The organism is Streptomyces sp. NPDC033229 (assembly GCF_055576875.1).
Genome location: NZ_JBVIQR010000001.1, coordinates 1 through 57671, shown reverse-complemented (window position 1 = coordinate 57671; position 57671 = coordinate 1). Strand labels below are relative to the sequence as shown.

47 protein-coding genes, 1 tRNA gene and 1 rRNA gene (1 of these 49 running past the window's edge) are annotated in these 57671 nt (G+C 71.8%); 18 read left to right on the top strand and 31 right to left on the bottom strand.

All coding sequences use genetic code 11. The annotated features are described in order from the left end of the window. Both ACZ53N_RS00245 and ACZ53N_RS00240 read right to left on the bottom strand, forming a co-directional pair. Positions 1-181 carry the 5' portion of an IucA/IucC family protein gene (locus tag ACZ53N_RS00245; protein ID WP_469138746.1) on the bottom strand. 1769 nt of this gene lie to the left of the window's left edge, so 181 of the gene's 1950 nt are visible here — the first part of the coding sequence; its start codon is at positions 179-181; its stop codon lies off the left edge, out of view. Positions 182-207: 26 nt separating this feature from the next. After that, positions 208-1734 carry an aminotransferase class III-fold pyridoxal phosphate-dependent enzyme gene (locus ACZ53N_RS00240; RefSeq protein ID WP_469138745.1) on the bottom strand — a complete coding sequence of 509 codons (1527 nt, stop codon included), beginning with the start codon at positions 1732-1734 and terminating at the stop codon, positions 208-210. Between the two features lie 277 nt (positions 1735-2011). Here ACZ53N_RS00240 and ACZ53N_RS00235 point away from each other — a divergent pair, with 277 nt between their 5' ends. Next, positions 2012-3214 carry a trypsin-like serine peptidase gene (locus ACZ53N_RS00235; RefSeq protein ID WP_469138744.1) on the top strand — a complete coding sequence of 401 codons (1203 nt, stop codon included), beginning with the start codon at positions 2012-2014 and terminating at the stop codon, positions 3212-3214. 103 nt (positions 3215-3317) lie between these two features. Here ACZ53N_RS00235 and hflX read toward each other — a convergent pair whose 3' ends face one another. The 6 genes from hflX to miaA form a co-directional block, all read right to left on the bottom strand. After that, on the bottom strand, positions 3318-4805 hold the full coding sequence (hflX, locus tag ACZ53N_RS00230; protein ID WP_469138743.1) for a GTPase HflX: 1488 nt from the start codon (positions 4803-4805) through the stop codon (positions 3318-3320). 137 nt (positions 4806-4942) lie between these two features. Continuing rightward, the gene (locus ACZ53N_RS00225) at positions 4943-6421 is read right to left on the bottom strand and encodes a M1 family metallopeptidase (protein ID WP_469138742.1); all 1479 of its coding nucleotides are present in this window, start codon (positions 6419-6421) and stop codon (positions 4943-4945) included. A 131-nt stretch (positions 6422-6552) separates the two neighbouring features. Continuing rightward, entirely contained in the window at positions 6553-8691 is a 2139-nt protein-coding gene (locus ACZ53N_RS00220; RefSeq protein WP_469138741.1) for a RelA/SpoT family protein, read from the bottom strand. 178 nt (positions 8692-8869) lie between these two features. Continuing rightward, positions 8870-9760: a diaminopimelate epimerase gene (gene dapF / locus ACZ53N_RS00215; protein ID WP_469138740.1), complete on the bottom strand. Its 891-nt coding sequence runs from the start codon at positions 9758-9760 to the stop codon at positions 8870-8872. Positions 9761-9843: 83 nt separating this feature from the next. After that, the gene (locus tag ACZ53N_RS00210; protein ID WP_469139019.1) at positions 9844-10293 is read right to left on the bottom strand and encodes a hypothetical protein; all 450 of its coding nucleotides are present in this window, start codon (positions 10291-10293) and stop codon (positions 9844-9846) included. Positions 10294-10399: 106 nt separating this feature from the next. Beyond that, positions 10400-11338 carry a tRNA (adenosine(37)-N6)-dimethylallyltransferase MiaA gene (gene miaA, locus ACZ53N_RS00205; RefSeq protein WP_469138739.1) on the bottom strand — a complete coding sequence of 313 codons (939 nt, stop codon included), beginning with the start codon at positions 11336-11338 and terminating at the stop codon, positions 10400-10402. A gap of 183 nt (positions 11339-11521) precedes the next feature. Here miaA and ACZ53N_RS00200 point away from each other — a divergent pair, with 183 nt between their 5' ends. Next, positions 11522-11755 carry a gliding motility protein gene (locus ACZ53N_RS00200; protein ID WP_362214208.1) on the top strand — a complete coding sequence of 78 codons (234 nt, stop codon included), beginning with the start codon at positions 11522-11524 and terminating at the stop codon, positions 11753-11755. Positions 11756-11785: 30 nt separating this feature from the next. Then, positions 11786-12031: an antitoxin gene (locus ACZ53N_RS00195; protein WP_469138738.1), complete on the top strand. Its 246-nt coding sequence runs from the start codon at positions 11786-11788 to the stop codon at positions 12029-12031. A gap of 268 nt (positions 12032-12299) precedes the next feature. Here ACZ53N_RS00195 and ACZ53N_RS00190 read toward each other — a convergent pair whose 3' ends face one another. Then, positions 12300-13004: a class III extradiol dioxygenase subunit B-like domain-containing protein gene (locus ACZ53N_RS00190; RefSeq protein ID WP_469138737.1), complete on the bottom strand. Its 705-nt coding sequence runs from the start codon at positions 13002-13004 to the stop codon at positions 12300-12302. A 113-nt stretch (positions 13005-13117) separates the two neighbouring features. Next, positions 13118-14605 carry a tRNA (N6-isopentenyl adenosine(37)-C2)-methylthiotransferase MiaB gene (gene miaB / locus ACZ53N_RS00185; RefSeq protein ID WP_469138736.1) on the bottom strand — a complete coding sequence of 496 codons (1488 nt, stop codon included), beginning with the start codon at positions 14603-14605 and terminating at the stop codon, positions 13118-13120. A gap of 156 nt (positions 14606-14761) precedes the next feature. Between miaB and ACZ53N_RS00180 the strand changes: the two genes are divergently transcribed. Beyond that, entirely contained in the window at positions 14762-15760 is a 999-nt protein-coding gene (locus tag ACZ53N_RS00180; protein WP_469138735.1) for a TAXI family TRAP transporter solute-binding subunit, read from the top strand. A gap of 33 nt (positions 15761-15793) precedes the next feature. Here ACZ53N_RS00180 and ACZ53N_RS00175 read toward each other — a convergent pair whose 3' ends face one another. Together ACZ53N_RS00175 and ACZ53N_RS00170 are read right to left on the bottom strand one after the other, a co-directional pair. Beyond that, entirely contained in the window at positions 15794-17260 is a 1467-nt protein-coding gene (locus tag ACZ53N_RS00175) for a sensor histidine kinase (protein ID WP_469138734.1), read from the bottom strand. 15 nt (positions 17261-17275) lie between these two features. Continuing rightward, positions 17276-17983, bottom strand: a complete 708-nt coding sequence (locus ACZ53N_RS00170; RefSeq protein ID WP_469138733.1) for a response regulator transcription factor — start codon at positions 17981-17983, stop codon at positions 17276-17278. Between the two features lie 281 nt (positions 17984-18264). Here ACZ53N_RS00170 and ACZ53N_RS00165 point away from each other — a divergent pair, with 281 nt between their 5' ends. The 8 genes from ACZ53N_RS00165 to ACZ53N_RS00130 all read left to right on the top strand — a co-directional run bounded on the left by ACZ53N_RS00165 (position 18265) and on the right by ACZ53N_RS00130 (position 25085). Beyond that, positions 18265-19041, top strand: coding sequence for an amino acid ABC transporter ATP-binding protein (locus ACZ53N_RS00165; RefSeq protein ID WP_469138732.1), 777 nt, complete (start codon positions 18265-18267; stop codon positions 19039-19041). Positions 19042-19154: 113 nt separating this feature from the next. Next, on the top strand, positions 19155-20075 hold the full coding sequence (locus ACZ53N_RS00160; RefSeq protein WP_469138731.1) for a glutamate ABC transporter substrate-binding protein: 921 nt from the start codon (positions 19155-19157) through the stop codon (positions 20073-20075). 108 nt (positions 20076-20183) lie between these two features. Then, complete coding sequence (locus ACZ53N_RS00155; RefSeq protein ID WP_130881842.1) at positions 20184-20834, top strand: amino acid ABC transporter permease; 651 nt, start codon at positions 20184-20186, stop codon at positions 20832-20834. Beyond that, positions 20831-21715 (top strand): amino acid ABC transporter permease, encoded by an 885-nt coding sequence (locus ACZ53N_RS00150; RefSeq protein ID WP_469138730.1) that lies wholly within the window; start codon positions 20831-20833, stop codon positions 21713-21715. Before ACZ53N_RS00155 ends, ACZ53N_RS00150 begins: the two co-directional genes overlap by 4 nt. A 289-nt stretch (positions 21716-22004) precedes the next feature. Beyond that, positions 22005-23903, top strand: a complete 1899-nt coding sequence (locus ACZ53N_RS00145) for an FAD-dependent oxidoreductase (RefSeq protein ID WP_469138729.1) — start codon at positions 22005-22007, stop codon at positions 23901-23903. A 32-nt stretch (positions 23904-23935) separates the two neighbouring features. Beyond that, positions 23936-24022, top strand: coding sequence for a putative leader peptide (locus ACZ53N_RS00140; protein WP_469139018.1), 87 nt, complete (start codon positions 23936-23938; stop codon positions 24020-24022). 89 nt (positions 24023-24111) lie between these two features. Then, positions 24112-24714, top strand: a complete 603-nt coding sequence (locus ACZ53N_RS00135; protein WP_469138728.1) for a cupin domain-containing protein — start codon at positions 24112-24114, stop codon at positions 24712-24714. Beyond that, positions 24711-25085 carry a rhodanese-like domain-containing protein gene (locus ACZ53N_RS00130; RefSeq protein WP_365369180.1) on the top strand — a complete coding sequence of 125 codons (375 nt, stop codon included), beginning with the start codon at positions 24711-24713 and terminating at the stop codon, positions 25083-25085. Before ACZ53N_RS00135 ends, ACZ53N_RS00130 begins: the two co-directional genes overlap by 4 nt. A gap of 213 nt (positions 25086-25298) precedes the next feature. Here the strand turns inward: ACZ53N_RS00130 and recX are convergent, their stop codons facing one another. The 3 genes from recX to ACZ53N_RS00115 all read right to left on the bottom strand — a co-directional run bounded on the left by recX (position 25299) and on the right by ACZ53N_RS00115 (position 28012). Next, positions 25299-25853, bottom strand: coding sequence for a recombination regulator RecX (gene recX / locus ACZ53N_RS00125; RefSeq protein ID WP_469139017.1), 555 nt, complete (start codon positions 25851-25853; stop codon positions 25299-25301). A 78-nt stretch (positions 25854-25931) separates the two neighbouring features. Beyond that, on the bottom strand, positions 25932-27047 hold the full coding sequence (gene recA / locus ACZ53N_RS00120) for a recombinase RecA (RefSeq protein WP_469138727.1): 1116 nt from the start codon (positions 27045-27047) through the stop codon (positions 25932-25934). Between the two features lie 323 nt (positions 27048-27370). After that, on the bottom strand, positions 27371-28012 hold the full coding sequence (locus ACZ53N_RS00115) for a TetR/AcrR family transcriptional regulator (RefSeq protein WP_469138726.1): 642 nt from the start codon (positions 28010-28012) through the stop codon (positions 27371-27373). 95 nt (positions 28013-28107) lie between these two features. On the opposite strand from ACZ53N_RS00115, the gene ACZ53N_RS00110 reads away from it, so the two are divergent. Continuing rightward, positions 28108-28827, top strand: a complete 720-nt coding sequence (locus tag ACZ53N_RS00110) for a hypothetical protein (protein ID WP_469138725.1) — start codon at positions 28108-28110, stop codon at positions 28825-28827. 9 nt (positions 28828-28836) lie between these two features. Here ACZ53N_RS00110 and ACZ53N_RS00105 read toward each other — a convergent pair whose 3' ends face one another. Together ACZ53N_RS00105 and ACZ53N_RS00100 are read right to left on the bottom strand one after the other, a co-directional pair. Further along, positions 28837-30057 carry an AI-2E family transporter gene (locus ACZ53N_RS00105; RefSeq protein WP_469138724.1) on the bottom strand — a complete coding sequence of 407 codons (1221 nt, stop codon included), beginning with the start codon at positions 30055-30057 and terminating at the stop codon, positions 28837-28839. A gap of 85 nt (positions 30058-30142) precedes the next feature. Next, positions 30143-30337 carry a DUF3046 domain-containing protein gene (locus ACZ53N_RS00100; protein WP_469138723.1) on the bottom strand — a complete coding sequence of 65 codons (195 nt, stop codon included), beginning with the start codon at positions 30335-30337 and terminating at the stop codon, positions 30143-30145. An 80-nt stretch (positions 30338-30417) separates the two neighbouring features. On the opposite strand from ACZ53N_RS00100, the gene ACZ53N_RS00095 reads away from it, so the two are divergent. The 4 genes from ACZ53N_RS00095 to ACZ53N_RS00080 all read left to right on the top strand — a co-directional run bounded on the left by ACZ53N_RS00095 (position 30418) and on the right by ACZ53N_RS00080 (position 38029). Further along, the gene (locus tag ACZ53N_RS00095; protein ID WP_469138722.1) at positions 30418-31338 is read left to right on the top strand and encodes a hypothetical protein; all 921 of its coding nucleotides are present in this window, start codon (positions 30418-30420) and stop codon (positions 31336-31338) included. 149 nt (positions 31339-31487) lie between these two features. After that, positions 31488-36275 carry an ATP-dependent helicase gene (locus ACZ53N_RS00090; protein ID WP_469138721.1) on the top strand — a complete coding sequence of 1596 codons (4788 nt, stop codon included), beginning with the start codon at positions 31488-31490 and terminating at the stop codon, positions 36273-36275. A 126-nt stretch (positions 36276-36401) separates the two neighbouring features. After that, on the top strand, positions 36402-37220 hold the full coding sequence (locus ACZ53N_RS00085; RefSeq protein ID WP_469138720.1) for a DNA-formamidopyrimidine glycosylase family protein: 819 nt from the start codon (positions 36402-36404) through the stop codon (positions 37218-37220). A 32-nt stretch (positions 37221-37252) separates the two neighbouring features. Beyond that, the gene (locus tag ACZ53N_RS00080) at positions 37253-38029 is read left to right on the top strand and encodes an SDR family NAD(P)-dependent oxidoreductase (RefSeq protein WP_469138719.1); all 777 of its coding nucleotides are present in this window, start codon (positions 37253-37255) and stop codon (positions 38027-38029) included. Here the strand turns inward: ACZ53N_RS00080 and ACZ53N_RS00075 are convergent. From ACZ53N_RS00075 to ACZ53N_RS00025, 11 genes are all read right to left on the bottom strand, one after another. Further along, a complete protein-coding gene (locus tag ACZ53N_RS00075) occupies positions 37977-38357 on the bottom strand; it encodes a hypothetical protein (RefSeq protein ID WP_469138718.1) in 381 nt (126 codons plus the stop codon). The genes ACZ53N_RS00080 and ACZ53N_RS00075 overlap by 53 nt on opposite strands. 113 nt (positions 38358-38470) lie before the next feature. Continuing rightward, complete coding sequence (locus ACZ53N_RS00070) at positions 38471-38680, bottom strand: hypothetical protein (protein WP_130881853.1); 210 nt, start codon at positions 38678-38680, stop codon at positions 38471-38473. A 165-nt stretch (positions 38681-38845) separates the two neighbouring features. Then, on the bottom strand, positions 38846-39316 hold the full coding sequence (locus ACZ53N_RS00065) for a Dps family protein (RefSeq protein WP_469138717.1): 471 nt from the start codon (positions 39314-39316) through the stop codon (positions 38846-38848). A 147-nt stretch (positions 39317-39463) separates the two neighbouring features. Beyond that, a complete protein-coding gene (locus tag ACZ53N_RS00060; RefSeq protein ID WP_086566431.1) occupies positions 39464-39847 on the bottom strand; it encodes a helix-turn-helix domain-containing protein in 384 nt (127 codons plus the stop codon). 94 nt (positions 39848-39941) lie between these two features. Then, a complete protein-coding gene (locus ACZ53N_RS00055; RefSeq protein WP_469138716.1) occupies positions 39942-40508 on the bottom strand; it encodes a CinA family protein in 567 nt (188 codons plus the stop codon). Then, positions 40505-41125 carry a CDP-diacylglycerol--glycerol-3-phosphate 3-phosphatidyltransferase gene (gene pgsA, locus ACZ53N_RS00050; protein WP_469138715.1) on the bottom strand — a complete coding sequence of 207 codons (621 nt, stop codon included), beginning with the start codon at positions 41123-41125 and terminating at the stop codon, positions 40505-40507. The genes ACZ53N_RS00055 and pgsA overlap by 4 nt, the downstream gene beginning before the upstream one ends. Continuing rightward, positions 41122-42615, bottom strand: a complete 1494-nt coding sequence (gene rimO, locus ACZ53N_RS00045) for a 30S ribosomal protein S12 methylthiotransferase RimO (protein WP_469138714.1) — start codon at positions 42613-42615, stop codon at positions 41122-41124. Before rimO ends, pgsA begins: the two co-directional genes overlap by 4 nt. A gap of 116 nt (positions 42616-42731) precedes the next feature. Continuing rightward, positions 42732-43541, bottom strand: coding sequence for a helix-turn-helix domain-containing protein (locus ACZ53N_RS00040; RefSeq protein WP_469138713.1), 810 nt, complete (start codon positions 43539-43541; stop codon positions 42732-42734). A 247-nt stretch (positions 43542-43788) separates the two neighbouring features. Next, positions 43789-46608 (bottom strand): DNA translocase FtsK, encoded by a 2820-nt coding sequence (locus tag ACZ53N_RS00035; RefSeq protein ID WP_469138712.1) that lies wholly within the window; start codon positions 46606-46608, stop codon positions 43789-43791. A gap of 203 nt (positions 46609-46811) precedes the next feature. Beyond that, positions 46812-47492 (bottom strand): response regulator, encoded by a 681-nt coding sequence (locus ACZ53N_RS00030; protein ID WP_469138711.1) that lies wholly within the window; start codon positions 47490-47492, stop codon positions 46812-46814. A 274-nt stretch (positions 47493-47766) separates the two neighbouring features. Next, a complete protein-coding gene (locus tag ACZ53N_RS00025) occupies positions 47767-53268 on the bottom strand; it encodes a HAMP domain-containing protein (RefSeq protein WP_469138710.1) in 5502 nt (1833 codons plus the stop codon). Positions 53269-53721: 453 nt separating this feature from the next. Here ACZ53N_RS00025 and ACZ53N_RS00020 point away from each other — a divergent pair, with 453 nt between their 5' ends. Continuing rightward, positions 53722-56355 carry a SpoIIE family protein phosphatase gene (locus tag ACZ53N_RS00020; protein WP_469138709.1) on the top strand — a complete coding sequence of 878 codons (2634 nt, stop codon included), beginning with the start codon at positions 53722-53724 and terminating at the stop codon, positions 56353-56355. 85 nt (positions 56356-56440) lie between these two features. Here the strand turns inward: ACZ53N_RS00020 and ACZ53N_RS00015 are convergent. The 3 genes from ACZ53N_RS00015 to rrf form a co-directional block, all read right to left on the bottom strand. Next, a tRNA-Thr gene (locus ACZ53N_RS00015) sits at positions 56441-56513 on the bottom strand. Between the two features lie 67 nt (positions 56514-56580). Continuing rightward, complete coding sequence (locus tag ACZ53N_RS00010) at positions 56581-57288, bottom strand: DegT/DnrJ/EryC1/StrS family aminotransferase (RefSeq protein WP_469138708.1); 708 nt, start codon at positions 57286-57288, stop codon at positions 56581-56583. A 119-nt stretch (positions 57289-57407) separates the two neighbouring features. Then, positions 57408-57524: ribosomal RNA gene (rrf, locus tag ACZ53N_RS00005) — 5S ribosomal RNA — on the bottom strand. Positions 57525-57671: the final 147 nt, after the last annotated feature.

The window sequence follows — 57671 nt, the reverse complement described above, 5'->3', positions numbered from 1 at the left end:
CGTCACCGGCGACCCGCGGGTCGGGGTGCTCCAGCGGGTCGGCTTCGGCGTGGCGGCCGGGGTCCGGGATGACGCCGGGGCGGCCGCTCTGGTGCGGCACCGCCGGGGCGGCTTCCTGTGGCGGGCCGGCTTCGCGGCCCTGACCGACGGGGGACGCATCGGTGTCCGGGGATGCGTTCATGCGCTGTGCGGCGTGCACCTCGGCGGTCAGGCCGGGAATGCGGCGCCTGCCTCCTTCGGCGTGCTGAGGTGGTTCGACGGGCTGGTGTGCGAGCTGGTGCCGGGGGGAGGTGGCGCGCCCGGCGTCGTCGCGCCGGGGCTGCCCGGCGCACCGACGTTCCTCGACGTGTCGCGCGGCTTACGGGCGCCCGGTCGCTCCAGGGGGCCGGGGAGCCGCTGGTGCGCGCCGTGCGAGACGGCCGCGAGGGCGTCGGCGAACCGGTCGAGAACCGCCTCCGCCTGCTCGTCCGTGATGGTCAGGGGTGGCAGCAGCCGGATCACGCTCGCATACCGGTCGACCGGCCCGACGATCAGGCCGCGCCGCAGGCACTCCCGTCGCACCGCGGCGGCCGCTGCGGGCGCGGCCGGGAGCGGCGGGCGGCTGCCTCCATCGGCCGGGCGGGGCGCCTCGGGGTCGACGAACTCCACACCGATCATCAGTCCGCGCCCGCGTACCTCCCCGATGTGGTCGCACTCCGCCGCCATCACCCTCAGCCCGGCCAGCATCCGCTCGCCCAGCTCCGCGGCACGCTCGGGGAGACGGTTCTCCCGGACGTACTTCAGCGTCGCGGCGCCCGCCGCCATGGCGAGCTGGTTGCCCCGGAAGGTCTCCGCGCACTCGCCGGTCGGCCCGGCGTCCAGCCCGTCGCGGTGGACGATGGCGGCGAGCGGGAGGCTGCCGCCGATGGCGTCGGAAAGGACCATGACGTCAGGGACGACGCCGCTGTGCTCGACGGCCCAGAACGCGCCGGTCCGGCCCACCCCGGTGTGCGTCTCGTCGGCGATCAGCGCGATGCCGTGCGCCGCGGTCAACTCCCGCATCCGGCGCAGCCATCCGTCCGGTGCGGGGACCACCCCGCCCTCGCCCAGGACGGGTTCGACGAGCATCGCCGCCGGGCCGTCCGCCCGGCTCCCGCGGTGCTCCAGCAGGCTCTCGGCCCGGTCGGCCGCCAGCCGGGCACCCTCGGTGCCGCCGACGCCGAACGGGCAGCGGTAGTCCTGCGGGTAGGGCAGCCGGATCACGCTCCCGCCCGGCGCGGCCGCGGCGATCTTGTCGTGGGCGCCGGCGAAGGCGAGCAGCCCGGTGCGCCCGGTGGCCTTCCGTACGAGCCCCAGCGCGGTCCGCACGGCGTCGGTGCCGGCCGGGCCGCAGAAGCGGATCCGCGCCGAGTCGGCCCACGCGCGGGGCAGCGTGGCGGACAGCTCTTCGGTGAAGGCGTCCCGCACCGGCGTGGCCAGGTCCATGACGTGCAGCGGCGCACCGGAGTCAAGGACGGAACGGATGGCTTCGAGCACGACCGGGTGGTTGTGCCCGAGGGCCAGCGAGCCCGCCCCGGAGAGGCAGTCCAGATAGCGACGGCCGTCGGCGCCCTCGACGGTCAGCCCACGGGCGCGCACCGGCACGACGGGCAGCGAGCGGGGGTAGGTGCGGGCCGCGGAGTCACGGCTCGGCTGCCGCCGGGGGACCTCGTCGCGCGCCGACGGCCCCACGGGCGGTAGCTGGGTCAAGGCCACGGCTCTGGGTCCTCCTGCTGAACGCTGGTCGGCTGTCCCCCGTACGTACCAACGACGCCGCGGGCCACGGAACACGGCCCAGAGCCAAGATCCTTCACGGCGGAACCAGGGACCCGCGATCATCCGTCTCCCACCACACCGGGCATAGTGTGGGGCCGCGCCCCGTCGCTGGGACGGTGCATGACAAGTCCATCAGTGCCGTGCCACCGGACGCATCGGCGCGCGACCGACGAGCGCTTTTCTGACAAGCAGAGATCAACCAGGGGGAGTCCACTCCATGTCACCCATACGCCGGCCGGCCTTGGCGGCCGCCGCTCTCACCGCCGCTCTGGCGCTGACCGCCACCGCCTGCGGGCCGTCCGACGACAAGGCCGCGGGCGGCGACACCAAGCCGAGTGCGACCGCGAGCCAGGCGAGCGACGACCTCCCCAGTCTGCCCAAGGGCATCCCCACGCAGGACCTGGAGAAGTGGAAGCAGAAGTGGAAGGAGGGGGCCTGGAAGAACTGGGACAAGGACCAGTGGATGCGTGAGGCCCGCGACTTCATCAACCCAATGATCAAGGAACACTGGAAGCCCGGCAACATGAAGGACGCCCGGGCCGGCGACAAGACGCTCGCGACGCAGGGCGCTCCGGGCACGGTCCCGGGTTCGGGCAGCAGCGACCAGGGCGTCACCGACCCGGAGCCGAGGCCCGTCTCCGCGAAGGCCGTCAAACTTCCCTACCGCCAGAACGCGGCCCCGGTCGGCAAGGTGTTCTTCGACGGCCCGCAGGGGCACATGGTCTGCTCCGCGACCGTCGTCAAGGACCCGGCCCACCCGGGCAAGTCCAACATGGTGTGGACCGCGGGTCACTGCGTGCACGCGGGGCAGAAGGGCGGCTGGTACCGCAACATCGCCTTCGTCCCCTCGTACAACGACAAGGGACTGCCCGCCTCGCAGGTCAACAGCGCGCCGATGCAGGACGTCGCCCCGTACGGCGTGTGGTGGGCGAACTGGGCGCAGACGTCCTCGCAGTGGATCGCGCAGGGCGCGGAGAGCGGCGGCGCGGGTGCGCCTTATGACTTCGCCGTGCTGCACGTCAAGCAGGAGACCCCCACGGGCAAGTCCCTGGAGGAGACGGTCGGCAACGCCCTCCCCGTGGACTTCAGCACTCCGCAGGTGAAGTCCATCCAGTCCATGGGCGCCTGGGGCTACCCGGCCGCGGCGCCGTTCGACGGTCAGAAGATGTACGACTGCATCGACCGGCCCGGCCGCCTCACCCTGCAGCCCGCGCAGCCGACGATGTACCGCATCGGCTGCACCATGACCGGTGGTTCGTCCGGCGGCGGCTGGTTCGCCAAGGGCGCCGACGGCAAGCTGGCGCTCGTCTCCAACACCTCGATCGGCCCGGCCGGCAACACCTGGCTGGCGGGTCCGCGCCTGGGCCCGGAGGCGAAGGGCGTCTACGACGCGCTCAGCCGGAAGTTCGCCAACCAGTAGTCGCGGCACCGCCGACCAGGAGTCCGCGACACCGCAGCGCGAAGGCCCGCCCCCGACACCGTCGGGGGCGGGCCTTCGTTTCCGCCTGCGGGAGCGCCGCGCGTCAGCCGCGCGCGGCCGGTACGAACCGCTGGAGTTCGGCGGCGAGTTCCTCGTGCACGCGCGCCTTGAGCAGGGTGCCCTCCGGGGTGTGCTCCTCGGAGATCACCTCGCCGTCGGCGTGCGCCCGCGCGACCAGGCCGCCGTGCGTGTAGGGCACGAGCGCCTCGATCTCGACGGCGGGCCGCGGCAGCTCGACATCGATCAGCGCGAGCAGCTCCTCGATGCCCTCGCCGGTCCGCGCGGACACGGCGATCGAGTGCTTCTCGATCCGCAGCAGCCGCTGGAGGACCAGCGGATCGGCGGCGTCCGCCTTGTTGATCACCACGATCTCGGGCACGTCGACCGCGCCCACCTCGCGGATCACCTCGCGCACGGCGGCCAGCTGCTCCTCCGGCGCCGGGTGCGCGCCGTCCACCACGTGCAGGATCAGGTCGGAGTCGCCGACCTCCTCCATGGTGGAGCGGAACGCCTCGACGAGGTGGTGCGGCAGGTGCCGGACGAACCCGACGGTGTCGGCGAGGGTGTAGAGCCGCCCGCTGGGCGTCTCGGCCCGGCGCACGGTCGGGTCCAGGGTGGCGAACAGGGCGTTCTCCACCAGGACACCCGCACCGGTGAGCCGGTTGAGCAGCGAGGACTTGCCCGCGTTGGTGTATCCGGCGATGGCGACCGAGGGGACCTTGTTGCGCCGGCGTTCCTGGCGCTTGATGTCCCGGCCGGTCTTCATCTCCGCGATCTCCCGGCGCATCTTCGCCATCTTCTCGCGGATGCGACGCCGGTCGGTCTCGATCTTGGTCTCACCGGGGCCACGGGTGGCCATGCCGCCACCGCCGCCGCCACCCATCTGCCGGGACAGCGAGGCACCCCAGCCGCGCAGGCGCGGGAGCATGTACTGCATCTGCGCGAGAGCGACCTGCGCCTTGCCCTCCCGGGACTTGGCGTGCTGGGCGAAGATGTCCAGGATGAGGGCGGTCCGGTCGACCACCTTCACCTTGACGACGTCTTCGAGGGCGATGAGCTGGCCGGGGCTGAGCTCGCCGTCACAGACGACGGTGTCGGCGCCGCTCTCCAGGACGATGTCACGCAGCTCCCGCGCCTTGCCGGAACCGATGAAGGTGGCCGGGTCCGGCTTGTCGCGGCGCTGGACGACACCGTCGAGGACGAGGGCGCCCGCGGTCTCCGCGAGCGCGGCCAGCTCGGCGAGGGAGTTGTCCGCGTCCTGGGCCGTGCCGGACGTCCAGACGCCGACCAGCACCACGCGCTCCAGGCGCAGCTGCCGGTACTCGACCTCGGTGACGTCTTCCAGCTCGGTGGAGAGACCCGCCACCCGGCGCAGTGCCGCGCGCTCGGAGCGGTCGTACTGATCGCCGTCGCGCTCCCCGTCGATCTCTTGGCTCCAGGCGACGTCCTCTTCCATCAGGGCGTCGGCCCGAAGGCTCTCCGGGAGGCTCTGCCGGTCCTGGTCCTGCGGAAGGGAAGAAGAGGAGGTCATTTGATCCTTTGCATCGTTGGTAGGTGCGGGCCCCGAGGTGTGGGGCCGCACCGTCGACAACGCCTGCGGGGCCCCGGAGATTCCCGGGGCCGGCCGCCTCGCCGACCCGTTGATGGTCCCATGCCGCCGCCGGGGCGTCACTCGGGTTTCTTGGCGGTCTTCCAGGTGGGGTGGCCCGGCATGGGCGGCGTCCTGGCCTCGTACAGCCAGGCGTGCAGGAACGGCTTCAGGTCCTGGCCGGAGATCTTGGAGGCGAGGGCGATGAAGTCGGCGGTGGTCGCGGTGGCGTCCCGATGGCCGGTGACCCACGCCCGCTCCAGGCGGTCGAAGGCGGGCGCGCCGATCTTCTGCCGGAGGGCGTAGAGCACGAGGGCGGAACCGTCGTAGACGACGGGCCGGAAGATGCTGATCTTCTTGCCAGGGGCCGGGGCCTTGATCGCGGCGGGCGGGCCGCCGTCGGCGCGCCAGGCGTCGGACTGCTCGTAGGCCAGGCGCATGCGGTCGACGAGGGGCTTGTCGGACTTCTCCTGGGCGTACAGCGCCTCGTACCAGGTGGCGTGGCCCTCGTTCAGCCACAGGTCGGACCAGGTGCGGGGGCTGACGCTGTTGCCGAACCACTGGTGTGCCAGCTCGTGCACCATGACCGCGTCGACGTACCAGGCGGGGAACGCGGCGTTGGTGAACAGCCCGCGCTCGAAGAGGGAGAGGGTCTGCGTCTCCAGCTCGAATCCGGTCGACGCGTCGGCGATCAGCACCCCGTAGTTCTCGAAGGGGTACCTGCCGACCTTCTTCTCCATCCAGGCGAGGTGGCCAGGGGTCCTCGCCGTCCACTTCTGCAGCTGCTTCCGGTCGGCGGCGGGCACCACGTCCCGGACGGGCAGGCCGTGCGGGCCGGTGCGGGTCAGCACGGCGGAGCGGCCGATGGAGACCTGGGCGAGCTCGGTGGCCATGGGGTGGCCGGTCCGGTAGCTCCAGGAGGTGACCGCTCCCCTGGCTCTGCGCCCGGCGGGCAGCCCGTTGGCGACCACCGTCAGGTCCTTGGGAGCGGTGACGTGGAAGGTGAAGCGGGCCTTGTCCGAGGGGTGGTCGCTGCCGGGGAACACCCGGTGTCCGGCGTCGGCCTGGTTGGCCATGACCAGCCCGTCCCCGGTGCGGACCCAGCCGCCGTCCCCACTGGCGCGCGGGTCACTGGTGTGGCGGACGGTGACGGTGAAGCCCCCGCCGCGCGGCAGGGCGACCCGTGGGGTGACGACCAGGTCTTCCTTGACGGTCTCGAAGCGGGCCTGCAGGCCGTTGACCTCGACCGAGCCGACCGTGCCGTGGGTGAAGTCCAGGTTGAGGCTGTCCAGGTCGGCGGTGGCCTCGGCCTCGATGACCGTGACGGCGTCGAGCGGCTTGTCGTTGCCGTGGTAGGTGAAGCTGATGTCGTAGGCGGCGATGTCGAAGCCGGGGTTGCCGAGGTCCGGGAAGAGCCGGTCGCCGATACCCCGCGCGGTGGGGGACGGCGGCGGGGCGGCTGCCCCGAGGAGAAGGGCCGCGACGGCGGCGGTCAGGGCGGCGCGGCGGCGTACGGACCGCCGGGGCTTCGGGGGACGTGCCCCGGGTGTGTGCGGCATGCGTCCACCGCTATCAGCGCGCGGGTCGACCCGAGTGGCGCCACGACACTTTCCCACCCGTACGAGCGGCCCGAAGGGCCGTACGGAGTGCCACCCCGCCGGAGCGCCTCCCGCTCGGCCCGGCCGGCTCGTCACAGGGGCGCGGCCGCCACCGGCCGGCCGGCCCGCTCGACGTCGTAGACGCCCGGGACCCGCCGCATCGCGCGCATCAGCTCGGGCAGCCGCGCGGCGTCGGACAGCTGGAGCGTGTACGTATGGCGCACGCGCTGCTCGTGGGGCGGCTCGACGGCGGCCGAGACCACCGCCGCGCCCTCGGCTGCGATGGCCTCGGTCAGATCGGCGAGCAGATGCGGCCTGCTGAAGGACTCGGCGCGCAGGGTGACGCGGTAGTCGCGGGCGTCCGCGCCGTCCGTGGCCCGCCACCGCACACCGACCGGGTCGCGTCCGGAGGTGACCATGCGGTCCACCGCGGGGCACTGGGCGCGGTGCACGGTCACGGTGCCGCCGCGCACGGTGAAGCCGGTGACCTCGTCGGGCGGCACGGGCGTGCAGCAGCCGGCGAGCCGCACGTTCACGGCCGGCAGATCGGCCTTCTCCGCGACGACGACGGGTCCCGCGGGGGCCGGGCCGGTGGCCTTGGCGGCGGGCCGGGGCGGGCCCGGGGCGGGCGGCGCGGGCGAGGCCCTGGGCGGCGCACCGGGTTCGGGCGTCGGGTGGGTGGCCAGCCAGCGGCCGATGGCGATCCGCGCGGCCGGTGTGCGGGCGTGCTCCAGCCACTCCGGGGACGGCCCGGAGACGGTGTCGGGGGACATCAGCAGTTGGAGCGTGTCGCCGTCACGCAGGACCGTGCTGAGTGTTGCCAGCCTGCCGTTGACGCGGGCGCCTATACAGCCGTGCGCGCCGTCGCCGTGCTGGGCGTAGGCCGCGTCGACACAGCTCGCGCCCGCCGGGAGGCCGATCGTGCCGCCGTCGGCGCGGAAGACGGTGACCTCCCGGTCCTGGGCCAGCTCGTCGCGGAGCGAGGTCCAGAAGGTGTCGGGGTCGGGTGTGGCGCGCTGCCACTCCAGGAGCCGGGAGAGCCAGCCGGGGCGGGTGGGGTCGACGCGCTCGCCGTCCGGGGCGTCGGGCGTCTCCGGACCGGCGTAGGGATTGCCGAGGGCGATCACACCGGCCTCGGCGACCCGGTGCATCTGGTGGGTGCGGATGAGGACTTCGGCGGCCTGGCCGTCCTCGCCCGCGACGGCGGTGTGCAGTGACTGGTAGAGGTTGAACTTGGGTACGGCGATGAAGTCCTTGAACTCCGAGATGAACGGCGTGAAGCACGTGTGCAGCTCGCCCAGGACCGCGTAGCAGTCCGCGTCCTCGGTGACGAGGACGAGCAACCGGCCCAGATCCGAGCCGGACGGCTCGCCGCGCTTGAGCCGGACCCGGTGCACGGAGACGAAGTGCCGGGGCCGGACGAGGACTTCGGCGGTGATGCCCGCTTCCCGCAGCACCGAGCGCACCCGGGCGGCGGTCGCCTGCAGGGGGTCGGTACGGGTGGCGTGCGCGAGGACGAGGTCGCGGGTGCGGGCGTACTCCTCGGGGTGGAGGATCGCGAAGACCAGGTCCTCCAGCTCGGTCTTGAGGGCCTGCACGCCCAGCCGCTCGGCCAGCGGGATCAGCACATCGCGGGTGACCTTGGCGATGCGGACCTGTTTCTCGGGGCGCATCACGCCGAGGGTGCGCATGTTGTGCAGCCGGTCGGCGAGCTTGATGGACATCACACGGACGTCGTTGCCGGTGGCCACGAGCATCTTTCGGAAGGTCTCGGGCTCGGCCGCGGCGCCGTAGTCGACCTTCTCCAGCTTGGTGACGCCGTCGACGAGGAAGCGGACCTCCTCGCCGAACTGCTCCCGCACCTGATCGAGGGTCACCTCGGTGTCCTCGACGGTGTCGTGGAGGAGGGAGGCCGTCAACGTCGTGGTCTCGGCGCCCAGTTCGGCGAGGATCAGGGTGACGGCGAGGGGGTGCGTGATGTACGGCTCGCCGCTCTTGCGCGTCTGGCCGCGGTGGGAGGACTCCGCGAGCACGTAGGCGCGGCGCAGGATGTCGAGGTCCGCGCCGGGGTGGTGCGCGCGATGGACCTTGGCGACGTGGTCGATCGCGTCGGGGAGGCGCCCCCGCGCTCCGGAACCGCCCAGCGCCGCGCGCCCCAGCCGTCTCAGGTCGAGTCGGGGGCGGCCGCGCCAGCGGCCGAGAGCACCTTCATTCGTGGCGTCTGCGCTCATGGGCACCTCCGGCGGCATCGACCGGCGGTCGGCTCACGCCTCCAGACCGGTGCTTGATGCTACCGAGCCCATCACGCACCGCTCACCCGCTCTCGCCCAGAGTGAAACGGATCACCCATTCGAGCGAGCCCGCGTCCGAAAGCCCCCGCGTACGGGCAGGGGGTGCGCGGCGGGGCGCTCAGCCGAGGACCGTGTCCAGCCAGGACGGGTCGAGCACGCCCTCCGCGACGATCACGGCGGGGCCGGTCATCTCGACCGTGCCGTCGGGGCTCTCACTGATCACCAGGCGGCCGCCGGGGATGTCGACGGTGTAGGTGACGGGGTGGCCGAGGAGGGCGGGGTCGGCACCGTCGCGGCGGGCGGTGGCCACCATCACGGCGCAGGCGCCGGTGCCGCAGGAGCGGGTCTCGCCGGAGCCGCGCTCGTGGACGCGCATCGCGACGTGGTGCGGGCCGCGGTCGACGACGAACTCGACGTTGGTGCCGTCCGGGTACGCGGAGGCGGGGCTGACGGCGGGGGCCGTGAACAGATTCCCGGCGTCGGCGAGGTCGTCGACGAAGGAGACGGCGTGCGGATTGCCCATGTTGACGTTACGGGCGGGCCATTCGTGCTCCCCCACGGTGACCGTGATCCCGCCGTCCGGGAGCACCGCACGGCCCATGGCGACGGTGACGTCCCCGGGCGTGCCGTCGGGGCCGTCCTTGGCGATGTGGGCGCGGCGGATGCCCGCCCGGGTGGCGATCGCGAGGTCGCCCTCCTCGACGAGACCGGCCCGCTGGAGGTAGCGCGCGAAGACGCGGACGCCGTTGCCGCACATCTCGGCGACGCTGCCGTCGCCGTTGCGGTAGTCCATGAACCACTCGGCCTCGTCGGCCATCGCGCGGGCCTCCGGGTGCGCCGCGGACCGTACGACCCGCAGCACGCCGTCCGCGCCGATACCGGCCCGGCGGTCGCACAGCCGGGCGACGGCGGCCGGGGACAGCTCGAGCCGACCGTCGTGGTCGGGGATGATCACGAAGTCGTTCTCGGTGCCGTGGCCCTTGAGGAAGGCGATCTGCGCTGTGCTCACGATTCGATGGTACGGGGAACCGGGGACAGCGCCCGCGACCAGGGGTGACCCCACAGGGGGCACGGGGGCAGGCGGCCCCCGCGCTACCTCAGGCGCGCCACGCGCCAGACGGCGAGGACGACCAGGAGGGCGACCACGGCCGTGTAGAGGGCTACGTACCGCCAGTCCGGGCGGCGCCCGGAGCCCCGCTGCGGCAGGCCGGGCCAGGTGTAGCCCACCCGGCGGGCCGCCATCACGCCCCAGCCCGCGGCGCAGCAGCTGATGAGCAGGCCGAGCATGGCGACGACGGGTCCGCCGTCGCCGAATTCGAAGGCGAGCGGGAAGGCGAACATCAGCGAGCCGATAGCCGCGAGCATGACAATCGGTGCGAGCTGCCAGACGCGCAGCCTCCGCTGCGGGCGCAGCTCCCGGAAGGACGCGGGTGCGGCACTGTCGGGTGCGGTGCCCTCGGTGTCCTCGGGGCCGTCCGGAGTCAGCGCCTCCGGCTCACCGGGCGGCGGCTGCTGCGGTCTGTCGCGAGGACCGGCCTCCATCGCCACGCGCCCTCCCAACTCGGACTTCACGGCTCGATCGAGCTCGATGATGGCACGCTCGCACGGTCACGAACGGCGTGCGGAGCGTCCCGATGCCATCACGTGATCAGGCTGTGACCGCCCGTTCGACCAACCCCAGCGCTTGCCCGGTGAGTTCCGCCCGCCGGTCGGCCGCGCCGCTGAGCCAGTGCACGCGCGCGTCCCGTCGGAACCAGGAGTCCTGGCGCCGGGCGAACCGCTTGGTGGCGCGGACGGTCTCGGTCCGCGCCTCCTCCTCGGTGCACTCCCCCGCCAGGAAGGCGAGCACCTGTTGATAGCCGAGCGCGCGGGGCGCCGTGAGCCCCTCGCGCAGTCCCTCGCGTTCCAGCGCGCGCACCTCGTCGACGAGCCCGGCCTCCCACATGCGGTCCACGCGCACGGTGATCCGCTCGTCCAGCTCGGGGCGCTCGACGTCGACGCCGATCTGGAGGGCGTCGTACACGGGCTTCTCACCGGGCAGGTTGGCGGTGAAGGGTTTGCCGGTGAGTTCGATGACCTCCAGGGCGCGCACGATGCGCCGGCCGTTGCCGGGCAGGATCGCCCGGGCGGCGGCGGGATCGGCGGCGGCGAGCCTGGTGTGCAGGGCGCCGGGGCCCAGCTCCGTCAGCTCCGCCTCCAGCCGGGCGCGTACTGCGGGGTCCGTGCCGGGGAAGTCGAGGGCGTCGATGGTGCCCTTGATGTAGAGCCCGGAGCCGCCGACGAGCACCGGGGTGCGGCCCTCGGCGAGCAGCCGGTCGATCTCGGCGCGGGCCAGCCGCTGGTATTCGGCGACGCTCGCGGCCTGGCGCACGTCCCAGATGTCGAGCAGGTGGTGCGGGACCCCCTGGCGTTCCTCCATCGTCAGCTTGGCGGTGCCGATGTCCATGCCGCGGTAGAGCTGCATGGAGTCGGCGTTGACGACTTCGCCGCCCAGGTGCTGGGCGAGGGCGACGCCGAGATCGGACTTGCCGGCGGCCGTGGGTCCGACGACGGCGATGACCCGCGGTGCGGGAACTGCGTTTTTCACTGCACCAGTCTCGCAAACCTTGGGCTCGCCCCTCGAACGAGCGACGTGACGCGACGCGGCCGGGTTCGTTGCCTGTTGCGAGGTTCCGACGGCCGGTTCACGGGTCGGTGCCCGGAAGCGGCGCAATGGGACGCTCCGGGCGACGCGGGATTTCGCTCACACCAGTAAGGTAATGGAGTAGATATGGGCGTGTTTTCAAGGTTTCGCCGTAAGGCGTCCGAAGCGTCAACCGAAGAGGCCGCGACTGCCACTCTGACGGCGGAATCGACCGACGCCGAGGAGACGGCCGAGGCGAAGGCGGAGGAGTCCGCCGAGGCCGGCGCGGAGGACGAGGCAGCCGAGGGAGTCGAGATCCCCAAGCAGCAGTCCGCGGAGAAGGCTGCCGACAGCGAGGCCGGTGAGGGCGCCCGTAAGTAGCGTATCGACGAGGAATATCAGGGAGTGCTCGTGAGCCTGTTCGACAACCTCATAGCCAAGCTCGGCCCGGTGAAGGGCAAGGTCGGTGATCTCGCGCAGCAGCACGGGGACAAGATCGGGCTTGGGCTGGAGAAGGCCGCGCAGGTGGTCGACTCGCAGACCAAGGGCAAGTACAGCAGCCAGATCCGGACCGGCACGGCCAAGGCGAAGGACGCCCTCGGCCGGCTCTCCGAGAAGGACGCCAAGGGCGGCGGTACGGGCTCGTCGGCCTCCTGACACCTCGTCGGCGACCGGCCGCGGAGCGTCTCGCTCCGCGGCCGTCGCCGTGTATGTACGGTGCGCCGCGCCTGGCCGGCGGTTCTTCGACTGCGGGCCGGCCCGTGCCGCCTGCGGCGGCAGGCGCCCTGCGGGCGCGTCCTCAATCGCCGGACGGGCTTGATTTCGCTGGGCCCGGCCGAAATCAGCCCCAGGGCGGCCTGATGGGGACTACCGCCGCGCAGCGGTGGTGCACACGCCACGGGCGCAGGCGGCTTGAGACGGAGGCTTAGGTCCAGGTCGCCACGAAGTACCCCACGCCGTAGGGCGCGTCGTCGTAGAGCAGTTCTCCGGTCAGTCCGGCTCCCTCGGCCGCGCCCGCGAGTACCTGCCAGGGGGCACGGCCGACGGCCTTCAGTTCCCGGGCCGGTTCCGGGGCGAGCGCGGCCAGTGCCGTGGTGTCGGCGGTTCCGAGCGCGCGGGCCGCGCCCGCGTCGAACGCGGCGGCCCGTTCGTCGAGATAGCCCGGCGCCTTGAGGGTGCGGCAGGCACTGCCGTCGCCCATCGCCAGGACCACCACCCGCTCGGCCCCCGCGGCCAGCTCGCGGCCGGTCTCCAGGCATCGCGCGGTGTCCAGCGCTTCGTCCACGCCCAGGCCCTCGACCGGCGCGGTGGACCAGCTCGTACGTCCCAGCAGCCAGGCGGCCACGGCGAGGGACTGCGGCAGCTCCCGCTCCCCCGCGGGCTCGCCCCGGCCGAGCCGTACGTCGACGTCGACGCCGAAGCCGCGGAACGATCCCGCCGCGCCCTGCGGGTGCGGGCCGGGGACCGCGGCGGGGCCGATGACAACGAGCCGGTCGGGGCGGGCGGCGGCGAGTACGGCCACGGCGTCCAGACACGCGGCCCGCAAGGCGTCCAGTTCGAGTGCGGCCCCGGCGGCGACCTCCGGGACGAGCAGCGGCGGACAGGGGCAGACGGCGGCGGCGACAAGCATGATCCGCAGCCTAGTGGGGCGACGGGCGCGGGTCGCGGCGGGCACTCGACGCACCCGGGACGTCCTTTGCCCCGGACGGCTCGGGAGCGGCCGGAGCCGCCCCCGAGCCGCCGTCAGACGAGGCTGCAGCCGCCCGTCGGGGCGGGCAGCGGGGCCGGGGCACCGATGCCCGGCAGGCCCAGCATGACGCCCGCCTTCTCGGCCGGAGCGGCGGTGCGCTTCTCCCACGCGTCGCCCGCGCGCGTGCGGCGCACGCCCGTGGTGGGGCCCTCGGCCAGCAGGTGGTGCGGAGCGGCGTAGGTGATCTCGACGGTCACCACATCGCCCGGGCGCACCGGCTGCTCGGGCTTGGTGAAGTGCACGAGGCGGTTGTCGGGCGCGCGGCCGGAGAGGCGGTGCGTGGCGCCGTCCTTGCGGCCCTCGCCCTCGGCGACCATGACCTCCAGGGTGCGGCCGACCTGCTTCTTGTTCTCGCTCCAGGAGATCTCCTCCTGGAGGGCGACAAGGCGTTCGTAGCGCGCCTGGACGACCTCCTTGGGGATCTGTCCCTCCATGTCGGCCGCCGGCGTGCCGGGGCGCTTGGAGTACTGGAACGTGAAGGCGTTCGCGAAGCGGGCCTCGCGCACGACGTGCATGGTCTGCTCGAAGTCCTCCTCGGTCTCGCCGGGGAAGCCCACGATGATGTCGGTGGAGATCGCGGCGTCCGGCATCGCGGCCCGGACCTTCTCGATGATCCCGAGGAAGCGCTCCTGCCGGTACGACCGGCGCATCGCCTTGAGCACGGTGTCCGAACCGGACTGCAGCGGCATGTGCAGCTGCGGCATCACGTTCGGCGTCTCGGCCATGGCGGCGATGACGTCGTCGGTGAAGTCACGCGGGTGCGGGGAGGTGAAGCGGACGCGCTCCAGGCCCTCGATCGCGCCGCAGGCGCGCAGCAGCTTGGAGAACGCCTCGCGGTCACCGAGGTCCGAGCCGTACGCGTTGACGTTCTGGCCGAGCAGGGTGATCTCGGAGACGCCCTCGGAGACCAGCGCCTCGACCTCGGCGAGGATGTCGCCGGGCCGGCGGTCCTCCTCCTTGCCGCGCAGCGCCGGGACGATGCAGAAGGTGCAGGTGTTGTTGCAGCCGACGGAGATGGAGACCCAGGCGGCGTACGCGGACTCGCGGCGGGTCGGCAGCGTGGAGGGGAACGCCTCCAGCGACTCGGCGATCTCGACCTGCGCCTCTTCCTGGATGCGGGCGCGCTCCAGCAGGACGGGCAGCTTGCCGATGTTGTGCGTGCCGAAGACGACGTCGACCCACGGGGCCCGCTTGACGATGGTGTCGCGGTCCTTCTGGGCCAGGCAGCCGCCGACGGCGATCTGCATGCCGGGCCGCTTCGTCTTCATGGGGGCCAGCCGGCCGAGATTGCCGTACAGCTTGTTGTCGGCGTTCTCCCGCACCGCGCAGGTGTTGAAGACGACGACGTCGGCATCACCCTCCGCGGTGCCCTCGGGCGCGCGGACATAGCCCGCGTCCTCCAGCAGGCCGGACAGCCGCTCGGAGTCATGGACGTTCATCTGGCACCCGTAGGTGCGCACCTCGTATGTCTTCGCACTCATCTCAATCGACCAGGGTACGGGGTCGCGCGAACAACCTGCCCCCTCCCCCGCGCGGTCCGGGCCGGGGACGGGCGGGCGGCGGGGGCCGCGATGGTCCCCGATGGTCACGGTTTGGGGCCTGGTCCGTATCCACTCGGGCTGGCAGTATCCGCACCCATGGCTCCCCGACTCCCGCACGTCGATCGGTGCCGTGCCCTGCGAGCGGGCGCGGTGGCCGCCGTCGTGCTCGCACTCCTGGCCTGGTGGCTGTGGCCGTTCGACGGCGAGACCTCGCCGAGCGGGCGGATGTCGTTCGCGACCGGGGTGCCGACCGGGGTGTACGCGAAGTACGGCGCGCTCCTGCAGGAGGATCTGGCCCGCGACCTGCCCGAGCTGGAGGTACGGCTCAGGGAGAGCCAGGGGTCCTTGGACAATCTGCGGCAGCTCACGTCCGGCAAGGCCGACTTCACGCTGGCCACCGCGGACTCGGTCGCGACCTACCGCGCCGCGGGGCGGAAGGGCGCGCGGTCACTGCGCGCCTGCGCCCGGCTGTACGACGACTACATGCAGCTGGTGGTGGAGAAGAAGTCGACGGTGGGATCCGCACGGGACCTCAAGGGCAAGCGGGTCGGCGTGGGCACGGACGAGTCGGGGGTGCAGCTGATCACCCGGCGGCTGCTGCGGGCCGCGGGGGTCGACTTCGACAAGGACATCACCCCGGTGCGCGTGGGCATCGACCAGATGCCGGGCCTGCTGGAGAAGGGTGACATCGACGCCTTCTTCTGGTCCGGCGGACTGCCCACCAACGCCGTGCAGACCCTCGGCCGACGGATGGAGATCCGTCTGGTGCAGCTCGGTGACCTGATAGCGCCGCTGCACGCCCTCGGCGGGAACACGCGCTACTACAGGGCGGCCGTCATGCCCGCGGACGCCTACCCGGAGCTGCGCGCCACGCAGGCCGTCAAGACGATCGCTGTCGCGAATCTCCTGGTCACCATGGACCACGCCGACCCCGATCTCACGGAGCGGATCACCCGCTCGGTGATACACAGCCGCGACCGGATCGGCGTCAAGGTCCACGCGGCGCAGAAGGTGGACCTGCGGACGGCGGTCTTCACCGATCCACTGCCGCTGCACGCGGGCGCGCGGCGCTATTACCTGTCGGTCAAACCGTGAGGCGCCCTGGGGGCGCGCCCTGAGCGAGGCCCCTCAGGCCCCGGCGGCACGGCCGCCGGACTGGCCGGCCCTCGCGCTCTTCGGCGTCGCCTTGGTGCCGCCGCCCCCGTCGCGCGGCACCGCGATCGTCGCCCGCAGTCCGTTGGGCTCGTTCGGCGCGTACGAGAGGGTGGCGCCGCCCGCCGCGAGGAGGGCGCGGCTGATGGACAGGCCGAGGCCGGAGCCGGAGACGTTCTGGTGGCGGTTGCTGCGCCAGAAGCGGTCCCCGATCCGGCCGAGCTCGTCCTCGGCGAGTCCCGGACCGCCGTCGGCGACCGTGATGCCGATGCTGTCGCCGTCGACCGCGACGGTGACGTCCACGCGTGCGTGCGCGGGCGTGAACTTCAGGGCGTTGTCCACCACCGCGTCGAGGGCGCTGGAGAGCGCGATCGGGTCGGCCCAGCCAGTCACGGCGGCCGGGCCGCTGTAGGTCAGGGTGACCTGCTCCCGGTCGGCGACCGGGGACCAGGAGCCCACCCGGTCGGTGACGATCTCGGCTATGTCGGTCAGCTGGAGGTCGCTCTCGGCGTGTTCGGCGAGGGCCAGATCCAGAAGGTCGTCGAGGACCCGGGCGAGCCGCTTGCCCTCGGTGCGCACCGAGGCGATCTCCTCGTGGCCGTCGGGGAGGTCCATGGCGAGCAGCTCGAGGCGCAGCAGCAGGGCGGCGAGCGGATTGCGCAGTTGGTGCGAGGCGTCGGCGACGAAGGCGCGCTGCTGTTCCAGGACTTCTTCGACGTTGTCGGCCATCTCGTTGAACGAGCGGGCCAGGCGGCGCAGTTCGGGCGGTCCGCTGGACACCGCGACGCGGGAGTTCATCGCTCCGGTGGCGATGCCGTGCGCCGCCACGTCGAGGGTCCGCACGGGCCGCAGCACCCAGCCGGTGAGCCGGAAGGCGGCCCCCACGGCCAGTAACATCGCCGCGGTCTCGCCCGCCGCGAGCAGCAGCCAGGAGTGCAGGATGCGCGAGCGCAGCTGCCCCGTGGGCGATTCGGTGACGACGACCGCGACGACGTCACCGTCGCGGATGACGGGCGAGGCCACGGCGAGCCGACCGCCACGCCAGGGCAGGACCTGACCGGGGTCGTGGCTGCGCCGCCCGGCGAGAGCCTCCTGGAATGCCTGTCGGCCCTCCCCCTCGGGTGGTACGGACCAGCCCGCGGGGGCGACGGCCATGGCCCGCCCGTCGCGGTAGAAGACGCCTACGCGTATGTCGTAGAGATCCTCGTAGCGGGCGAGTTCGGACCGCAGGGTCGTCAGCCGCTCGTCCGCCTCGTCCGCGGGCCCGAACTGCCGGGTGGTGACGAATTGGGCGAGAGCGGCGAACCGGGCGGTGTCATCGATCCGGTCGACCACCACCCGCTGCTGCTGGACCGCGGCCATGCCCGCCCCGAGCGGGAAGCCCAGGGCCAGCAGGACGCCCGCCATGAGGACGATGAGCAGCGGGAGGAGTCGGGTGCGCACAAGCTCATACTGCCGTCAGACGGCCGGGACGACGATTTTGTAACCGACGCCGCGGACCGTTTCGATGAGCGCGGGCATGCGCAACTTGGCCCGCAGTGAGGCCACGTGCACCTCAAGAGTGCGCCCGGTCCCCTCCCAACTGGTCCGCCACACCTCGCTGATGATCTGCTCGCGGCGGAAGACGACGCCCGGGCGCTGCGCGAGCAGCGCGAGCAGGTCGAATTCCTTGCGGGTGAGCGGGATGGTGGAGCCGCTCACGGAGACATGGCGGTTGGGTAGTTCGATGGTCAGGGCCCCCAGCCGCAGCGCGCACGGTGATTCCGCCTCGTGCGGATCACCGGCGGCGTTGTCGGCTGGCGGGGTGCGCCGGGCGACGGCATGGATGCGGGCGAGCAGCTCGCCGGTGTCATAGGGCTTGACCACGTAGTCGTCGGCGCCGAGGTTCAGGCCGTGGATCTTCGAGCGGGTGTCGGCGCGGGCGGTCACCATGATCACGGGAGTGCTGGTGCGCTTGCGGATCTTGCCGCACACCTCGAAGCCGTCCTGGTCGGGCAGGCCGAGGTCGAGCAGCACGACGCCGAAGGGCGCGCGCTCGGCCGGCAGCAGGGCCTGCAGGGCCTCTTCCCCGCTACGGGCGTGCGTGACCGCGAAGCCGTGTCTGGCCAGTACCGCGGACAGGGCCGCGGCGACGTGGTCGTCGTCCTCTACGAGCAGGAGTCTCATCGGCCCCCCTCCGGGCGGCAGTGGCGTGACACCGCTGTGGTGTGACACCGCATCCACGCCGATGGACGCCCCGCGCGTCAAGGGGGTTCCGGCCGGGAGGGGGTTTCCGTTATGGACCCGGTACGCCCGCGCGTCCGGAGTGTGGCCCGGAGGACCCGTTCACACGGAGTGTCCGTTCGAGTCCGTATCGTTATGCTCAATTTCCGCTCAGATGTAATGACGCTGGTCGTCACGGCTCATTAGGGTCCACCCCAATCGAGGAGGACGGAGCGAGAACGCCGATGAGCGAAGTATCGGTGACCAAGGACGCGGCCCCTGTCGCGGACGCACTGGTCGTCCTGAACAACGTCAACAAGCACTTCGGCGCGCTGCATGTGCTCCAGGACATCGACCTGACCATCGCGCGCGGCGAGGTAGTCGTCGTCATCGGGCCCTCGGGGTCCGGTAAGTCGACCCTGTGCCGGACGATCAACCGGCTGGAGACCACCGACTCCGGCACGATCAGCATCGACGGCAAGCCACTGCCCCAGGAGGGCAAGGAGCTGGCGCGGCTGCGCGCGGATGTGGGCATGGTCTTCCAGTCCTTCAACCTCTTCGCGCACAAGACCGTGCTGGAGAACGTGACGCTGGGCCAGATCAAGGTCCGCAAGACGGACCGCAAGGCGGCCGAGACGAAGGCCCGTTCGCTGCTCGACCGGGTCGGCGTGGGCGCCCAGGCGGACAAGTACCCGGCGCAGCTCTCCGGCGGCCAGCAGCAGCGCGTGGCGATAGCCCGGGCGCTGGCCATGGACCCCAAGGTCATGCTCTTCGACGAGCCGACCTCGGCCCTGGACCCGGAGATGATCAATGAGGTGCTGGAGGTCATGCGGCAGCTCGCGGCGGACGGCATGACGATGGTCGTCGTCACGCACGAGATGGGCTTCGCGCGCTCCGCGGCGAACCGTGTCGTCTTCATGGCGGACGGGAAGATCGTCGAAGAGGCGCGCCCGGACCAGTTCTTCGCCAACCCGCGCAGCGACCGGGCCAAGGACTTCCTCTCGAAGATCCTCCACCACTGATCGATTCCGGCCGCGCTCAGCGGACCGCCTTTTACCCCTACCCCCTTTTCCCCCGCCGGGCCGCCGGCGGTTTCGACCACAGCGGACACCCGCAGACGCAAAGGATGTTCACCATGAAGCTCCGCAAAACCGCCGCAGCGGCCGCCGTGGTGCTGGCGCTCACCGCGTCCGCGACCGCCTGCGGCAAGTCGGGCAGCCCCGACGACACGGGTGACAAGGCCAGCGGCGGCGCGTCGGCCCCGACCCTGCCGACGTACAAGGTGAACTCCGCCGCCGATGTGAAGGGCTCGCCCGTCTTCGAGAAGATCAAGGGCAAGAAGATCACCATCGGCACCAAGGCCGACCAGCCCGGCCTCGGTTTCGAGAACCCCGGCACCAAGAAGCGCTCCGGCTTCGATGTGGAGATCGCCCGCATGATCGCGGCCGACCTCGGCTTCGACGAGGCGCACATCGAGTTCAAGACGGTCCCCTCCGAGGCCCGTGAGACGCAGATCGCCAGTGGCGGCGTGGATCTGTACGTCGGCACGTACACGATCAACGACGAGCGCAAGAAGCAGGTCGGCTTCGGCGGCCCGTACTACATCGCCGGCCAGGACCTGCTGGTGAAGGCCGACAGCGACATCAAGGGCCCGGACGACCTCAAGGGCAAGAAGGTCTGCTCGGCGACCGGCTCCACGCCGCTCAAGCGGATCAAGGAGGCCAAGTACGGGGTGGGCGAGGCCAAGGCGCAGCAGGGCTACCAGCTCTGTGTGCAGGACCTGGTCAACGGTTCGGTCGACGCCGTCACCACGGACGACTCGATCCTCAAGGGCTACGCCGCGGAGAACAAGGGCGCCCTGAAGGTCGTCGAGAAGCCGTTCTCCAAGGAGCCGTACGGCGTCGGCCTGAAGAAGGACGACAAGGCGCTGCGCGACGCGGTCAACAACGCCCTCGAGGCGCACATGAAGAACGGAGACTGGAAGAAGGCGTACGACGCCACGCTCGGTCTCTCCGGGGCCGCCGCCCAGACCCCGCCCGCGGTCGACCGCTACTGACCAGCGGTGCCTGATCGGTGCCGCGCCGGTGAGGTCCGGCCCCCGGGGTGACCCGGGGGCCGGACGGCCCGGCGCGGCTGCCCGCCACGCGATTTCCGGAGAAGTGACTTGAACGTTCTGTCGGACAACTTCGCGATGTTCCGCGAAGGTTTCCTCGGCACCGTCGAGCTGACGGCGCTGAGCGCGGCGCTCGCCCTGGTGCTGGGCACCCTGATCGCGGCGTTCCGCGTTTCTCCGGTGCCCGCGCTGCGAATATTCGGCACGGCCTGGGTGACGCTGTTGCGCAACACCCCGCTGGTGCTGCTCTTCCTCGCCGTCACCCTGGGGCTGCCCGCGCTCGGCCTCAAGGGCTGGGACTCCTTCTGGCTCGCCGTCATGGCGCTGGGCTGCTACACCTCGGCGTTCATCTGCGAGGCCATCCGGTCGGGCATCAACACGGTGCCGGTGGGCCAGGCCGAGGCCGCCCGCTCGATCGGTATGACCTTCAACCAGACCTTGGGCCAGATCGTCCTGCCGCAGGCGGCCCGGACGGCGATTCCGCCCATCGGGAGCCTGATGATCGCCCTCGCCAAGAACACGGCGATCGCCTCGGGCTTCAACGTCACGGAGCTCGGCTCCGTGCAGAAGACGCTCAACGCCGCCTCGGGTTATGACATTTACGTGATCTTCCTGTGGATCGCGGTCTGCTACATCATCATCACTTTCACGATCAGCGGTCTCTTCCGACTGCTGGAGAACCGGCTGGCGGTGGCCCGATGACCTCGAGCGTCCTGTACGACGTACCGGGCCCCAGGGCCAAGGTCCGCAACCGGGTCTACGGCGTCGTGTCCACTGTCGCCGTCCTCGGCCTGATCGCCTTCATCGGCTACAAGCTCGACTCGACCGGCCAGTTCCAGGCCGGCCTGTGGGACGACTACGAGTACGCCGACACCCAGCAGCGGATCCTCGACGGTCTGCTGACGACGCTGAAGACGTTCGCGATCGCCGCGGTGCTGTCCGTGGTGCTCGGCACCGTGCTCGCGGCGGGCCGGCTCTCCGACCACAAGCCCGTGCGCTGGGCGGCCACCACGGTCGTGGAGTTCTTCCGCGCCATGCCGCTGCTCATCATGATCTTCCTGCTCTACGCGGCGGTCTTCACCTCCGAGCCGATGTGGGCCCTGATCATCGGCCTGACCCTGTACAACGGCTCGGTGCAGGCGGAGATCTTCCGGTCCGGCATCAACGCCGTGCCCCGGGGGCAGAGCGAGGCGGCGTACGCGATCGGGCTGCGCAAGACCCAGGTGATGACGGGCGTCCTCGTCCCGCAGGCCGTCCGCTCGATGCTGCCGTCGATCATCAGCCAGCTCGTGGTGACCCTCAAGGACACCTCGCTCGGCTTCATCATCCTGTACGAGGAGCTGCTGTTCGTCGGCAAGGCGTTCGCCCAGCAGACCCCGCCCGTGAACGGCGTCTACGCCTTCATCCCGATGGTGATCGTCTTCGGTTCGATCTACATCCTGCTCTGCCTGGCCCTGTCCTCCGTCGCCACGTGGGTCGAACGGCGCACACAGCGCTCACGCAAGGGCTCCCCTCCCGCGATGCCCGCCGACGACCCGAGCATCACCAACGGGATGGGCGGCGGCGGGGGCCAAACGGCCTAGGCCGGTGCCGGGCGGCTCCGGCGCGTGTCGCCCCAAGCCCCACCGCATCACACGACGGTGACGCCCCGTCGGCCCGATCGGGCCGACGGGGCGCACGCGTTCCGGCGCGCCGCGGCGAACGTCATGGTCACTTGACGCAAGCACCCGCAATGGGTTGCATACGTTCTGTGATCGCGCACCGTGTTCCCCCCGGCTGTCCCCCGCTGACCCGTACGCCCCGTACGGGCGGTACGCACCGCGCGACCCGCCACGGGATCGCCGGTCCCCACGGGTGTGAAGGAGCCGTGCCGTGGACCCGGTGATCGTCGTCGGGGCCGGCCCGGTCGGCCTCACCCTGGCCCTCGCCCTGACCCGGCACGAGGTGCCCGTCGTCGTCCTCGAGGAGGGACCGGCGGGCCGTGGCGAGGGAACGGACCCGGCCGTCGGCGCGATCGGTGGCGCGGAACTCGACGACGGACGCCTGGCCCGTACGGCCGTGCTGCGACCGGACACCGCCCGGATGCTGGAGCGGCTGGGTTGCGCCACCGGCGACGGCGCCCGGTGGACCGGCTGGCGCACGGTACGGCGCCGCGCCGTGGCCGCCCAGCTGACGTTCAGGGAGCGCGAGGGCTTCGAGCACGTCAAACCGCCCGGCCGCTTCGGCGACTTCGAGGAGGAGCCGGGCGAGCCGTCCCCGCTGCACCTGCCGCAGTACGCGCTGACCCGCGGACTGCGGGCCGCCCTCGCCCGCGAGCCGGGGGCACGGATCGTCGGCGGCAGCCGACTGGAGTCCCTGGAGCAGGACGCCACCGGGGTCACCGCGCACACCCGGGGCGCCAACGGCGCGACCTGGCGCGGCAGTTATCTGGTGGGCTGCGACGGCGCCCGTTCGGTCGTCCGCAAACTGCTGGGCGTGCGCTTCCCCGGCCGCACGGCCGTGGAGCGGTACGCGGTCGCCGCGCTCCGCGCCGAGCTGCCCTGGCCGGGCGAGGCCGTGCTGCACCGCGCGCCGCCGCACGGCGGTGGCGAGGTGACAGCCCGTCCGCTGCCGGACGGGGTCTGGCGGCTCGACTGGCTGCTGCCGCCGGGCCGCGACCTCGTCACCCCGGACCTGCTCATCGCGCGGGTGCGCGATTCCCTGTACACGTGGTGCGGGCAAGTGCCGCCGTACGAGCTGCTGGACACCGGCGTGCACGCCGTGCACCACCGGCTCGCCCGCCGCTGGCGCACCGGCCGGGCGTTCCTGGCCGGGGACGCCGCGCATCTGCTCGGTGCTCTCGGCACCCAAGGGCTCGACGAGGGGCTGCGGGACGCCGACAACCTCGCCTGGAAGCTGGGCCTGGCCTGGCACCAGGGCGCCTCGGAGGCCCTGCTCGACAGCTACCAGGCGGAGCGGCGCGGTGCGATCGGCGCCCGGCTGCGCGCCGCGGACCGGGCACTGCCGCCGGTGCGCGGCGTGGGCGGCTGGCGCGCGGTGCGGCGGACGGTGGTGCCGGGCGCGGCCCGGGGGCACGACGGACTGCTCAGCGACGGGCACTTGGGGCGCGGACCGCTGGGCGCGCCCTACGTATACACCCGTACGCCCCTGGCCCCGGCCGCGCCTCCCGCGAACGCCGTCCCGGTGGGGACCGCCGTGGGGGCACCGGTCGTGGACATCCCGGTGACCGCGCCGGACGGTTCGGACGCCCGGCTGCGGGACCGGCTGGGCGGCGGTCTGCTGGTGGTGCTCGTCGCGCCCGGTACGAGCGTGTGGGAGCGGCGGCACTGGCTGGGCGCCGGGCTCATGCCACGGCTCGCGGCGGCCGTCTGCGCCTTGCCGATGCCCGCGGAACTGCTGGTCACCGAGGGGTATCCGGGGGCCGCCGCGCACACGGTGCTGATGGTGCGGCCGGACGGGTACCTGGCCGCGGCGCTGGCCGGAGTGCGGCCGGCGGAGCTGTACGCGTGCGCGGACGCGGTGCGGGGTGGTGCGGTGGGGACGCCCGACGTGCGCGAGGCGGAAGCGGCCGGTGGTGGCACGCAGATCGCCGGGATGACCGGGACCGCCGGGGGCATGGTGGCCGAGGGGCACGCGGAACGCGCGGACCGGGCCGGAGGCTGGGGTCGGGCGGGTCGGGCCGGGCAGGCCGACCGGGCGGGGCAAGGCGGTCGAGCGGGGCTCGCGGGGGCGCCTGACGGAGCGGCCAGTGAAGCTACGGCCAATCGTTGACCCGTCCGGACCATCGTGGTTGACTCCGGAGCGTGACTGAGAGCGGCGCGCACTTCTGGCGGAGGGTCCATCTGGACCTGGTCCGCTATGCGGGTTGCGTCTGTCGTCCGTCCTGCTGATCCGCGCTGTCTCTTTCGCGCGACCGTCTTCCCGCCCCTGCCTGCGGGACGTCGCGCGCTCCTTCGCGATCCCTCAGGATGGTCCCCCTGTGTCTCTTTCCGTCGACGCGTCCGCGCTTCCCGTTGCCGGCTCCTCCGCTGCTTCTTCCCCGGGCTTCGCCCCCTCCGCTCCTTCCCCCGCTCCTTCCTCGGACGTCCCCGCGCCGTCGGCAGCCGATCTCCTGGGATTCGCCCGCCGTACCGCTTCCGACGCCGCGCTCGTCGCCTCACTCCCCCTCGACCCCGAGGGCCGTACCTGGATCCGGCTGGAGGGGCCGGGCGGCAGTGAGGCCTGGCTGATCGGGTGGCCGCCCGGCACCGGCACGGGCTGGCACGACCACGGGGGCTCGCACGGAGCCTTCGCGGCGGCGGCGGGACGGCTGACCGAACAGTCGCTGTCCGCCCAACTGCCCACCGAGGGCTGGAAGGTGCTGGAGCTGGCGGACGGTATCGACCGTCAGCGACAGCTCGCCGACGGCCAGGGCCGGGCTTTCGGACCGCACCATGTGCACCAGGTCTTCAACGCCTCGGCCAAGGAGCACGCGGTGTCCGTGCACGCCTACTACCCACCGCTGCCGATGATGCGGCGCTACAGCCGGGTGGGACAGGTGCTCCGGCTCGAGCAGGTCGAGTGGGCGCAGGAGTGGGCATGAGGATCGAGGAGCTGCTGGCCGCCGCCCGCGCGGACCTCGACCGCCTCGACCCGGCCCAGGCCGCCGAAGTGCAGGCCGCGGGCGGCCTGCTGGTCGACATCCGCTACGCGGCGCTGCGGGAGCGGGACGGGACCATCCCCGGGGCGCTCGTCGTGGAGCGCAATGAACTGGAATGGCGGCTCGACCCGGTCTGCGAACACCGGGCGGCGGAGGCGAGCGGCCACGACCTACGGGTGGTCGTGATCTGCGACGAGGGCTACGCCTCCAGCCTGGCCGCCGTCTCCCTGCGCCGACTGGGCCTGCGCCATGCCACGGACCTGGTGGGTGGTTTCCAGGCCTGGCGGGCGGCAGGACTCCCGGTGGCGCCCTGACCACGGACGGGCCCATGGCGGGAGTCCCCCTGGGACCTGTGCGGCGGTGTCCTCAAAGGTCGGACGGGCTGGTGGCTGAGCCCGGCCGAACCAGCCCGTCCGGCGTTTGAGGACGCGCCCGCAGGGCGCTCGCCGCCGCAGGCGGCAACGACGGCCCGCAGCCGGGGCCGGAGCCGGGCCCGGGCGGTCAGCCCACGGGCAGCGGCCTGGCGGTCAGCCCTCGGGCAGATAGTGGTCCAGCAGCTCGGGGTCGTCGCCCTCCTCCTCCAGGGCCCGGCGCACCACGCGCAGGGCGAGGCCCTCGGCGTATCCCTTACGGGCCAGCATCCCGGCAAGGCGTCGGAGCCGCTTCTCCCGGTCCAGGCCGCGGGTGGCCCGCAGCTTACGCTCGACCAGCTCCCGGGCTGTGCGCTCCTCCTGCTCGGAGTCGAGCTGCCCGACGGCCTCGTCGATCACCGCGGAGTCCACGCCCTTGGTGCGCAGCTCTCGCACCAGGGCACGGCGGGCCAGTCCTCGGCCGTGGTGCCGGGACTCCACCCAGGCGTCGGCGAACGCCGCGTCATCGATCAGCCCCACGTCCTCGAACCGGGACAGCACCTCTTCCGCCACCTCGGCGGAGATCCCGCGCTTGGCCAGCGCGTCCGCCAGCTGCTTGCGGGTCCGCGGCGATCCGGTGAGCAGGCGCAGACAGATCGCCCGCGCCTGCTCCTCCGGCCGCTGCGACGCCCCGTCCCCGGCCCTCGACGAGGAAAGGGGGCCGCCGTCCATGTGATCGTCCGCGCCCAGGTCCGGCCGGTCTCCCCCGGCCTCGGGCCGGGGGCGATACCCCCATCGCTGTGTCACGGTCTAGCTCTTGGCCGCCGTGGCCTTGGCCGACTTGCCCGTGGACTTCGCCGCGGGGGCCGGCACCGACTTGGCGGGCTCGCCGGCGGCGTCCGGACCGGGCTCGGCGGCCGGAGCCTGGGGGCGCACGCCCACGCCCAGCTTCTCCTTGATCTTCTTCTCGATCTCGTTGGCGAGGTCGGGGTTGTCCTTCAGGAAGTTACGGGCGTTCTCCTTGCCCTGGCCGAGCTGGTCGCCCTCGTAGGTGTACCAGGCACCGGCCTTGCGGACGAAGCCGTGCTCCACGCCCATGTCGATCAGACCGCCCTCGCGGCTGATGCCCTGGCCGTAGAGGATGTCGAACTCGGCCTGCTTGAAGGGCGGCGCGACCTTGTTCTTGACGACCTTCACACGGGTGCGGTTGCCGACGGCGTCGGTGCCGTCCTTGAGGGTCTCGATCCGGCGGATGTCCAGTCGCACCGAGGCGTAGAACTTCAGCGCCCGGCCACCGGTCGTCGTCTCCGGGGAGCCGAACATGACGCCGATCTTCTCGCGGAGCTGGTTGATGAAGATCGCGGTGGTCTTGGACTGGTTGAGCGCACTGGTGATCTTGCGGAGCGCCTGGCTCATCAGCCGGGCCTGGAGGCCGACGTGCGAGTCGCCCATCTCGCCCTCGATCTCCGCGCGCGGCACCAGGGCGGCGACGGAGTCGATGACGATCAGGTCGAGGGCACCGGAGCGGACCAGCATGTCCACGATTTCCAGCGCCTGCTCGCCGGTGTCCGGCTGGGAGAGGATGAGGTTGTCCGTGTCGACGCCGAGCGCCTTCGCGTACTCCGGGTCGAGCGCGTGCTCCGCGTCGACGAAGGCGACCGTGCCGCCCGCCTTCTGCGCGTTGGCCACGGCGTGCAGGGTGAGGGTGGTCTTACCGGAGGACTCCGGTCCGTACACCTCCACAACACGGCCGCGCGGCAGGCCGCCGACGCCGAGGGCGACGTCGAGAGCGGTCGACCCGGTGGGGATGACCTCGATGGGGTCGTTGGGCCGGTCGCCGAGGCGCATCACCGCGCCCTTGCCGAATTGGCGTTCAATCTGTGCGAGTGCGGCGTCCAGCGCCTTCTCGCGGTCGGTTCCTGCCATGGGTTCCACCCGGTTTGCTTGAGTCGATCGCTTCACGTCCACGACGCTAACGCCTGCCACTGACAATCGGCCCGGGCGTCGTCCTGGCCTGTGGATAACTCGCCTCTTCCAGCGTCCGTCATCAGGCCCGGAACCCCATAAGAATGGATGTTCGATTTTGGTGTCAAGCGCGCCCTCCGCCCGCGTGTCACCGCTGCGACCGAGCGCTTCACCGGCGGATGAGCACCTGAGCCGGCGGGCCCGAGTGCCTGAGCCGACGGGCCCGAGTGCCGGAGTCGGTGGGCGGGGCGGTGGCCGGGCCCGGCCACGAGATCGTCTGCTCCTCAGGCGCCGCCGCCATCGCTCTTCATGAGGGTCTCGAACGCTGCGCACAGGAGCCTGATGCTTCGCTGGAACTTCTCGTCCTGGCCCAGTCGGGGCATCTGCTCCATGACGAGGGGGAAGCGGGCCCGCAGGGTGGCATAGGTCTCCGCGGTGACGGTCGGCGTCGGAGGCTCGGCCTGCTCCTGGAGGGCGAAGCCCGTGACGTGGCTGAGGAGGGTGTCAGCCGCGATGCCACAGTGCTCAATGGGGACGCCGGCGTCGAGAAGGGTCTTGAGGAGGCGTTCCATCAGGGACAGGCCACCGGCACTCAGGGTGCCGGGGCTGTCGGCCAGCAGGAGCGCGCCACCCGGGTGCTGCTGGATGCTCCGGTACAGCTCTGCGGCCTGGACCTCGATCTCTTCCCGCCATGTCGCCTGGGGTGGGAGCGCGGCCAGGGCGGCGCCGGCGGCGTCGTAGGCATGCCTGCAGACGCGGTCGGCCATCAGCGCAAGCAGCTCGTCCTTGCTCCGCACGTGGTAGTAGAGGCTGCCCGCGTGGGCGCCGAGCCGCTCGGCCACGCGGCGCATGGACAGGCCGTGATATCCGGCTTCGGCGAAGGTGGCCATGCCGGCGTCGACGATTCGCTCCTTGGTGAGCTTCATGAGGCCAGCGTAACAAGTTTTCAAACGCCGTTCGAAAGTGTGTGTTAGCCTCTCTTCGACTGGTTCGAACAGTGTTTGAAAGTTTCGGGGGAGACATGGGCGGGCTGCTGTTCAACGTGACCACTGCCGCGTTGATGGTGATGATGATCAATAGTGGTCTCGCGGTGGTGGGCCGCGGCTCGCTGCGGGGGCGGCCCCGCCCGTGGGTCGCGGTCGGCCTGACCGTGGTGGCCGTGTCCGGTGTCGTCCTCCAGCTGTGCTGGGCGGGGGCGATGGCCACCCTCGACGGCGACCCCTCCAAGACCGGCTGGTGGCGGGTGTTCACCTCGGTCTTCATGCAGAACGGCGGCGTCTCCGGCGCGCTCTGGAACATCGCCACCCTCGCCTGCGTGGCGGCGCTCGCGCAGCGGCTCTGGGGTGGCCGGCTGACGGTGTTCCTCTTCGTCGCCGGCATCCTCCTGCCGGAGCGGATCGACGCCGTGCTCGGCCTGGGCGGCGGCCCCGGCACCGACCCCCGCAACTTCGCGGGCAGTTCCGGCGCCACCTACTTCCTGGGCGCGACCCTGGCCGCGGCCCTCCTCACGCGCACCCGGATCAAAAAGGAGCAGGCCCTCGCGGCCGGCGTCCCGGCGCTCGGGCTGCTGATGTGGTGCACGCAGGACAACGGCCACGGCCTCGTCGCCGTGTACGGCTTCGCGCTCGGCCTCCTCACCTGGGCGGTGCTGCGCTGGACGCCGCGCTCGACGACGCCGCGTGCCGAGGCACAGACCCGGTCCCGCGGCACCCGCCACGTCGAGCGTTCATCCGCCGAGTGAAGCGCGCGGTCACGACCGCGCGCGCCACGCCCTGAACAGCCGGCCGAGGGCCGAATCTCCCGGGCCGCGGCGCGGCCGCCGGCCGTGCACGCGCGGGTCGTCCGTCACGTCGTACCGCTTCACGTACGCGCCGAGGAAGGCCTGGAGCGTCGCGGTCGCCGGGATGGCGATCAGCGCGCCCACCGCGCCGAGCAGCGCGGTGCCCGCGACCACCGAGCCGAAGGCGACGGCCGGGTGCAGGTCGACGGTCTTGGCGGTGATGCGCGGCTGGAGCAGGTAGTTCTCGAACTGCTGGTAGATCACGACGAAGCCGAGCACCCACACCGCGTACCAGGGGTTCACCGTGAAGGCGAGCAGCATCGGGAGCGCGCCCGCGAGGTAGGTGCCGATGGTCGGGATGAACTGGGAGATGATCCCGACCCAGACCGCGAGCGCCGGGGCGTAGGGCACTCCGAGGACCTGCAGCAGGACGTAGTGCGCGACGCCGGAGATCAGCGCCATCAGAGCGCGCGAGTAGAGATAGCCGCCGGTCTTGTCGACGGCGATCTCCCAGGCGCGCAGCACCTCGATCTGCCGGCTGGGCGGCAGCACGGAGCACAGGGCCCGGCGCAGCCGGGGCCCGTCGGCCGCGAAGTAGAACGAGAAGAGCAGCACGGTCAGCAGCTTGAACAGGCCGCCCAGGACCGTGGCGGAGACGTCCAGGACACCGGCGGCGCTGTTCTGGACGTACTTCCGCAGCCAGTCCGAGTGCCGCAGGTTGTTCTGGACCTCGACCCGGGAGAGGTCGGTGCGGAACGTCCGGTTGATCCATCTGATCACGGAGTCCAGATAGGCGGGGAAGTTCTCCACCATCGTCACGATCTGGTCGGCGAGCACCGACCCCATGAGCGTGAAGAAGCCCACGAAGGCGCCGACGACCCCGAGGTAGACGAGGCCCGTCGCCAGTCCCCGGCGCATGCCCCGCGCGGACATCCGCGCCACGGCCGGTTCGACGGCGAGCGCGAGGAAGAACGCGATCAGGATGTTGAGCAGCAGGCCGATGAGCTGGTGGAACGCCCAGCTGGCCAGCTGGAAGCAGGCGAAGAGGGCGAGCGCCGCCACCATCGCGCGGGGCAGCCAGCGCGGCATGCCGGCGCCGGAACTCCGCTCGGCACCGGTGTCGGGGGGCGGCGGTGGGGCATGGTCCGGGGAGGTGTCGTCTGAGGCTGCCACGGGGCAAGTGTCACCCATACGGCCAGCCGGAAAACCGCCGCGCCGCGCGGCCCGGGAGCGTCCACCCGGGTATCCCGGGTGGGTGCCGGCCGCCGCGGGGGCGTCAGCGCTTGTCTTCGGGGATGTCCAGGGCCCCGCACACCGCGCGCCACACGTCCTTGGCGTTCCAGCCCGCGTCGAGCGCCTGGTGCACAGTCCTCCCGCCGAGCTCGGACATCACATGATCGCGTGCGAAGGAATCGGCGTACGCCACGCCGAAATAATCGCCCATCCGCTGCCAGAAGACCGTCAACCGCATGCGCCCAGTATCCCGCCCCTGAGAGTGCTGCCGGGCACGAGCCGCTGACCGGTGCCGCTTTCCGCCCTTACGGTCTGGGCATGGCCCGATCCGGAGCATCCCCCGTAGTCCGTGCCGAACAGTTCCTCTGGCTGACCGCCCGCGTCCTCGAACAGCGCAGATTCGCGTTCCACTTTCTGGACGGCGACCCCGACGCCGTGGAGGCGGCCCTCAATGCCTATCTGGGTGACGACGGCGGTTACGGCCACGCCCTGGAGCCCGATCTGCGCGGGCCGGTGAGCCAGCCCCTGCACACCGCGCACGCGCTGCGCGTGCTCGACGAGATCGGCCGGTGCGGCGACCGGCGGGTGGAACGGGTGTGTCGCTATCTGACAGCGATCTCCACCGCGGACGGCGCGCTGCCGGCCCTGCACCCGTCGCTGCGCGGCTATCCGGCCGCTCCTTGGATCCCGATCGTGGACGACCCGCCCAGCGATCTGCTCGCCACCGGGCCCGTGGTGGGCCTGCTGCACCGGAACGCGGTCTGGCACGCGTGGCTGTTCCGGGCCACCGACTTCTGCTGGGCCGCGGTCGACGCCCTCGGCCAGGGCGCGAAAACTCACCCGTACGAGGTCGAGGCGGCCGTCGCTTTTCTGGACGGCGCCCCCGACCGCGCCCGCGCGGAGGCGGCGGCGGAGCGGATCGGCCGGGTCGTACGGGAGCAGCGGCTGGCCGTCCTGGACCCCGAGCTCGTGACGGAATACCCCGTGCCCGACGGCTACGCGCCCGACGAGCACCACTTCCCGCACGACTACGCGCGGAACCCGGACTCGGTGGCCGCCGCCTGGTTCACCGACGCGGAACTGCAGCGGTCCCTGGACTTCCTGGCCGCCTCGCAGGAGGACGACGGCGGCTGGCCGATCCGCTGGCGCCAATGGGCGCCGGGGACGCGTCTGGAATGCCGCCCGATGGTGACCATCACCGCGCTGCTCACTCTGCGGGCGTACGGGCGCGCCGTGTAGCCGACCCGCTCGGGCCCGGCCGCACGATCCGCCCCACAACCAGCCGCACAACCGCACCAGCACCCCGGAACCCCGGCTTCCTCTTCGTTGGAGGCCCGGCTGACCTGCGGATCCGGGGCATTGTCAGTGGGGCGGTACAGGATGGGGGCATGGCGGACGACATGGCGGCAGCTCCGGCCGGGGATCCGGCTTCGGCCCTCTCGGCGTTCTCCCCCGCGACCCGGGCCTGGTTCACGGGGGCGTTCACCGCGCCCACGGCCGCGCAGGCGGGGGCCTGGCGGGCGATCGACGAGGGGTCGGACGTGCTGGTCGTCGCGCCGACCGGATCCGGCAAGACGCTGGCTGCCTTCCTCGCCTCGCTGGACCGGCTGGCGAGCTCCCCGCCGCCCGCCGAGCCCCGGAAGCGCTGCCGGGTGTTGTACGTGTCCCCGCTCAAGGCGCTCGCGGTGGACGTCGAACGTAATCTGCGCAGCCCGCTCACCGGTATCCGCCAGGAATCCGTACGGCTGGGGCTGCCCGAGCCGGAGATCCGGGTCGGGATCCGCTCCGGGGACACTCCGCCCGCCGAGCGCCGGGCGCTCGTGACCCGCCCGCCGGACATCCTGATCACCACCCCCGAGTCGCTGTTCCTGATGCTCACCTCCGCCGCCCGGGACGCGCTCGCGGGCGTCGAGACGGTCATCCTCGACGAGGTGCACGCCGTCGCCGGGACCAAACGGGGCGCGCATCTCGCCTTGTCCCTGGAGCGTCTGGACACCCTGCTCGCCCGGCCCGCCCGCAGGATCGGCCTGTCCGCGACGGTGCGGCCGGTGGACGAGGTGGCGCGCTATCTGTCGCCCCAGCGCAGGGTGGAGATCGTCCAGCCGCCGTCCGGCAAGGAGTTCGACCTCTCGGTGGTCGTCCCGGTCGAGGACCTCGGCGAGCTGGGGGCCTCCCCCGTCCAGGAGGGGGACGCCAAGGAGAAGCCGTCGATCTGGCCCCATGTGGAGGAGCGGATCGCCGACCTGGTCCAGGCCCACCGCTCCACGATCGTGTTCGCCAATTCCCGGCGACTCGCCGAGCGCCTGTGCAACCGGCTCAACGAGATCGCGTACGAGCGCGCCACGGGCGAGCCCCTGCCGGGCCACCACTCCCCCGCCGAGCTGATGGCCCAGTCCGGCGCGGCCAAGGGGGCGTCGCCGGTGCTCGCCCGCGCCCACCACGGCTCGGTCTCCAAGGAGCAGCGGGCCCTGGTCGAGGAGGACCTCAAGGCGGGCCGGCTGCCGGCCGTCGTGGCGACCTCCAGCCTGGAGCTGGGCATCGACATGGGCGCGGTGGATCTCGTCGTCCAGGTCGAGTCACCGCCCTCGGTGGCCTCCGGTCTCCAGCGCGTCGGGCGCGCCGGGCACCAGGTCGGCGCCGTCTCGACCGGTGTGGTCTTCCCCAAGTACCGGGGCGACCTGGTGCAGGCGGCCGTGGTCACGGAGCGGATGCGCGAGGGAGCCATCGAGTCGCTGCGCGTGCCCGCCAACCCGCTGGACGTGCTCGCCCAGCAGATCGTCGCCATGGTGGCCCTGGACACCTGGGACGTGGACGAGCTGCTGGCGGTGGTGCGGCGGGCGGCGCCCTTCGCCTCACTGCCCGAGTCCGCGTACACAGCGGTGCTCGACATGCTCGCCGGCCGCTATCCGTCGGACGCCTTCGCGGAGCTGCGGCCGCGGCTTGTCTGGGACCGCGTGGCCGGTACGGTCACGGGGCGCCCGGGGGCGCAGCGGCTCGCCGTCACCTCGGGCGGCACCATCCCCGACCGGGGCCTCTTCGGCGTCTTCCTGGCGGGCTCGGACCCCAAGAAGGGCGGCGGCCGGGTCGGCGAGCTGGACGAGGAGATGGTCTACGAGTCGCGGGCCGGCGATGTGTTCACGCTCGGGACCACCTCCTGGCGGATCGAGGACATCACCCGCGACCGGGTCCTGGTCACGCCCGCGCCGGGCATCCCCGGCCGGCTGCCGTTCTGGAAGGGCGACCAGCTGGGCCGCCCGCTCGAACTCGGCCGGGCGCTGGGCGCGTTCCTGCGCGAGGTCGGCGGGCTGACGCCCGAGGCGGCCCGCGAGCGGCTGGACGCGGCCGGGCTCGACACCTGGGCGGCGGACAACGTCCTGTCCTACCTCGACGAGCAGCGCCGCGCCTGCGGCCATGTGCCGGACGACCGGACGATCGTCGTCGAGCGGTTCCGTGACGAGCTGGGCGACTGGCGCGTCGTCGTCCACTCCCCCTTCGGTGCCCAGGTCCACGCCCCCTGGGCCCTGGCCCTCGGCGCCCGGCTCACCGAGCGGTACGGCATGGACGCCCAGGTGATGCACGCGGACGACGGCATCGTGCTGCGGCTGCCCGACGCGGACCTCATGGGCCTGGACCTGCTGGACGCCGACCCGGCGCGGCCCGGCACGGAATTCGACAGCGGGCAGTCCCCGGTCGGGGCCGCCGACGTCACGTTCGACAAGGGCGAGATCGACCAGATCGTCACCGGCCAGGTCGGCGGATCGGCCCTCTTCGCCGCCCGGTTCCGCGAGTGCGCGGCCCGCGCCCTCCTGCTGCCGCGCCGCAGCCCCGGCAAGCGCACCCCGTTGTGGCAGCAGCGTCAGCGCGCCTCCCAGCTGCTCCAGGTCGCGGGGGAGTTCGGCTCGTTCCCGATCATCCTGGAGGCCGTCCGCGAATGCCTCCAGGACGTCTTCGACGTCCCCGGCCTCACCGAGCTGATGGGGGACATCGAAGCGCGCCGGGTCCGGCTGGTGGAGGTGACGACCCCGGAGCCGTCCCCCTTCGCCCGCTCGCTGCTCTTCGGCTACGTCGCCCAGTTCCTGTACGAGGGCGACTCCCCGCTCGCGGAGCGCCGCGCCGCCGCGCTCTCCCTCGATTCGCGGCTGCTGGCCGAATTGCTGGGCCAGGCGGAGCTGCGCGAGCTGCTCGACGCGGAGGTGCTGGCCGAGCTGGAGAGCGAGCTGCAGTGGCTGACCGAGGACCGCCGGGTCAAGGACGTCGAAGGCGTCGCCGATCTGCTGCGGATCCTCGGCCCCCTGACCGACGACGCACTGGCCGAGCGCGGCGCCGAGCCCGGCTGGGCCAAGGAGTTGTCGGACGCCCGTCGCGCCCTGCGCGTCCGCATCGCCGGCCAGGACCACTGGGCGGCGATCGAGGACGCCGGCAGACTCCGCGACGCACTGGGGACGGCGCTGCCCGTCGGTGTCCCCGAGGCCTTCACCGAGCCGGTCAAGGACCCCCTCGGCGATCTCCTCGCCCGCTTCGCCCGCACGCACGGCCCCTTCACCTCGGCGCAGGCCGCCGCGCGCTTCGGCCTCGGCCCGGCGGTGACCGACGGGGCGCTGCAGCGCCTCGCCGCGAGCGGTCGCGTCGTCCAGGGTGAGTTCCACCCCGCCGGCATCGACCAGGAGTGGTGCGACGCGACGGTCCTGCGCAGACTGCGCCGCCGCTCCCTCGCGGCCCTGCGGCACGAGCTGGAGCCGGTACCGCCCGCCGCGCTCGCCGCCTTCCTCCCCCAGTGGCAGCACATCGGCAGCCACAGCCTGCGCGGCACCGACGGTCTGGTGCGTGCCATCGAGCAATTGCAGGGCGCGCCGGTGCCCGCCTCCGCCCTGGAGAAGCTGGTGCTGCCCGCCCGGGTGACGGACTACTCCCCGGCGATGCTCGACGAACTCACCGCGGCGGGCGAGGTCGTATGGGCCGGCGCCGGAGCCCTCCCCGGGAAGGACGGCTGGGTCTGTCTGCTGCCCACCGACGCGGCACCGCTGCTGCTGCCCGCCCCGCACCCGCTGGAGATCACGCCCGTGCACCAGGCGGTGCTCGACGCGCTGTCCGGGGGCTACGGCCTGTTCTTCCGCCAGATCGCCGACCAGGTCCGCGCAGCGGGCCACGCCCCGGCCGAGCCCGGCGGCTCGGACGCCCACATCGCCGATGCCGTCTGGGACCTCGCCTGGTCCGGGCGGCTCACGAACGACACACTCGCGCCGCTGCGCTCCCTGCTCGGCTCCGGGCGTACGGCCGGGTCCACCGCGCACCGCGCCAAGCGGGCGGTGCCGCGCGGGCGGTACGGCTCGTTCACCGGCCGCGCGGGCCTGACCGGGGGCGCGGGCCGCCCCACGGCCTCGCGCGGCGGGCCCCCGACGGTCGCGGGCCGCTGGGCCCTGCTCCCCGAGCGCGAGCCGGACCCCACCCACCGGGCGCACGTCCTGGCCCGCACCCTCCTCGACCGGCACGGCGTGGTGACGCGGGGCGCGGTGGCCGCCGAGGGAGTGGAGGGCGGCTTCTCCGCCGTCTACCGCGTCCTGTCCGTCTTCGAGGAGAGCGGGCAGACCCGTCGCGGGTATGTGGTCGAAGGTCTGGGCGCCGCGCAGTTCGCGATGGAGGGCGCCGTCGACCGGCTGCGCGCCGTGGGCACCGCCCGCGAGCGGGCGGGCGGCGCCGAGCACCCGGGGAGCCCGGGGGGCTCCGACGCCCCTTGGGCGCCACCGGCCTCCCCCGGCCCGGCGCCGCGCGGCGCCCGTCGGCGCGCGGTCGTGCTCGCGGCCGCCGACCCCGCCAACGCCTATGGCGCCGCGCTCCCCTGGCCCGAGCCACCCCCCGGTGCGTCCCACAAGCCCGGCCGCAAGGCCGGTTCCCTGGTCGTCCTCCTCGACGGCGCGCTCGCCCTGTACATGGAGCGCGGCGGCAAGTCCCTCCTCGCATGGCCGCGGGAGGAGGCCACCGAGGCGGCGAGCAGCGACGACCCCGGCCTGCGCGAAGCGGCGGCGGCCCTGGCCGAGGCGGCCCGCGCGGGCGCGCTGGGCACGGTCACGGTCGAGCGGGTCAACGGCTCCCCCGCGCTCACCTCCCCGCTCGGGGCCCTCCTGGAGTCCGCGGGCTTCCACGCCACACCCCGGGGGCTGCGCCTGCGCGCCCCCTGACCCCGGTGCCGCCGGGCCCGCCCGAGCCGGTCAGGGGCGCGCCTCCGCCGCCTCACCGCCCGGCGCCGCCCGGCAGCGACCGGCACCGACCAGCCTTGGCCCCGTCGACGCGGCATCATGGTGCACATGCCCGAAGGAGACACCGTCTGGCGCACCGCTCGGCATCTCCACCGCGCCCTGGCCGACGAGCCCCTCGTACGGTCCGATCTGCGCGTCCCTCAGCTCGCCACCGTCGATCTCACCGGCCGCCGCGTCACCGAGGTCGTCCCGCGCGGCAAGCATCTGCTCACCCGCGTCGAGGGCGGTCTCACCCTCCACTCCCACCTCGGCATGGACGGCACCTGGCGGATCTACGACCCCGGCGAACGCTGGCACGGCGGCCCGCAGCATCAGATCCGCGCCGTCCTCGCCAACGCCGCGCACGCCGCCGTCGGTTACCGTCTGCCTGCCCTGGATCTGCTGCGCACCGCCGACGAGTCCACCGTCGTCGGTCATCTCGGCCCCGACCTCCTCGCACCCGACTGGAGCCGGGGCGATCAGGAGGAAGCGGTCCGCCGTCTGCTCGGCGACCCGGTCCGCACCGTGGGCGAGGCCGTGCTCGACCAACGCAACCTCGCCGGTGTGGGCAATGTCTACAAGTCGGAGCTGTGCTTCATGCTCCGCCTCTCCCCCTGGCTGCCGGTGGCCGAACTGCCCTCCGCCGAGCGTCTGGTGGCCCTCGCCAGGAAGCTGCTCGACGTCAACAAGGCCCGTACCGCCCGCGTCACCACGGCCGACCCGCGCATCGACCACCGGCTGTGGGTGTACGGGCGGGCCGGCCGGCCCTGCCGCCGCTGCGCCACCCCGATCCGCGTGGCCGACCAGGGCCCGGCGGGCCAGGAGCGGCCCACGTACTGGTGCCCTCGCTGCCAGAACGCCCCCGGGCCCACCCCCACCACCAGTTGACGCCTCGTCAGTTCCGGTCGTACGGTCCGGGCATGCCCCTCACGGCGTACGACCTCACCGGCCGCACCGCCCTCGTCACGGGGGCCGCGAGCGGCATCGGCCGTGCGTCGGCGCTTCTCCTCGCGGAGGCCGGGGCCTCGGTGCACTGTGCCGACGTGGACGAGAAGGGCGCACGGAGCACAGCCGCCCGGATCACCGAGAGCGGCGGCAGGGCTCGTGCCCATGTGCTCGACGTCACCGACCCCACCCGGGTCGCGGCCACGGTCGCGGAGACGGTCCAGGCCGACGGCCGGCTCGACGTCATGGCCACCATCGCGGGCGTCATGCACCGCGGCACCGTTCTGGACACCTCCGACGCCGAGCTGGACCGGATACTGGCCGTCAATTTCAGGGGAATGCTCTACGGCTGCCGGGAGGCGGCCCGCGCGATGGTCTCCCTCGGCACCCGGGGCAGCATCGTCACCATGGCTTCCGGGGCCATCGACACCGGCGCTCCGGGGCTCTTCGCCTACAGCGCGTCCAAGGCCGCGGTCGTCCAGCTGACCAGGACACTCGCCACCGAGGTCGGCCGGCACGGCATCCGCGTCAACGCGGTCGCCCCCGGCTGGGTCCGCACGCCCATGACCGACCGGCACGACGATCCGGAACAGGCTCAGGCCGAGCGCCCCATGATCCGGCTGTCCCCCTTGGGCCGAGTGGGTGAACCCGAGGACATCGCGCACGCGGTCCTCCATCTGGCGTCGGACGCCTCGTCGTTCACGACCGGCCAGATCCTGCGCCCCAATGGCGGGGTGGCCATGCCCTGGTGACGTCCTTCGTGACGCCCTTGGTCGCTGCCGTGGTGACGGTCCTGGCGGCTGCCCGGGTGACCCGCCCGCCCCAGGCCGCCCAGCGGCTCTCGCGCCTCGGCTTCCGCGCCCACGGCACGCAGTGCACGGGCAACAGACTCAGCCCCCAGCCACCGGCCGCGACCAGCCCCTCGACCGGCCCTGCCCGTTCCGGCTGCGCGAGCAGCCGGAACACCGCCCACCACCACACACCACCGAGGACGAGCGCGATCACCCAGCCGACTGCCCCGAGGGTCCGGCAGAGTGGCGCCGCCGAACGGCAGAAGCCCCAGAAGTCCCGCCAGGCCATGGCTGCCTCCTTCGGCCGACGCTAGACCGGCACTCACCGCCACGGCAGAGCGCACCGGGGATCGAGAACGGCGCACGCGGATGTCCGTACGCGCCCCCACCGAGCCGGCGTCGTCAGTCGGACTCCCCCCGCGATCGGGCCAGCTCCTCTTCCAGCTCGGCGATCCGGCGATCACGCCGGTGCAGGTCGACGATGACCCGCTGTTCCCCGTCGCGCATGCCCTCCTGGTACACCGTCCGCACGAAGGCACCGGCTGCTGTCTGATCGAGGTCCGTGACCACCATCAGCTCTTTCGTGAAGCGGATCACGGGGTGCTCGTCCATCCCTCAAGGAGAGCGCGCCCGCGCCGCCTCCGCCACCGGAGGCCGAAAAAGACACCGCCGGAAGGACACGGAACGCACGGAAGACAGGGCAGACACGGGAAGGCCCGGACCGGCTGCCGGTCCGGGCCTTCCCGTCTTTCACCACCCGTCTTCCACCACCGGCGGTCAGGCGTTCTCCGCCTGGAACATCCAGTGGTGCTTCTCGAGGTCTCCCGTGAGACCGATGAGCAGGTCCTGCGTGACCGGGTCGGGGTCACCGGTCGCCTGCACACGCTCGCGCATGCGGGTGATGACCGCACCGAGTGCGGCGACGAGGATCTGCACCGCCTTCGTGTCCTTGTTCCAGCCGTCGCCGACCGCGTCGATTCCGCTGGTCTTGGCGACGGTCTCGGCCCGCCCGTCCGGGGCGACGCCGAGGGCCGAGGCACGCTCCGCGACCGCGTCCGCGTGCAGCCGGGCGCTCGCGACGACCTCGTCGAGCTGCAGATGCACCGAGCGGAAGCGGGGGCCCACGACGGTCCAGTGGACCTGCTTGGCCACGAGCGAGAGGTCCACCAGGTCGACGAGCGCCCCCTGGAGGGCATCCCCGACGGTCTTGCGGTCCTGCTCGGACAACGGGCTCTTCACGACAGACATCCGCGTTCTCCTCTTCGACTGTCCGGTCTGTTCGATCCCCGTTCATCCACCATGGCACACAGGTGCCGAAGGGGCGGAAAACGCAGGATCCCGGTCAGATTCCTGACCGGGATCCTGAACGGGAAACACACGATTCCCGGACTTGTCTCAGGCCGCGACCACGTCGACGGCCTCCGCGGGAGCCTTGATGGTCACACGCTCCCCCGGCACGCCCGTCACAGACGTCACGGACACCGAATTGAACATCGGCCGCATCGGCGCGGGTACCGGCTCGCTCGCCGCCGCCGACTGCGCCAGCTCGGCGAGCGACAGTTCGTCACTCACCTCACGCATGACCTCGGACATCCGAACGTCCAGAGCGTCGCAGATTGCGGAGAGAAGCTCGGAGGACGCCTCCTTCTGCCCCCGCTCGACCTCGGAGAGGTAACCGAGCGAGACCCGGGCGGAAGAGGAGACCTCGCGCAGAGTGCGGCCCTGGCGCTGGCGCTGCCGACGCAGCACGTCACCCAGCAGGCGACGGAGCAAAATCATCGGTGGCTCCCTCCTTGGACCGCGAATCCGGATCCTTCACGCCCCACCGTACCGCCTCCGGCTGCGGCCGTGCGGGGAGCTATGTCGTGTTCACTCAGGGCTGCAAACATCCATTCCCCCCGTTGTGTTCCGTATCCTTTGCCCCCGCGTTCTCTGCCAGTTCGCCCAGCAACAGGGCGAGAGCCGCCCGTACGCTCTCGGTCCGGATGCGCGCCCGGTCGCCGTCCAGCGACAGCTCACGCACCGAACCCGCACCGGCCGGACCCGCCACGGCGATGAAGACCGTGCCCACGGACTTGCCGTCCTGGGTGTCCGGTCCGGCGACTCCGGTGGTGGCGACCCCCCAGTCGGCGCCGAGCAGACTCCGCACCCCGCGGGCCATCTGCCGGGCCACCTCCGCGTCGATGGCTCCGCGCTCGGCGAGCAGTTCCCCGGCCACTCCCAGCACATCGCGCTTGACGTCGGTGGCGTACGCGGTGACCGACCCCAGCACCGCGCGGGAGGCGCCCGGCGCGGCGGTCAGCGCCGCCGCGAGCAGGCCGCCCGTGAGCGATTCGGCCGCTGCCACGGTCCAGCCCCGCCCGACCAGCGCACCCAGCACCGCGGCGGCTCCGCCGTTGCCCTCCGTGCTCATCCGGCCGCCCGGCCCTTCGGGACTCATCGCGCGGATCCCCGGCCGGCCCGGCGCAGCTCGATGGCCTGCTTCACGTAGTCGAGCCCGGTCAGCACGGTCAACGCCACGGCGACGGCCATCACCCAGAAGCGGGCCGTGGCCAATGGCCCGGTCAGCGCCAGGATGTACATCCCGACGCCCACGCCCTGGGCGAGCGTCTTCATCTTGCCGCCGCGGCTGGCCGGGATCACCCCGTGCCTGATCACCCAGAACCGCATCAGCGTGATGCCGACCTCGCGGAAGAGGATCACGCCCGTGACCCACCACGGCAGGTCGTCCAGGACCGAGAGGCAGATCAGCGCGGCGCCCATGATCGCCTTGTCCGCGATCGGGTCGGCGATCTTCCCGAAGTCGGTGACCAGGTTGTACATCCGGGCCAGATGGCCGTCGAACAGGTCCGTGATCATGGCGATGGCGAACGCGGCCCAGGCGAAGGAACGCCAGGCCGGGTCGTAGCCGCCGTTGTGCATCATCAACAGGACAAACCCGGGCACGAGGAGCAGCCGCACCATGGTGAGGATGTTGGCGATGTTCCACAACCCGGCCTGCCGCACGGCCGTCGCCGGGGCGGGGCCTCCCGCGGCGGAGGCCGGGGCTCGGGTCATCTGTCGGCCTCCTCGGTACACCCTCCGTCACCGAGTACCTCGGCGATGAGGTCCACGCCCTCGGTCGCCACCACCTTGGCCGTGACCATCCGGCCGGGTACCAGCTCCCGGTCGGTGGTGAGCAGGACCTGGCCGTCGGTCTCGGGCGCCTGGTGGGCGGCCCGGCCGATGACGCCGTCCTCCTCGTCCACGCGGTCGACGAGCACCTCGAGGGTCTCCCCGAGCCGCTCCTCGGCGCGCTGCGCGGTCAGCTCCTCGGCGAGCCGCGAGATGTGCGCCAGGCGCTCGGCGACGACGTCGGGGTCGACCTTGTGCTCGTAGGTGGCCGCCTCGGTGCCGTCCTCGTCGGAGTAGCCGAAGACGCCGATGGCGTCCAGCCGGGCCCCGGCCAGGAAACGCTCCAGCTCGGCGACGTCCTCCTCGGTCTCACCGGGGAAGCCGACGATGAAGTTGGAGCGGGCGCCGGCCTGCGGGGCCTTGCCGCGGATCTGGTCGAGCAGCTCCAGGAAGCGGTCGGTGTCACCGAAGCGGCGCATCGCGCGCAGCACGGCGGGGGCCGAGTGCTGGAAGGAGAGGTCGAAGTACGGCGCGACCTTCTCGGTCGAGGTCAGCACGTCGATCAGGCCCGGCCGCATCTCGGCGGGCTGGAGGTAGCTGACCCGGATCCGCTCCAGGCCGTCCACGGCCGCCAGCTCCGGCAGCAGCGTCTCCAGCAGCCGGATGTCGCCGAGGTCCTTGCCGTAGGAGGTGTTGTTCTCGGAGACCAGCATGACCTCCTTCACACCCTGCTCCGCGAGCCATCGCGTCTCGCTCAGCACGTCGGAGGGGCGGCGGGAGATGAAGGACCCGCGGAAGGAGGGGATGGCGCAGAAGGAGCACCGGCGGTCGCACCCGGAGGCGAGCTTCACGGAGGCGACGGGGTTGGAGCCGAGTCTGCGGCGCAGCGGCGCCCGGGGCCCGGAGGCCGGGGCGAGACCCTCCGGAAGGTCCGCCGGGGCGCTCTCCTGGGCTTCCTGGGCCTCCTGCGCGTGTCCGGGCAGGGCGACGTCCGCGCTCTGCCGGGCAGCGGGGCTGATCGGCAGCAGCTTGCGCCGGTCACGCGGGGTGTGGGAGGCGTGGACGCCACCGGAGAGGATGGTCTGGAGCCGGTCGGAGATGTCGGCGTAGTCGTCGAAGCCGAGCACGCCGTCGGCCTCGGGGAGGGCCTGGGCGAGCTCCTTGCCGTACCTCTCGGCCATGCAGCCGACGGCCACGACGGCCTGGGTTCGGCCCTGATCCTTGAGGTCGTTGGCTTCGAGGAGGGCGTCGACGGAGTCCTTCTTGGCGGCTTCTACGAAGCCACAGGTGTTGACGACGGCCACGTCGGCATCGGCGGCGTCCTCGACGAGGTCCCAGCCATCCGCCGCCAAGCGGCCTGCCAGCTCCTCCGAGTCCACCTCGTTACGGGCGCAGCCAAGTGTGACAAGAGCGACGGTACGGCGTTCGGGCATAGGGCTCAGCCTACTTTGTCCCGGCACCACATCCGTTGCCACGTGTCCCCCGAGCGCGGAGAGCCTGGTCACCCGAAGGCTCGCCGCACCGGGTCGGCCGACCATGTTTGCGCTGGTCAGCCCGTTTCGGGGTCACCCTTGGTGTAGCTCAGACGCTGAACCTGTCCGTCGTCACCCAGATCCTTGACCTCCTTGCCGTTCACGAACAGTTGCACGGCCCCGGCATTGCCCAGCACCAGGTCGATCCGCTTGTTGTCCGTGAAGGTCTTGGAAGCGCCCCGCTTGAGCACGCCCTCCTCGATCAGCTTGCCGTTGTGGTCCTTGGCGGACATCCACGTCTGGCCGTTCTCGGCGGTGAGCTTGACGGTGACCTTGTTGGCCGGGACGCCCGCGATGGCGCTGTCGGACGGTTCCGGTTTGGGGTCGGCGGGCTTGCTGGGGACGGCCTCGGGGGTCTTCGGCGCGGGCTGCTTGCCGGAGGCCGTGTCGGCCGCGACGGAGCTGCTCTGCCCCTTCGAGCCGCCGTTGAAGAGCGTGAAGCCCACGAAGCCGACGACGGCGACGATGGCGGCCACCATCGCGGCCGTCCAATTGGGCCGCCGGCGCTCGGGCCGCAGCCGCTCGGCCTCGAAGAGGGGTGCGGCGGGGGTGGGCGCCGGGCGGCCGCCGTGCTCGGCGTCGTACTGCGCGACGAGCGGGGCGGGGTCCAGGCCGACGGTCTGCGCCAGCACGCGGATGTGCCCCCGGGCGTAGACGTCACCACCGCAGCGGGTGAAGTCGTCCTGTTCGATGGCGTGCATGATCGGGATGCGCACGCGAGTGGTCGTGCTGACCTCGTCGACGGTCAGACCGGCGCTGATGCGGGCCTGCTGGAGGGCGCGACCGATCGAGGGCCGGTCGTCCGCGGGGGAGTTGCCGATGGACACGTGGGCGCCTTTCGAGCGTGTAGCCACCTGCTGGAGGTTCAGTCTAGGGGGGATGCGAAAGGGTCGGGCAAGCGGGAAGCCGGACTTTGTACGCCATCGGAATGTTCTGCCGGGCCGGGCGTGGGACCCCCGGCGAACCGTGTGGTGAGACGTCCGGCGGAGCATCGTCGCTCCCCCCTCTCCCTCAACTGGACCCGCCGCCGGGGGAAACGGTTGACCGGCCCGTTTTTCCGGTTTTTCCGGCCGGCTATCCCTGGCCGTCCCCGCGGATCACCGCGAGCACGCCGTCCAGCTCCTCGGGCTTGACGAGCACGTCGCGCGCCTTGGAGCCCTCGCTCGGGCCCACGATGTTGCGCGACTCCATCAGGTCCATGAGTCTTCCCGCCTTGGCGAAGCCCACACGCAGCTTCCGCTGGAGCATCGAGGTCGAGCCGAACTGGGTGGAGACGACCAGCTCGGCGGCCTGGCAGAGCAGATCGAGGTCGTCGCCGATGTCCTCGTCGATCTCCTTCTTCTTCGCCGTCCCCACCGTGACGTCGTCCCGGAAGACCGGCGCCATCTGGTTCTTGCAGTGCTGCACGACGGCCGCGACCTCGTCCTCCGTGACGAAGGCGCCCTGCATGCGGACGGGCTTGCTCGCCCCCATCGGCAGGAACAGGCTGTCGCCCTTGCCGATCAGCTTCTCGGCGCCCGGCTGGTCGAGGATGACCCGGCTGTCGGCGAGCGAGGACGTCGCGAAGGCGAGCCGGGAGGGCACGTTCGCCTTGATCAGACCGGTGACGACGTCCACGGACGGGCGCTGGGTGGCGAGCACGAGGTGGATGCCGGCAGCGCGGGCGAGCTGGGTGATGCGGACGATGGCGTCCTCGACGTCACGCGGGGCGACCATCATCAGGTCCGCCAGCTCGTCCACGATGACCAGCAGATACGGGTACGGCTGCAGCTCGCGGCCGCTGCCTTCGGGGGGCTTGACCTTCCCCTTGCGAATGGCGTCGTTGAAGTCGTCGATGTGCCGGAAGCCGAAGGCCGCCAGGTCGTCGTAGCGCAGGTCCATCTCGCGGACGACCCACTGCAGGGCCTCGGCGGCCCGCTTGGGGTTGGTGATGATCGGTGTGATCAGGTGCGGGATGCCCTCGTAGGCGGTCAGCTCGACGCGCTTGGGGTCGACGAGGACCATCCGGACGTCGTCCGGGGTCGCTCTTATCATCACCGAGGTGATCAGGCAGTTGATGCAGGACGACTTTCCGGAGCCGGTGGCTCCGGCGACCAGGACGTGCGGCATCTTCGCGAGGTTGGCCATCTCGTAGCCGCCCTCGACGTTCTTGCCGAGGGCGACAAGCATCGGGTGGTTGTCCTCGGCCGCCGCCGCGAGCCGCAGCACGTCGCCGAGGTTGACCATCTCGCGGTCGGTGTTCGGGATCTCGATGCCGACCGCGGACTTGCCGGGGATGGGGCTGATGATGCGCACGTCCGGGCTGGCGACGGCGTAGGCGATGTTCTTGGTGAGCGCGGTGATCCGCTCGACCTTGACGGCGGGGCCCAGCTCCACCTCGTAGCGAGTGACCGTCGGGCCGCGGGTGAAGCCGGTGACCGCGGCGTCGACCTTGAACTCCGCGAAGACGTTCGACAGGGAGGCCACTATGGCGTCGTTCGCGGCGCTGCGCGTCTTGCCAGGGCCGCCGCGCTCCAGCAGGTCCAGCGACGGCAGCGAGTAGGTGATGTCGCCCGCGAGCTGGAGCTGCTCGGCCCGCGCCGGGAGCCCCGGAGCGGGCTCGGGTGCGGGCTTGGTGAGGTCGGGCACGCTCCCGGTGTCGCTCTCCCCGCCCGCGGGCGCCGCGCCGGCCTTGCCGCCGGACGCCGCCTTCCCGGTGCCGCGCGCGGTCGGGACCGCGCCCGTCCGCTCCCGCTCGGCGGCGACGGCGCTGCTGAGCCCGGCGACGAGCGGCGACGGCTGCACACCGTGCAGCACGGCTCCGTCGAGCGAGGCCGCGGCGGCGGCCGCCACGTCCACCGCGTCCATCGGCCGGTCGCCCGGCGGCTCCACGGACGTCCTGCGCGGCTTGCGTCGCCTGCTCAGCGCCTCTGCCTCGGCGCGCTCCGCGTCCGTGCCGGTGTCGGCCGCGGCCCGGTCGGCGGCGGCCCGCCGGGGCCGCCTCGCCGGTGCGTCGCGCCATTCGTCGTCGTACTCCCCCGAGTCGTACGTCCCGGACGCGAACGGATCGTGCTCCTCCGGTTCCGGTTCGACCAGGCCGAGCCGGATGCCGAGCAGCCGCAGCCGCTGCGGGATGGCGTTGACGGGCGTGGCCGTGACGACCAGCAGCCCGAAAAGGGTGAGCAGCACGAGCAGCGGTACGGCCAGTACCTCGCCGACGGTGAAGAGCAGGGGTTTCGCGGCGGCCCAGCCGATCAGGCCGCCGGCGTCCTGCAGTGCCTCGGCGCCCTCGCCCCGGCCGGGCGATCCACAGGCCACGTGGACCTGGCCGAGGACGCCGACGACCAGCGCGGAGAGGCCGATGACGATGCGGCCGTTCGCCTCGGGCCGCTCCGGGTGGCGGATCAGCCGGACGGCGATGACGCCGATCAGTATCGGCACGAGCAGGTCGAGCCGGCCGAAGGCACCGGTGACGAGCATCTTCACCAGGTCCCCGACCGGGCCTTCGAGGTTGGACCAGGTGCCGGCCGCGACGACGAGGCCGAGGCCGAGGAGGAGCAGCGCGAGCCCGTCCTTGCGGTGCGCCGGGTCGAGCCCCCTCGCACCCCGCCCGACGCCGCGGAACACCGCGCCCACGGTGTGCGCCAGCCCGAGCCAGATGGCCCGTGCGAGGCGGTAGAGACCGCCGGTCGGGGAGGACGCGCGCTTGGGTGCCGCCTTGGCCGCGGCCTTCTTCGCGGGCTTCCGCGCGGGCGCCGCGGCCTTCTTGGCGGGCTTGGCGGGTGCCTTGCCCGCCGGCTTCGGCGGTGCCTTCTTCGCGGGTGCCTTCTTGGCCGCGCTCCCGGGGCGTCCGGCGCGCTGCTTCGAGGTGCCCGCCGTGCTCTGGGAACCCTTGCCGGACGTACGTGAGGCCATGGAGCCGAGATTACCGTCGTCGGGCGCGAGGGACACGTGCGCCCGGGCCTTCACCCATTCGTGTCGTCCCCCAGTGATATCGGGGGTGACGCTGTGTCAAAGGCCGGATGGGCGCGGCAAGGGCTCGCCTCGGCCCCTGCATGGTCCCCGTACGGGCTTGGGCTCATGCTTCGAGGGCGCGACGCGAAGGGGCGGCCTACGGGTCAGCTCGGCGCGGGCAGCGCGCTCGCCCCGCCGGTCCCGGGCTCCAGCGCGTCCAGGGCCCGGCGCAGCCCGGTGAGTTTGCGCTCCAGGTGGGCGGCGGTGGCGACGGCGGCCGCGTCGGCGGACTCGTCCAGCTGTTTGGAGAGCGCCTCGGCCTGCTCCTCGACGGCGGCGAGCCGCGCGGAGAGTTCGGCGAGCAGCCCGGCGGGCTCCTGGGTCTCCGTCAGCCCGCTGCGGCCGGACTGACCGTCGAGCTGGAGCCGCAACAGGGCGGCCTGCTCGCGCAGCTGGCAGTTCTTCATGTACAGCTCGACGAAGACCGAGACCTTGGCGCGCAGCACCCACGGGTCGAAGGGCTTGGAGATGTAGTCCACCGCGCCCGCCGCGTAGCCGCGGAAGGTGTGGTGCGGGCCGTGGTTGATGGCGGTGAGGAAGATGATGGGAATGTCCCGGGTCCGCTCCCGCCGCTTGATGTGCGCGGCGGTCTCGAATCCGTCCATGCCCGGCATCTGGACGTCCAGCAGGATCACTGCGAAGTCGTCCGTCAGCAGCGCCTTGAGCGCTTCCTCCCCTGACGATGCCCGTACCAGTGTCTGATCGAGCGCCGAGAGGATCGCCTCCAGCGCCAGCAGATTTTCCGGCCGGTCATCGACCAGGAGGATCTTGGCCTTCTGCACCATGCCCCGTCCTCCTCGCCCCGGCTTGGGGTCTCCCCGGCCCGAAGAGCCAGGGGAAGCACCGGGCGCCGCCCCAGGGGACGACTCCCTTGCGCCGCCCGTCCTTGTGCCGGTCATCGTAGCCGTACCCCGCCTGTCACCACACCCTGTCACCGCGATGTCACAGGGCACGTAGCAGAAACGCGGTGGGAGACCAGAAGGTTCCCCGAATACCGCGCTCCCACACGTCTTTGAGCACAGTCAGTCAACAGATGCACAAAGAGTGACCAACCAACTGTCACTCAGCGCGCATCCACTGCTCCATCACCGTCAGCAGATGATCCGTGTCGACCGGTTTGGTGACATAGTCCGACGCCCCGGCATCGATGCTCTTCTCCCGGTCGCCCTTCATCGCCTTCGCCGTGAGCGCGATGATGGGCAGCCCCGCGAACTGCGGCATCCTGCGGATCGCCGCCGTCGTGGCATAGCCGTCCATCTCCGGCATCATGATGTCCATGAGCACCAGCACCACGTCGTCGTGCTGCTCGAGGACCTCGATCCCCTCACGGCCGTTCTCCGCGTAGAGCACCGACAGCCCGTACTGCTCCAGCACGCTGGTGAGCGCGAAGACATTGCGGATGTCGTCGTCGACGATCAGCACCTTCTCGCCGCGGAACGCGCCGCTGAAGCCGCTCGGCGCTCCGTCCCGGCCCTCGCTCGGCGCGGCGTTCAACCACGGCTCCTGCTGCGGGGCCGCCGGCGCGGACGGAGCCTGCGAGGGCTGCGCCCCCGCCTCCTCGGCCCGTCCGGACAGGGCGGGCCACGCCGCCCCCGCCGCCTGGGCCGCGCGCTGGCGGCGCAGCAGCAGCCCGGCGGCACCGCGCGCGGGCAGCTCGGTCCGGCCGTCACCACCCGCCGGCCCGCTCGCCGCCATCAGCGCCTGCTGGCCGGCGGCCTGGCCGCCCGGTGCGAGCGGGTAGCCCTGCGGCGGCAGCTCGCCGGAGGTGAGCGGCAGATAGAGCGTGAAGGTGGAGCCGCGCCCGGGCTCGCTCGCCGCGTGGATCTCGCCGCCGAGCAGGCGCGCGATCTCCCGGCTGATGGAGAGCCCGAGCCCGGTGCCCCCGTACTTGCGGCTGGTGGTGCCGTCCGCCTGCTTGAACGCCTCGAAGATGACCCGCATCTTGCTGGCCGCGATACCGATGCCGGTGTCCGTGACGGAGAAGGCGATCAGATCGCCGTCGGCCTCGCGCAGCGAGCCCGCCTCCAGCAGCTGCTCGCGAATGGTGTCCGGGACGTCCGCGCCGGCCGGCCGGATGACCAGCTCGACCGCGCCCGTGTCCGTGAACTTCACCGCGTTCGACAGCAGATTGCGCAGCACCTGCAGCAGCCGCTGTTCGTCGGTGTGCAGCGTCGCCGGCAGCTCCGGCGAGACGCGAACGGAGAAGTCGAGCCCCTTCTCCGCCGTCAGCGGCCGGAAGGTCGCCTCGACGTAGTCGACGAGCTGAACCAGGGCGATCCGGGTCGGGCTGACGTCCATCTTGCCCGCCTCGACCTTCGACAGGTCCAGGATGTCGTTGATCAGCTGGAGCAGATCGGAGCCCGCTCCGTGGATCGTCTCGGCGAACTCGACCTGCTTCGGGGAGAGATTGCCCTCCGCGTTGTCGGCGAGCAGCTTGGCGAGGATCAGCAGCGAGTTGAGCGGCGTGCGCAGCTCGTGCGACATGTTGGCCAGGAACTCGGACTTGTAACGCATGGAGACCGCGAGCTGCTCGGCGCGCTCCTCCAGCACCTGCCGGGCCTCTTCGATCTCGGTGTTCTTGACCTCGATGTCGCGGTTCTGCCGGGCCAGCCGCTCGGACTTCTCCTCCAGCTCGGAGTTGGAGATCTCCAGCTCCTTCTGCCGGTTCTCCAACTCCAGCGACCGCTCGCGCAGTTGCTCGGCGAGCTCCTGCGACTGCTTGAGCAGCACCTCGGTCTTGGTGTTGACGCTGATGGTGTTGACGCTGGTGCCGATCATCTCGGCGATCTGGTTGAGGAAGTCCTTCTGGATCTGGGCGAACGGCTGGAAGGACGCCAGCTCGATCACGCCGAGGATCTGTCCCTCGAAGAGCACCGGCAGCACGATGACGTGGGCCGGCGGCGCCTCCCCCAGCCCGGAGGCGATCTTCAGATAGCCCGGCGGCACGTTCTCCACCAGGATGGTGCGCTTCTCCTGCGCCGCCGTCCCGATGAGCGTCTCACCGGGCCGGAAGGAGGTGGGCATCGAGCCCATCGAGTAGCCGTACGAGCCGAGCATCCGCAGCTCGTACGCGTCCTCCTCGCCCTCGCTCTCGGGCAGGCCGGTCGGCATCGCGAGGAAGAAGGCACCGTGCTGCGCGGAGACCACGGGGGTCAGCTCGCTCATGATCAGCCCGGCGACGTCCTCCAGATCGCGGCGCCCCTGCATCAGACCGGAGATACGGGCGAGGTTGCCCTTGAGCCAGTCCTGTTCCTTGTTGGCGAGGGTCGTCTCGCGCAGGTTGGCGATCATCGTGTTGATGTTGTCCTGGAGTTCCAGGATCTCGCCCGCCGCGTCCACGTCGATCTTGAGGTTGAGATCACCGCGGGTCACCGCGGTGGCGACCTCGGCGATGGCCCGCACCTGACGGGTCAGGTTGCCCGCCATCTCGTTGACCGACTCGGTCAGATCGCGCCAGGTGCCGTCGACGTCGCGCACCCGGGCCTGACCGCCCAGCTGCCCCTCGGTGCCCACCTCGCGGGCGACCCGGGTGACCTGGTCGGCGAAGGACGACAGCTGGTCGACCATCGTGTTGATGGTCGTCTTCAGCTGGAGGATCTCACCGCGCGCATCGATATCGATCTTCTTGGTGAGGTCGCCCTGGGCGATGGCGGTGGTCACCATCGCGATGTTGCGGACCTGGCCGGTGAGGTTGGACGCCATCGAGTTCACGGACTCGGTGAGGTCCTTCCACGTACCGCTGACGCCGGGGACCCGGGCCTGGCCGCCGAGGATGCCGTCGGTGCCCACCTCGCGCGCCACGCGCGTGACCTCGTCCGCGAAGGACGACAGCGTGGTCACCATGGTGTTGACGGTGTCGGCGAGCTGCGCCACCTCGCCGCGGGCCTCGACGGTGACCTTCTTGGTCAGGTCGCCGTTGGCGACCGCGCCCGCGACCTGCGAGATGTTCCGCACCTGACTGGTCAGGTTGTTGGCCATCAGGTTGACGTTGTCGCTGAGGTCCTTCCAGATGCCGGTGACGTCCCGCACCCGCGCCTGGCCGCCCAGCTGGCCTTCCGTGCCCACCTCGCGGGCGACCCGGGTGACCTGCTCGGCGAAGTCCGACAGCTGGTCGACCATCGTGTTCACGGTGGTGACGAGTTCGAGGATCTCGCCCTTCGCGTCGACGGTGATCTTCTTCGACAGGTCGCCCTTGGCCACGGCGGTGGTGACCTCGGCGATGTTGCGCACCTGCGAAGTCAGGTTGTTGGCCATGAAGTTGACGGACTGTGTGAGGTCCTTCCAGGTGCCGGAGACGCCCTGCACCTCCGCCTGGCCGCCCAGGATGCCCTCGGTGCCCACCTCGCGCGCCACGCGCGTGACCTGGTCGGCGAACGAGGACAGCTGGTCCACCATCGTGTTGAGGGTGTTCTTCAGCTCCAGGATCTCGCCGCGCGCGTCCACATCGATCTTCTGCGACAGATCACCGCGCGCCACCGCCGTGGCGACCTGCGCGATGTTACGGACCTGGGCGGTCAGATTGCCCGCCATACCGTTGACCGAGTCCGTCAGATCGCGCCAGACACCGGCCACGCCCGGCACCTGCGCCTGGCCGCCGAGACGGCCGTCCGTGCCCACCTCGCGGGCCACCCGGGTCACCTGCTCGGCGAAGGCCGAGAGCTGGTCGACCATCGTGTTGATGGTGTTCTTCAGCTCCAGGATCTCGCCGCGCGCGTCCACGTCGATCTTCTGCGACAGGTCACCGCGCGCCACCGCCGTGGTGACCTGCGCGATCTGCCGCACCTGCGAGGTGAGGTTGCCGGCCATGAAGTTGACCGAGTCGGTCAGCTCCTTCCAGGTGCCGCTGACGCCGTCCACCCGGGCCTGGCCGCCGAGCCGTCCCTCCGTGCCCACGTCCCGCGCCATCCGCGTGACCTGATCGGCGAAGGACGACAGCTGGTCCACCATGGTGTTCACGGTGTTCTTCAGCTGGAGCATCTCGCCGGACACATCGACGGTGACCTTCTGCGACAGGTCGCCGTTGGCGACCGCCGTCGTCACCTGCGCGATGTTGCGGACCTGTCCGGTGAGGTTACGGAAGGCGGTGTTCACCGAGTCGGTGAGGTCCTTCCACGTGCCCGCCGCACCCGGCACCTGCGCCTGACCGCCCAGCTCGCCCTCGACGCCGATCTCCCGCGCCACCCGCGTCACTTCGGCACCGAAGGACTGGAGCTGGTCGACCATGGTGTTGACGGTGTTCTTCAGCTCCAGCATCTCGCCGGACACATCGACGGTGACCTTCTGGCCCAGGTCGCCGTTGGCGACCGCCGTGGTCACCTGCGCGATGTCCCGGACCTGCGTGGTGACGTTGCGGAAGGCGGTGTTCACCGAGTCGGTGAGGTCCTTCCACGTCCCCGCCGCACCCGGCACCTGCGCCTGACCACCGAGCAGGCCCTCGGCGCCCACCTCGCTGGCGACCCGGGTCACCTCGTCGGCGAAGGTGCGCAGGGTCTCCGTCATCTGGTTGATCGTCTCGGCGAGCTGCGCGACCTCGCCGCGCGCGCTCACCGTGACCTTCTGCGACAGGTCGCCGTTGGCGACCGCCGTGGTCACCTGCGCGATCCCGCGGACCTGCGCCGTCAGATTGCCGGCCATCAGATTGACCGAGTCGGTGAGGTCCTTCCAGACGCCCGCGACGCCGGGCACCTGCGCCTGACCGCCCAGCTCCCCCTCGGTCCCCACTTCCCGCGCGACGCGGGTCACCTCGGACGCGAACGAGGAGAGCTGGTCGACCATCGTGTTGACGGTGTTCTTCAGCTCCAGCATCTCGCCGGCCACGTGCACGGTGACCTTGCGGGACAGGTCGCCCTTGGCGACCGCCGTCGTCACGAGGGCGATATCACGCACCTGGGCGGTCAGCCGGGACGCCATGGTGTTGACGGAGTCCGTGAGGTCCTTCCACGAACCCGACATTCCCCGCACCCGGGCCTGGCCGCCGAGCTTGCCCTCGGTCCCGACCTCGCTCGCCACCCGCGTCACCTCGTCGGTGAACGCCGACAGCTGGTCCACGAGGCCGTTGACCGTGCGGCCCACCTTGAGGAACTCGCCGCGCAGCGGGTGCGCCGCGCCGTCCGCGCCCTGCGAGCGCAGGTCCATCCGCTGTTCCAGATCACCCTCGGCGACCGCCGAGAGCACCCGGCCCACCTCGGACACCGGCCGCACCAGGTCGTCGACCAGGGCGTTCGAGGCATCGATGGCCGCGGCCCACGCGCCCTCGCAGGCGCCGACCTCCAGCCGCTCCGTGAGCTTTCCCTCACGGCCGACCACCCGCCGCACCCGCGCCAGCTCACCGGTCAGCTGCAGATTGCGGTCCGCGACTTCATTGAAGACCGCGGCGATCTCGGCCATCGCACCGTCACCCGAGACCGTCAGACGCTTACGGAAGTTCCCGTCCCGCATCGCCGCCAGGGCTGTCAGCAGCCGGTTCAGCGCCGCCGTATCCACCTGCGTCGCCCCATTGGTCCGGGATCGTCCGCCTTTCGCGCGCGTGCTCACGCCCCGCGCCGCTGCGCCAGACTCCACCGTGTCCCTCCCGCAGGGTCGATCATCCTTGTCGGGCCTACCTCGAGCTTCCCAGTCTTTCACCCCGGCCCGCAGAAGAGGTTGCCAGTTGGAGCGTAACCACACCCCGGAGAAGTCGTTGAAGAATACGGGGCAGGGGATGTCCACCGTCACGGCCATGAGTCCGGCGAAAGCCCTGGCCAAGGGGGATGACACCATAAGTGCCCCGGTGCGCACAGCGCCGGACGCCCCTTCCTGCCGCCGATCACGGCGCGGGGTTTGAGTGGGCCGTGCGGGGGGATACGCATGGTCGTCGGATCGCGTTCACTCCCACGTCCTTCCCGACGCCATCCCTGTCTCCGTTTCCGAAATACACGACTCTGTTCCACATCGCCCGGGCCGACGGTTTAGCCTGGCGAACGAATCGAGGCCATCGGAAACGGGCACAGGACTCGGGGGAGCGATGAGAGGCCAATGGGGAGTGCTGTGATCACCGCGCGGGCTGCCGCCACTTTCGAGCCGGTCGGGCGCTCGGTAGCCTCCGCCCGTTCCTTCGTCCGGGACACCCTCCAGGGGTGGGGCTTCCCCGACGTCATCGACGACGCCGTCGTCCTCACCAGCGAGCTCGTCACCAATGCCGTGGTCCACGCCGGCACCGCCGCCGACGTCCTGTGCGTCCGCTTGGACACCGGCGTGCGCGTGGAGGTCGCCGACCGCTACCCCGAGCGGGAGCTGCCGCTGCACAACCCCGGTCGGCACTTCGGCGGCGTCGACCGCGAAGGCGGCCGTGGGCTGCTGCTGTGCGCCGCCCTCGCCGGCCGCTGGGGCGTCGAGTACAGCGCCACCCACAAGAAGGTGTGGTTCCAGCTCGACCTCCCCGACCGACCGGCCGGCACCCGCTCCGCGGGCCCGGCGCTCCCCGTCGAGGCCCTGCCGCTGGCCGACGCCCGGGTGCGCGTCGCCGTCATCCAGATCGACCGCGCCGGCGGCATCAGCTCCTGGAACGACGACGCCCAGGACCTCTTCGGCTTCCCCGCCGATCAGGTGATGGGCAAGCCCCTCACCGACTTCGCCGCCTGGCCGCACACCCCCGGCACCTCCACGGGCATCGCCGAGGCCCTGCTCCTCTCCCGCTGGGAGGGCTCGTACGGCATAAGGGGCGGGGACGGCCGGGTCGTCCCTGTCTACGCCTCCCACCTGCGCGTCCGTGACAATGGGGGCGCCCCCTCGACCGTCTGTCTGCTCGTGCGCGACGAGGAGCGCGCGGTCCTGCAGAGTCCGCAGCGCTCGCCCGTCACCGACGCCGCCTCCAGCGAACGGGGCACCGCCACCGACCCGTTCGAGGTCTTCATCGGCTCCCCCGCCCCGGACGACCTCGACGGCCTCCTCCAGCGCACCGTCGAGCGCGCCCGGGACATGCTCGACGGCGACTCCGCCTATCTGCTGCTCGCCACCGACGACGAGACCGAGCTGGAGGTCCGCGCCTCCACCGGCCTGCCGTCCGCCCGCCAGCGGTTCGCCCGCGTGCCCGTCGAGGCCGGCACGGGCCGCTACGGCTCGGCGCGGATGCCCGCCGTTCACGACGACCTCAGTGCCGTCCCGGGCGCCGTCCCGCTGCTCGCCAACACCGGCATGCGCTCGGTCGTCACCGTGCCCCTCAAGGTCGAGGGCCGCCTGACCGGTTCGCTCGGGGTGGCCGCCGAGGCCCCCGGTCGCTACGGCAACGAGGAGGCCCTCCGCCTCCAGTTCGCCGCCGACCGCATCGCCCTCGCCGTCGAGTCCGCCCGCCTCGGCGAGCTGGAGCGACTGCGCCGTGGTTCGCTGTCCTTCCTCGTCGAGGCCTCCGACCTGCTCGCCGGGACCCTGGACCGGGACCAGACACTCGCCCTGATGGCGCAGATGACCGTCCCGACCCTCGCCACCTGGTGTGCCGTCTACACCATCGCCGACCAGTCCTCCGAGCCCGAGCTGTCGTATGTGCTCCACGAGGACGAGGACCGCATCGACGGCCTCAAGGCCCTGCTGTCGAAGGTCGCCCCGCCCGACCCGGTGCCCACCCCCGGCGCCCGGATCTGGACCGCGCCCTCCGAGGCGGCTCACGCCGCCGCCCTGCGCAGTTCGCTGCGCAGCCTCGGTCTCGGCGACGCCGGCGGGCGCGGCCCCGGCCCCGGCACCTCGCTCGCCACGGCGGCGGCCGTCGGCGGCGAGACCGTCGTCCTGCCCCTGGTGGCCCGCAACCGTGTCATCGGCATGCTGACCCTCGGCAAGCCGACCGACGACCACTTCCGACAGGAGATCCTGGAGCTCGCCGAGGACCTCTCCCGCCGGGCGGCCCTCGCGCTGGACAACGCGCGCCTGTACAGCGAGCGCACGGCCATCAGCCAGTCCCTCCAGCGCAGCCTGCTCCCGCCCGAGCTGCCGGACGTCCCCGGCGTCGAGGTCGAGGTCATCTATCGCGCCGCGGGCGAGGGCAACGAGGTCGGCGGCGATTTCTACGACCTCTTCCCCATCCGCGACGGCGCGTACGGCTTCGCCATCGGCGACGTCTGCGGCACGGGCCCGGAGGCCGCGGCCGTCACCGGTCTCGCCCGGCACGCGCTGCGTCTCCTCGCCCGCGAGGGCTTCGGCGGTCCCGCGGTCCTGGAGCGCCTGAACGCCGCCATCCTCGACGAGGGAGCCCGCAGCCGTTTCCTCACCCTGCTCTACGGTGAGCTGTGGCCCCAGCACGACGGCAGCGCGGTCCTCAAGGTCGTCTGCGCCGGGCACCCGCTGCCGCTGCGCCTTCGCCAGGACGGCACGGTCGAGCCGGCGGCGACCCCGCAGCCGCTGCTGGGCGTCATGGAGGACCTCGAGCTGTACGAGCAGACGATCACTCTCGACCCCGGGGATGTCCTGCTGTGCGTCACGGACGGCGTCACCGAGCGCCGCGAGGGCACGCGCATGCTGGGTGACGACGGTCTGACGGACGTTCTCACCACGTGCACAGGGCTCACCGCGGGAGCGGTCGCAGCGCGCGTCCTCCGAGCGGTGGAGCGCTTCGCCGCCGAACCCGCCTCGGACGACATGGCGATTCTCGCCATGCGTGTTCCGGAACCGCAGGATTCCTGACCGGGCCGGGAGGTTCACCCTCCGGCCCCCGAACTCCCCATACGACAAAGGCCCCCGCCATCAGGCGGGGGCCTTTGTCTTTACGAGCCCCAATACGGAATCGAACCGTAGACCTTCTCCTTACCATGGAGACGCTCTACCGACTGAGCTATTGGGGCCGGTGCAACGAGATAAAGCATACCCGACTCTCGCACGTGCTTTTGACCAGCACGGGCTTTTGACCAGCTAGGCGGCCACGGGCAGCAGACCGCCGAGCGCGTTGCACGCCGATACGACCCGCTGCAGTTCCCGCCGGGTCATCGCCGCGTCGACGGGCAGCGCGAGGCACTCGTCGGCGGCTCGCTCCGTCTCCGCCAGCCACAACTCCCGCCTGAACGCCGGTGTCCGGTGGACCGGTGTCTGTACGGGCACCTGGCACCGCACTCCCCGGGCCCGCAGGGCCCGCGCGAACGCGTCCCGGTCCGGCCGGCCGTTCCCGGGCACGCGCACCACGTACGAGTGGTAGCGGTGCTCCGCGCCCGGTGCCGGGGCCGGCGTCAGAACACCCGTCAGGCGGGCGTCCAAATAGGCGGCGTTGGCTCGCCGGGCGGCGATGGCGGCCCGGGTGGCGTCGTGCTCCGCCGTGTCGCCCTGGTCGGTTCCGTCGTGTTCGATGACGAGCAGGCCGTGCGCGCGGGCGACGGCTCGCAGCCCCGCGTGGTCGACGGGGTGTCCGAAGAGGGGTACGGGCACGATGGCGGCGGTTCGCGAGGTCACCGCCCTGGTGACGGCGGCCGGGTCGAGGCACAGGCTCCGCGGGTCGATGTCCGCGAAGACGGGTAGCGCTCCGGCCGCCCGAACGGCCTCGGCCGCCTCCGTGGTGGCGTACGAGGGCACGATGACCTCGGCGGCCCATCCGATCCCTGCTGCTGTCAGCAACTCCACAGTCCCCATACCTGCGGATGGTGGCGGCGCGACGTGAACGCGAGGTGACGCTCCGCACCGCATCGTGGAAACAAAAAAGCTCTGTTATCTGAACCGAAGTTCAGATAACAGAGCTTTTTTGAATAATTGTTCGGCGGCGTCCTACTCTCCCACACGGTCCCCCATGCAGTACCATCGGCGCTGAAAGGCTTAGCTTCCGGGTTCGGAATGTAACCGGGCGTTTCCCTAACGCAATGACCACCGAAACTCTATGAAATTAACCAACCGGAACACAACACGGTCGTTACTTCAGAACCTACACAGTGGACGCGAGCAACTGAGGACAAGCCCTCGGCCTATTAGTACCAGTCAGCTCCAACCGTTACCGGTCTTCCACACCTGGCCTATCAACC

Coding starts and splice junctions, on each gene's coding strand:
- ACZ53N_RS00160 (WP_469138731.1), top strand. CDS start 19,155: ATGAAGCTCCGCAAAACCGCCGCAGCGGCCGCCGTGGTGCTGGCGCTC.
- ACZ53N_RS00150 (WP_469138730.1), top strand. CDS start 20,831: ATGACCTCGAGCGTCCTGTACGACGTACCGGGCCCCAGGGCCAAGGTC.
- ACZ53N_RS00085 (WP_469138720.1), top strand. CDS start 36,402: ATGCCCGAAGGAGACACCGTCTGGCGCACCGCTCGGCATCTCCACCGC.
- ACZ53N_RS00055 (WP_469138716.1), bottom strand. CDS start 40,508: ATGAGTCCCGAAGGGCCGGGCGGCCGGATGAGCACGGAGGGCAACGGC.
- ACZ53N_RS00095 (WP_469138722.1), top strand. CDS start 30,418: ATGGCCCGATCCGGAGCATCCCCCGTAGTCCGTGCCGAACAGTTCCTC.
- recX (WP_469139017.1), bottom strand. CDS start 25,853: ATGGACGGCGGCCCCCTTTCCTCGTCGAGGGCCGGGGACGGGGCGTCG.
- ACZ53N_RS00115 (WP_469138726.1), bottom strand. CDS start 28,012: ATGAAGCTCACCAAGGAGCGAATCGTCGACGCCGGCATGGCCACCTTC.
- ACZ53N_RS00060 (WP_086566431.1), bottom strand. CDS start 39,847: ATGATTTTGCTCCGTCGCCTGCTGGGTGACGTGCTGCGTCGGCAGCGC.
- rimO (WP_469138714.1), bottom strand. CDS start 42,615: ATGCCCGAACGCCGTACCGTCGCTCTTGTCACACTTGGCTGCGCCCGT.
- ACZ53N_RS00020 (WP_469138709.1), top strand. CDS start 53,722: ATGGGGAGTGCTGTGATCACCGCGCGGGCTGCCGCCACTTTCGAGCCG.
- ACZ53N_RS00105 (WP_469138724.1), bottom strand. CDS start 30,057: ATGGGTGACACTTGCCCCGTGGCAGCCTCAGACGACACCTCCCCGGAC.
- ACZ53N_RS00235 (WP_469138744.1), top strand. CDS start 2,012: ATGTCACCCATACGCCGGCCGGCCTTGGCGGCCGCCGCTCTCACCGCC.
- ACZ53N_RS00200 (WP_362214208.1), top strand. CDS start 11,522: ATGGGCGTGTTTTCAAGGTTTCGCCGTAAGGCGTCCGAAGCGTCAACC.
- pgsA (WP_469138715.1), bottom strand. CDS start 41,125: ATGACCCGAGCCCCGGCCTCCGCCGCGGGAGGCCCCGCCCCGGCGACG.
- ACZ53N_RS00170 (WP_469138733.1), bottom strand. CDS start 17,983: ATGAGACTCCTGCTCGTAGAGGACGACGACCACGTCGCCGCGGCCCTG.
- ACZ53N_RS00130 (WP_365369180.1), top strand. CDS start 24,711: ATGAGGATCGAGGAGCTGCTGGCCGCCGCCCGCGCGGACCTCGACCGC.
- ACZ53N_RS00080 (WP_469138719.1), top strand. CDS start 37,253: ATGCCCCTCACGGCGTACGACCTCACCGGCCGCACCGCCCTCGTCACG.
- ACZ53N_RS00165 (WP_469138732.1), top strand. CDS start 18,265: ATGAGCGAAGTATCGGTGACCAAGGACGCGGCCCCTGTCGCGGACGCA.
- ACZ53N_RS00090 (WP_469138721.1), top strand. CDS start 31,488: ATGGCGGACGACATGGCGGCAGCTCCGGCCGGGGATCCGGCTTCGGCC.
- ACZ53N_RS00110 (WP_469138725.1), top strand. CDS start 28,108: ATGGGCGGGCTGCTGTTCAACGTGACCACTGCCGCGTTGATGGTGATG.
- ACZ53N_RS00030 (WP_469138711.1), bottom strand. CDS start 47,492: ATGGTGCAGAAGGCCAAGATCCTCCTGGTCGATGACCGGCCGGAAAAT.
- ACZ53N_RS00210 (WP_469139019.1), bottom strand. CDS start 10,293: ATGGAGGCCGGTCCTCGCGACAGACCGCAGCAGCCGCCGCCCGGTGAG.
- hflX (WP_469138743.1), bottom strand. CDS start 4,805: ATGACCTCCTCTTCTTCCCTTCCGCAGGACCAGGACCGGCAGAGCCTC.
- ACZ53N_RS00075 (WP_469138718.1), bottom strand. CDS start 38,357: ATGGCCTGGCGGGACTTCTGGGGCTTCTGCCGTTCGGCGGCGCCACTC.
- ACZ53N_RS00190 (WP_469138737.1), bottom strand. CDS start 13,004: ATGCTTGTCGCCGCCGCCGTCTGCCCCTGTCCGCCGCTGCTCGTCCCG.
- ACZ53N_RS00065 (WP_469138717.1), bottom strand. CDS start 39,316: ATGTCTGTCGTGAAGAGCCCGTTGTCCGAGCAGGACCGCAAGACCGTC.
- ACZ53N_RS00180 (WP_469138735.1), top strand. CDS start 14,762: ATGGCTCCCCGACTCCCGCACGTCGATCGGTGCCGTGCCCTGCGAGCG.
- ACZ53N_RS00220 (WP_469138741.1), bottom strand. CDS start 8,691: ATGAGCGCAGACGCCACGAATGAAGGTGCTCTCGGCCGCTGGCGCGGC.
- ACZ53N_RS00070 (WP_130881853.1), bottom strand. CDS start 38,680: ATGGACGAGCACCCCGTGATCCGCTTCACGAAAGAGCTGATGGTGGTC.
- ACZ53N_RS00225 (WP_469138742.1), bottom strand. CDS start 6,421: ATGCCGCACACACCCGGGGCACGTCCCCCGAAGCCCCGGCGGTCCGTA.
- ACZ53N_RS00010 (WP_469138708.1), bottom strand. CDS start 57,288: ATGGGGACTGTGGAGTTGCTGACAGCAGCAGGGATCGGATGGGCCGCC.
- ACZ53N_RS00100 (WP_469138723.1), bottom strand. CDS start 30,337: ATGCGGTTGACGGTCTTCTGGCAGCGGATGGGCGATTATTTCGGCGTG.
- recA (WP_469138727.1), bottom strand. CDS start 27,047: ATGGCAGGAACCGACCGCGAGAAGGCGCTGGACGCCGCACTCGCACAG.
- miaB (WP_469138736.1), bottom strand. CDS start 14,605: ATGAGTGCGAAGACATACGAGGTGCGCACCTACGGGTGCCAGATGAAC.
- ACZ53N_RS00035 (WP_469138712.1), bottom strand. CDS start 46,608: ATGGCCTCACGTACGTCCGGCAAGGGTTCCCAGAGCACGGCGGGCACC.